Source organism: Curvibacter sp. EU05-FHT14A10 (assembly GCF_058791075.1).
Map to the genome: position 1 here is coordinate 1 of NZ_JBYTDE010000001.1, position 57,671 is coordinate 57,671.

44 protein-coding genes and 3 tRNA genes (1 of these 47 running past the window's edge) are annotated in these 57,671 nt (G+C 63.4%); 32 read left to right on the forward strand and 15 right to left on the reverse strand.

The window, feature by feature from the left end:
* A partial coding sequence (locus AC3WUT_RS00005) for a virulence RhuM family protein (protein WP_492345024.1) occupies positions 1 to 576 on the forward strand: 576 nt, incomplete at its 5' end.
* Positions 577 to 775: 199 nt separating this feature from the next.
* Here AC3WUT_RS00005 and herA read toward each other — a convergent pair.
* The 3 genes from herA to AC3WUT_RS00020 all read right to left on the reverse strand — a co-directional run bounded on the left by herA (position 776) and on the right by AC3WUT_RS00020 (position 8,271).
* The gene (gene herA, locus AC3WUT_RS00010; protein WP_492345025.1) at positions 776 to 2,515 is read right to left on the reverse strand and encodes an anti-phage-associated helicase HerA; all 1,740 of its coding nucleotides are present in this window, start codon (positions 2,513 to 2,515) and stop codon (positions 776 to 778) included.
* A gap of 9 nt (positions 2,516 to 2,524) precedes the next feature.
* Positions 2,525 to 3,775, reverse strand: a complete 1,251-nt coding sequence (locus tag AC3WUT_RS00015; protein ID WP_492345026.1) for a DUF4297 family anti-phage-associated protein — start codon at positions 3,773 to 3,775, stop codon at positions 2,525 to 2,527.
* Positions 3,776 to 4,380: 605 nt separating this feature from the next.
* A complete protein-coding gene (locus AC3WUT_RS00020; protein WP_492345027.1) occupies positions 4,381 to 8,271 on the reverse strand; it encodes an nSTAND3 domain-containing NTPase in 3,891 nt (1,296 codons plus the stop codon).
* Between the two features lie 1,007 nt (positions 8,272 to 9,278).
* Here AC3WUT_RS00020 and AC3WUT_RS00025 point away from each other — a divergent pair.
* Both AC3WUT_RS00025 and AC3WUT_RS00030 read left to right on the forward strand, forming a co-directional pair.
* The gene (locus tag AC3WUT_RS00025; RefSeq protein WP_492345028.1) at positions 9,279 to 10,166 is read left to right on the forward strand and encodes a hypothetical protein; all 888 of its coding nucleotides are present in this window, start codon (positions 9,279 to 9,281) and stop codon (positions 10,164 to 10,166) included.
* Between the two features lie 740 nt (positions 10,167 to 10,906).
* Positions 10,907 to 11,131, forward strand: a complete 225-nt coding sequence (locus AC3WUT_RS00030) for a hypothetical protein (RefSeq protein ID WP_492345029.1) — start codon at positions 10,907 to 10,909, stop codon at positions 11,129 to 11,131.
* A gap of 26 nt (positions 11,132 to 11,157) precedes the next feature.
* Here the strand turns inward: AC3WUT_RS00030 and argC are convergent, their stop codons facing one another.
* Positions 11,158 to 12,096: an N-acetyl-gamma-glutamyl-phosphate reductase gene (gene argC, locus AC3WUT_RS00035; RefSeq protein WP_492345030.1), complete on the reverse strand. Its 939-nt coding sequence runs from the start codon at positions 12,094 to 12,096 to the stop codon at positions 11,158 to 11,160.
* 97 nt (positions 12,097 to 12,193) lie between these two features.
* On the opposite strand from argC, the gene AC3WUT_RS00040 reads away from it, so the two are divergent.
* A complete protein-coding gene (locus tag AC3WUT_RS00040) occupies positions 12,194 to 13,081 on the forward strand; it encodes a LysR family transcriptional regulator (RefSeq protein ID WP_492345031.1) in 888 nt (295 codons plus the stop codon).
* A 16-nt stretch (positions 13,082 to 13,097) separates the two neighbouring features.
* Here AC3WUT_RS00040 and AC3WUT_RS00045 read toward each other — a convergent pair whose 3' ends face one another.
* Positions 13,098 to 14,606 (reverse strand): sensor domain-containing diguanylate cyclase, encoded by a 1,509-nt coding sequence (locus AC3WUT_RS00045; protein WP_492345032.1) that lies wholly within the window; start codon positions 14,604 to 14,606, stop codon positions 13,098 to 13,100.
* Positions 14,607 to 15,042: 436 nt separating this feature from the next.
* Here AC3WUT_RS00045 and AC3WUT_RS00050 point away from each other — a divergent pair, with 436 nt between their 5' ends.
* From AC3WUT_RS00050 to AC3WUT_RS00080, 7 genes are all read left to right on the forward strand, one after another.
* Positions 15,043 to 16,242, forward strand: a complete 1,200-nt coding sequence (locus AC3WUT_RS00050) for a substrate-binding domain-containing protein (RefSeq protein ID WP_492345033.1) — start codon at positions 15,043 to 15,045, stop codon at positions 16,240 to 16,242.
* Between the two features lie 92 nt (positions 16,243 to 16,334).
* Positions 16,335 to 17,099 (forward strand): ABC transporter ATP-binding protein, encoded by a 765-nt coding sequence (locus AC3WUT_RS00055; RefSeq protein WP_492345034.1) that lies wholly within the window; start codon positions 16,335 to 16,337, stop codon positions 17,097 to 17,099.
* Positions 17,096 to 17,827, forward strand: a complete 732-nt coding sequence (locus AC3WUT_RS00060; RefSeq protein WP_492345035.1) for an ABC transporter ATP-binding protein — start codon at positions 17,096 to 17,098, stop codon at positions 17,825 to 17,827. Before AC3WUT_RS00055 ends, AC3WUT_RS00060 begins: the two co-directional genes overlap by 4 nt.
* On the forward strand, positions 17,824 to 18,819 hold the full coding sequence (locus tag AC3WUT_RS00065; RefSeq protein ID WP_492345036.1) for a branched-chain amino acid ABC transporter permease: 996 nt from the start codon (positions 17,824 to 17,826) through the stop codon (positions 18,817 to 18,819). Before AC3WUT_RS00060 ends, AC3WUT_RS00065 begins: the two co-directional genes overlap by 4 nt.
* Before the next feature lie 16 nt (positions 18,820 to 18,835).
* Positions 18,836 to 19,915, forward strand: a complete 1,080-nt coding sequence (locus AC3WUT_RS00070) for a branched-chain amino acid ABC transporter permease (protein ID WP_492345582.1) — start codon at positions 18,836 to 18,838, stop codon at positions 19,913 to 19,915.
* A gap of 114 nt (positions 19,916 to 20,029) precedes the next feature.
* On the forward strand, positions 20,030 to 22,147 hold the full coding sequence (locus tag AC3WUT_RS00075) for a D-(-)-3-hydroxybutyrate oligomer hydrolase (protein ID WP_492345037.1): 2,118 nt from the start codon (positions 20,030 to 20,032) through the stop codon (positions 22,145 to 22,147).
* A gap of 73 nt (positions 22,148 to 22,220) precedes the next feature.
* Entirely contained in the window at positions 22,221 to 23,093 is an 873-nt protein-coding gene (locus AC3WUT_RS00080; RefSeq protein WP_492345038.1) for an alpha/beta fold hydrolase, read from the forward strand.
* A gap of 39 nt (positions 23,094 to 23,132) precedes the next feature.
* Here the strand turns inward: AC3WUT_RS00080 and AC3WUT_RS00085 are convergent, their stop codons facing one another.
* From AC3WUT_RS00085 to hemH, 3 genes are all read right to left on the reverse strand, one after another.
* Positions 23,133 to 24,098: an alpha/beta hydrolase gene (locus AC3WUT_RS00085; RefSeq protein ID WP_492345039.1), complete on the reverse strand. Its 966-nt coding sequence runs from the start codon at positions 24,096 to 24,098 to the stop codon at positions 23,133 to 23,135.
* A gap of 173 nt (positions 24,099 to 24,271) precedes the next feature.
* The gene (locus tag AC3WUT_RS00090; protein WP_492345040.1) at positions 24,272 to 26,713 is read right to left on the reverse strand and encodes a Lon protease family protein; all 2,442 of its coding nucleotides are present in this window, start codon (positions 26,711 to 26,713) and stop codon (positions 24,272 to 24,274) included.
* Between the two features lie 56 nt (positions 26,714 to 26,769).
* Positions 26,770 to 27,864, reverse strand: a complete 1,095-nt coding sequence (hemH, locus tag AC3WUT_RS00095; protein ID WP_492345041.1) for a ferrochelatase — start codon at positions 27,862 to 27,864, stop codon at positions 26,770 to 26,772.
* A gap of 61 nt (positions 27,865 to 27,925) precedes the next feature.
* Here hemH and AC3WUT_RS00100 point away from each other — a divergent pair, with 61 nt between their 5' ends.
* Complete coding sequence (locus AC3WUT_RS00100) at positions 27,926 to 28,621, forward strand: HAD family hydrolase (RefSeq protein ID WP_492345042.1); 696 nt, start codon at positions 27,926 to 27,928, stop codon at positions 28,619 to 28,621.
* A gap of 6 nt (positions 28,622 to 28,627) precedes the next feature.
* Here the strand turns inward: AC3WUT_RS00100 and hpnE are convergent, their stop codons facing one another.
* The 3 genes from hpnE to hpnC all read right to left on the reverse strand — a co-directional run bounded on the left by hpnE (position 28,628) and on the right by hpnC (position 31,787).
* Positions 28,628 to 29,977 carry a hydroxysqualene dehydroxylase HpnE gene (gene hpnE / locus AC3WUT_RS00105; RefSeq protein ID WP_492345043.1) on the reverse strand — a complete coding sequence of 450 codons (1,350 nt, stop codon included), beginning with the start codon at positions 29,975 to 29,977 and terminating at the stop codon, positions 28,628 to 28,630.
* A complete protein-coding gene (hpnD, locus tag AC3WUT_RS00110; protein ID WP_492345044.1) occupies positions 29,970 to 30,809 on the reverse strand; it encodes a presqualene diphosphate synthase HpnD in 840 nt (279 codons plus the stop codon). The genes hpnE and hpnD overlap by 8 nt, the downstream gene beginning before the upstream one ends.
* 75 nt (positions 30,810 to 30,884) lie before the next feature.
* The gene (gene hpnC / locus AC3WUT_RS00115) at positions 30,885 to 31,787 is read right to left on the reverse strand and encodes a squalene synthase HpnC (protein ID WP_492345045.1); all 903 of its coding nucleotides are present in this window, start codon (positions 31,785 to 31,787) and stop codon (positions 30,885 to 30,887) included.
* Positions 31,788 to 31,923: 136 nt separating this feature from the next.
* Between hpnC and AC3WUT_RS00120 the strand changes: the two genes are divergently transcribed.
* The 9 genes from AC3WUT_RS00120 to AC3WUT_RS00160 all read left to right on the forward strand — a co-directional run bounded on the left by AC3WUT_RS00120 (position 31,924) and on the right by AC3WUT_RS00160 (position 42,901).
* Positions 31,924 to 33,120 carry an efflux RND transporter periplasmic adaptor subunit gene (locus AC3WUT_RS00120; RefSeq protein ID WP_492345046.1) on the forward strand — a complete coding sequence of 399 codons (1,197 nt, stop codon included), beginning with the start codon at positions 31,924 to 31,926 and terminating at the stop codon, positions 33,118 to 33,120.
* An 8-nt stretch (positions 33,121 to 33,128) separates the two neighbouring features.
* A complete protein-coding gene (locus AC3WUT_RS00125) occupies positions 33,129 to 36,296 on the forward strand; it encodes an efflux RND transporter permease subunit (RefSeq protein WP_492345047.1) in 3,168 nt (1,055 codons plus the stop codon).
* Between the two features lie 177 nt (positions 36,297 to 36,473).
* A tRNA-Leu gene (locus AC3WUT_RS00130) sits at positions 36,474 to 36,560 on the forward strand.
* Positions 36,561 to 36,633: 73 nt separating this feature from the next.
* The gene (tig, locus tag AC3WUT_RS00135) at positions 36,634 to 37,944 is read left to right on the forward strand and encodes a trigger factor (RefSeq protein ID WP_492345048.1); all 1,311 of its coding nucleotides are present in this window, start codon (positions 36,634 to 36,636) and stop codon (positions 37,942 to 37,944) included.
* Positions 37,945 to 38,048: 104 nt separating this feature from the next.
* Positions 38,049 to 38,657 carry an ATP-dependent Clp endopeptidase proteolytic subunit ClpP gene (clpP, locus tag AC3WUT_RS00140; protein WP_492345049.1) on the forward strand — a complete coding sequence of 203 codons (609 nt, stop codon included), beginning with the start codon at positions 38,049 to 38,051 and terminating at the stop codon, positions 38,655 to 38,657.
* A gap of 99 nt (positions 38,658 to 38,756) precedes the next feature.
* The gene (gene clpX / locus AC3WUT_RS00145) at positions 38,757 to 40,022 is read left to right on the forward strand and encodes an ATP-dependent Clp protease ATP-binding subunit ClpX (protein ID WP_492345050.1); all 1,266 of its coding nucleotides are present in this window, start codon (positions 38,757 to 38,759) and stop codon (positions 40,020 to 40,022) included.
* A 126-nt stretch (positions 40,023 to 40,148) separates the two neighbouring features.
* Positions 40,149 to 42,584 (forward strand): endopeptidase La, encoded by a 2,436-nt coding sequence (gene lon / locus AC3WUT_RS00150; RefSeq protein ID WP_492345051.1) that lies wholly within the window; start codon positions 40,149 to 40,151, stop codon positions 42,582 to 42,584.
* Positions 42,585 to 42,698: 114 nt separating this feature from the next.
* Positions 42,699 to 42,774 (forward strand) — tRNA-Gly (locus tag AC3WUT_RS00155).
* A gap of 53 nt (positions 42,775 to 42,827) precedes the next feature.
* Positions 42,828 to 42,901: transfer RNA gene (locus AC3WUT_RS00160), tRNA-Cys, on the forward strand.
* A 62-nt stretch (positions 42,902 to 42,963) separates the two neighbouring features.
* Here AC3WUT_RS00160 and AC3WUT_RS00165 read toward each other — a convergent pair.
* Complete coding sequence (locus tag AC3WUT_RS00165) at positions 42,964 to 43,371, reverse strand: hypothetical protein (RefSeq protein WP_492345052.1); 408 nt, start codon at positions 43,369 to 43,371, stop codon at positions 42,964 to 42,966.
* 80 nt (positions 43,372 to 43,451) lie between these two features.
* Between AC3WUT_RS00165 and AC3WUT_RS00170 the strand changes: the two genes are divergently transcribed.
* The 3 genes from AC3WUT_RS00170 to AC3WUT_RS00180 are packed head-to-tail and all read left to right on the forward strand — an operon-like array spanning position 43,452 to position 46,408.
* Positions 43,452 to 44,507, forward strand: a complete 1,056-nt coding sequence (locus AC3WUT_RS00170; RefSeq protein ID WP_492345053.1) for a tetratricopeptide repeat protein — start codon at positions 43,452 to 43,454, stop codon at positions 44,505 to 44,507.
* An 18-nt stretch (positions 44,508 to 44,525) separates the two neighbouring features.
* The gene (locus AC3WUT_RS00175; protein WP_492345054.1) at positions 44,526 to 45,302 is read left to right on the forward strand and encodes a WecB/TagA/CpsF family glycosyltransferase; all 777 of its coding nucleotides are present in this window, start codon (positions 44,526 to 44,528) and stop codon (positions 45,300 to 45,302) included.
* A 29-nt stretch (positions 45,303 to 45,331) separates the two neighbouring features.
* Complete coding sequence (locus AC3WUT_RS00180) at positions 45,332 to 46,408, forward strand: GNAT family N-acetyltransferase (protein ID WP_492345055.1); 1,077 nt, start codon at positions 45,332 to 45,334, stop codon at positions 46,406 to 46,408.
* A 51-nt stretch (positions 46,409 to 46,459) separates the two neighbouring features.
* Here the strand turns inward: AC3WUT_RS00180 and AC3WUT_RS00185 are convergent, their stop codons facing one another.
* Complete coding sequence (locus AC3WUT_RS00185; RefSeq protein WP_492345056.1) at positions 46,460 to 46,870, reverse strand: hypothetical protein; 411 nt, start codon at positions 46,868 to 46,870, stop codon at positions 46,460 to 46,462.
* Between AC3WUT_RS00185 and AC3WUT_RS00190 the strand changes: the two genes are divergently transcribed.
* The 5 genes from AC3WUT_RS00190 to AC3WUT_RS00210 are packed head-to-tail and all read left to right on the forward strand — an operon-like array spanning position 46,854 to position 52,117.
* Positions 46,854 to 47,588, forward strand: coding sequence for an SLBB domain-containing protein (locus tag AC3WUT_RS00190; RefSeq protein ID WP_492345057.1), 735 nt, complete (start codon positions 46,854 to 46,856; stop codon positions 47,586 to 47,588). The two genes, AC3WUT_RS00185 and AC3WUT_RS00190, sit on opposite strands and share 17 nt — an antisense overlap.
* Positions 47,585 to 48,940, forward strand: coding sequence for a Wzz/FepE/Etk N-terminal domain-containing protein (locus tag AC3WUT_RS00195; RefSeq protein ID WP_492345058.1), 1,356 nt, complete (start codon positions 47,585 to 47,587; stop codon positions 48,938 to 48,940). Before AC3WUT_RS00190 ends, AC3WUT_RS00195 begins: the two co-directional genes overlap by 4 nt.
* Positions 48,941 to 48,952: 12 nt before the next feature.
* A complete protein-coding gene (locus AC3WUT_RS00200) occupies positions 48,953 to 49,933 on the forward strand; it encodes a polysaccharide biosynthesis tyrosine autokinase (RefSeq protein WP_492345059.1) in 981 nt (326 codons plus the stop codon).
* Positions 49,934 to 49,977: 44 nt separating this feature from the next.
* Positions 49,978 to 51,219 (forward strand): MATE family efflux transporter, encoded by a 1,242-nt coding sequence (locus AC3WUT_RS00205; protein WP_492345060.1) that lies wholly within the window; start codon positions 49,978 to 49,980, stop codon positions 51,217 to 51,219.
* Positions 51,212 to 52,117 carry a glycosyltransferase family 2 protein gene (locus AC3WUT_RS00210; RefSeq protein WP_492345061.1) on the forward strand — a complete coding sequence of 302 codons (906 nt, stop codon included), beginning with the start codon at positions 51,212 to 51,214 and terminating at the stop codon, positions 52,115 to 52,117. Before AC3WUT_RS00205 ends, AC3WUT_RS00210 begins: the two co-directional genes overlap by 8 nt.
* On the opposite strand, the gene AC3WUT_RS00215 is transcribed toward AC3WUT_RS00210, so the two are convergent.
* Entirely contained in the window at positions 52,096 to 53,541 is a 1,446-nt protein-coding gene (locus AC3WUT_RS00215; RefSeq protein ID WP_492345062.1) for an O-antigen ligase family protein, read from the reverse strand. The genes AC3WUT_RS00210 and AC3WUT_RS00215 overlap by 22 nt on opposite strands.
* A gap of 13 nt (positions 53,542 to 53,554) precedes the next feature.
* Positions 53,555 to 54,796: a hypothetical protein gene (locus tag AC3WUT_RS00220; protein WP_492345063.1), complete on the reverse strand. Its 1,242-nt coding sequence runs from the start codon at positions 54,794 to 54,796 to the stop codon at positions 53,555 to 53,557.
* Between the two features lie 258 nt (positions 54,797 to 55,054).
* On the opposite strand from AC3WUT_RS00220, the gene AC3WUT_RS00225 reads away from it, so the two are divergent.
* From AC3WUT_RS00225 to AC3WUT_RS00235, 3 genes are all read left to right on the forward strand, one after another.
* Positions 55,055 to 56,092: an acyltransferase family protein gene (locus AC3WUT_RS00225; protein ID WP_492345064.1), complete on the forward strand. Its 1,038-nt coding sequence runs from the start codon at positions 55,055 to 55,057 to the stop codon at positions 56,090 to 56,092.
* Positions 56,093 to 56,201: 109 nt separating this feature from the next.
* A complete protein-coding gene (locus AC3WUT_RS00230) occupies positions 56,202 to 57,200 on the forward strand; it encodes a glycosyltransferase (protein ID WP_492345065.1) in 999 nt (332 codons plus the stop codon).
* Between the two features lie 100 nt (positions 57,201 to 57,300).
* Positions 57,301 to 57,671 carry the 5' portion of a hypothetical protein gene (locus tag AC3WUT_RS00235; protein ID WP_492345066.1) on the forward strand. Its footprint extends 928 nt past the window's final position, so the window shows 371 of its 1,299 coding nt (coding positions 1–371); its start codon is at positions 57,301 to 57,303; its stop codon lies off the right edge, out of view.

The window sequence follows — 57,671 nt, forward strand, 5'->3', positions numbered from 1 at the left end:
TGCCCCTGTTGTAGTGGAAATATTCAAGCGGTTTCTAATGAAATCAAGCACTTGCCGCACTTCGTGTCGAACTCGGGAGGCCTCAGCATTCTTGACACGACAGAAGATGGCTGCAGCCGGATCAAGCTGCGGGCTCATGATCAGACCGCCTGGCTCACGAAGTTGGAGATGGCAGAGCTGTTTGATGCCAGCAAGCAGAACGTCTCGCTGCACCTGAAGAACATCTTCGAAGATGGAGAACTGGACGCGGATTCAGTGGTCAAGGAATCCTTGACAACTGCTGCCGACGGCAAGCGCTACCCGACACTGCTCTACAAGCTCGACGCCATCCTGGCCGTCGGCTACCGCGTGCGATTGCCGCGTGGGGTGCAGTTTCGCCGGTGGGCTTCAACCGTTCTGAACGAGTACCTGATCAAGGGCTTTGTGATGGACGATGACCGGCAGAAGAACCCGGATGAGCTTTACCTTCGGTTCGACCAAGATCGTAAAAGGCAGGAGGCCATCGCCGCAGATCAGCAGGACAAGGTGGGTCTGAAGGCCTTGGAGAGCACCCTGAAAAGGCGGGGGAGGCCATGATTCGGTTTAAGTCTGGTGGCGAGCATTGGCTGCTTGAGGTTGGGTGCTGCTGTTCACCTCAACAAGGCCAATGACTGCTGCCACCCAAAGCAGTCATTGCATTGAACCTTCTTTGCAAGTTCGTTTTGCTCCGTGGTATGGCCGCAATTAGGGTTTTGGTTAGCTCGCCTCAACCCTAATTTGTGTAACGACGCCTTAATCAGCCTCGCCAGTTGTCCGCACGCTTTTTAAAGTCGATTTCTTTCCACTCCGATTTCCAGAGCGTGAGATATTTCACATCACTGGACGAGGGTTCGGGATCACATTTTTCTACATAAACGACGCATGGCATGATGACTGCGTCCCCGATCAGAAGCGCTTCCCCTTGCTCCAACGCAGGCATGCCTTCAGTCAAATTACCAAGCGTATCCGGCAGTAGTCGGCGGACATAGCTTTGATCATCAGGATTTGTAAGACGCATTGCCAGGAAATTGGAGCATTGGGAAAAAATTGTTTCTGAAATTTCAGACGGTCGCTGGCTCGAAATTAGTAGGCTGATGCCGTATTTTCGCCCTTCTTTAGCTATGCGTTCGATAGCAGCCAGTGATGCCTTGTAGCGGGCAAGACCGCTCTTCGGCGCATATTTGTGCGCTTCCTCATAGACCATCAGGAACGGCTGTTCGGTTTTGCTTTCAACGCGCCGGGCATAGTAGCAAAAATCGAACATTAGACGGGAGATGAGTGAGACCGTGATGCTGAGTAGTTCAAAAGGGATGCCGCTGAGGTCGATGATGGTGACATTCGATTTACTTTCCACATTGTAGCCAGTGAACTGTCTAAGCACATCCTCCAAAGAGGCCTTCTTAGCCTTTTCACCGAAAATAAATCCAAGCCGAGTGTTCGCGATTTTCGATCTGACCCGTCGTTCGAACTTGTCGATGGTGCCGTCAGCATACGGCCCTTTATTGATCTCACTACGTTTTGTCGGAGCGAATTCGCGCAATTCCTTGCAGTAGTGTTCGATCTGGGCATCGACATCAGGAAAAGTGATTTCCGTGTTGTCTTTGAATTTGATCAGCAAAGAGTTATCGGCGTTCTTTGTCTCTCTGGTGAGATTTCTGAACGCATTCGCAACATGATTTATCTCGTAGGGAAAGGGGCTGTCAAAATTGACTTTCTCTGCATCGGGATTACTAATCTTTTTTGCGATAGTGACAACCTGCCGCAGTAGTGCCTCCTGATTGTAATTATTATTGTCCCCGGACTCCAGAAACATGTCCTCCATCTCGTCTTCGTTTAGTAGCCAGTATGGTAGGATGAGATCATCGACGGTAATGACATTTGCATCCGGAAACGCTGCGGCATATTCGGAATGAAGATCGAATATCAAGATGTGGGAATTGTTGAGGCCCTGGTATTCGCCGGTTTTGGCTGATATGGCCTTTTGTAGAACCGATGACACACTCGACGATTTTCCAGATCCCGAAGCACCGACAACGGCAATATGTTTGTTGAAGAACCTGTCGCCATGAACGGGCACGACGATATCACGTTGCCGAGTCAGTGAAGAAAAGCAAAAGCGGTCTTCAGTCGCATAGCAGTCTGCATAAATGGCTGCGATTTCGGCTTTCGTGGCCGGGACCACCTTCTTGGGTGGAATGGCTAATTCGTCGCCGCCCCGATTGAAATTTCCGTCTTTAAGGGTTCCGAGAGGATAGGCATCTATCATATAGACGCGCTTGTAGTCGGCGCTTCCGTTGCCTTTAACCTCTTTCATCTCGATTGAAAAACTTTCGATGATGCAGATGAGGGAGACGTTCTCATTGTCGGAAACTTTGAGAAAGGACCCAACGCGAAGAGATTCACCAGCCGTCTGGAAGTTCAACAGATCATCAACGGCCACTCGAACCTTGTTGGGGTAAACGGCGACAACTTCCGCATTGGCGATTTCCTTAGTCATTGTAAGTCCTTAGATAATATTCTTGATTATGGAGATGTTGCTGACAGGGATCGAATACATCCGACTCTTTGGGTGCGATATGGCCATGGTCGCAGGACGTTCAAAGAAGAAGTCGTAGATATGACACAACTTACGTCCCATCTCATCGAGGACCTCCCGCAACTGGATTTCGTCGTCTATAAAACGAATTTCGATCTGGTGCTCTTGGGTTTGTGGGCTATGGACGTGATTGATGCGGAATGGCGAGCCGCGATATGGGAAGCCGTCTACGAAAACTGTTCCAGTATCGAAAAGCTCGTTCTTCACTTGTGTGGTAAGTTTTTCATCCGCACCTCGTAGCAGGATGAATGGTGCATAGCGGTCGGAGTTCGGGATGCGGCGTGTCTTAGCCGAACTCCAGTTGTTGCTGATTGCTCTGAGTTGGTCACAGATAACCGAATGGTCTGTAGCTGCATCGCATTCAATGATGAATGCGCGGACGATTCCTGCGCCATTCGTGGGCGAGAAATACAGGCGTTTCATATGCTTGGCATAATCCGTTTCTTCCTTTTCTCGGAGAAGCCATCGATTATGGACAACTTGAGTGCCCTTGAGCACTTCCTGCAGATTGCCACGGGTGGTTTTGCGATCGTTGTGATCTTTTTTTGTGGCTAGTGTTGCAATATAATCGAGGGCTATTGGATAGTGGAGGCCTTCGGCCTCAAGCTCCGTGACTTTTTGGTTTCGCCTTATTGCCTCGATGACGATTTTGCGATGCGCAGAAAATTCCTCAGAAATTTTTATGCTGAAATTTTTGCAAAACGCCTCAATCAATTTATCAGGCGCTTTCATTCCGTCGAGTAAGGACTTTGTTTCGTATATTTTCTTACCGTCAGCAGCCTGCCCTTGCTTGCGGTATTTCATCAGCGATTTAAAGCGTTCGACGGAGAGTTCGCCAATATCGATATTAACTTCTGAAAAGTGCCCGTATAGCCGGTATTTTCGATTTGCCCGTTGTACCTTGTCGAGCCCATGGAAATGAGCAAAGAGCTTGTACAGGGGCTCACGCAGCACGGAGTCTGTCAGGCTCTGCTCTGCGTAATATTTTACCTGGCCATAAATGACGCCTTCATCGGTGTAGCGATCGAAGTCTTCAATTCCCTCAATGACGACTTCATCCTTCAGTTTCGAATTTAGGATTTCGAGCAAGGTGGCGTCGAGTTGATAAAAATACCCTCTAATCGAGGCTGTTGCTTCGCGTTTCTTGTCTACCTCCAGCATCCTCGCCTCCTAATTAATTTCTTTTGGCATTGTAGGGAAAAAATGAGAAAACTGCGAGTGTGAATCAACCAGCTTTTCCTAGGTAGTGCCATACCTCAGGTAATTCTCCTTATTTGCCGCAAGTGACTGATCATCGCTAAAGAGCAGTCTTCATGTTGTGGAGCTGATCGTCGTCCCCCTCTGCAGAGCTGAATTTCGCTGCTGCTGGCCGCTTCAGGCTGATTGCGACTGGTCATTCGTTTAGGAGTCAACGACTGCTTTGATCGAAGCCGGACTCTGCGTGGATTCGAGACCTAAAGCCGACGTCTCTGCCACCGATATGCAGCGACTAGGTGTGTCACTCGAGCTGATTGGGCGATGCCAGAACTTCGTGATGGTCGGCATTCGCTTCCACCGGGATTACCGCTATCACGACTACGCGGCAGAAAAGCGTGAGGACTGGGCTAGGCTGGGCGAACGAATCGAGTGCCTGCTTGACGACAGCGCTTGCAGCGGTGCTGTCGCTGGCTGGAGTAGTTCAGTACCCGTTCCATACAGCGAGCTTGCGAAGGCCCGCCACACACAGGGCCGGTATTGATGCCAGTGGCGGGAGCTTCAGGGTCGACTCAGGAGCGCCCCTCCCAGTTCCTCGGAGTTTGCCTTCGCCTTGCTGGACGATCCAGCGACAGCTCGATAGCTCGCGAGCGAAGCTTCTGCACCTTTTTCTTGAAGCCGTCATCGGAGAACTTGCCCAATTCCATGAACCAGAGGACGACGTCATACGTCTGCCAGTGCTTCGGAGGATGTTTGTCGACCACGGTTTCAATTAGTTTCAGCGCTTGGGATTTCACCTGCAAGCCTGCGGTGGCCAGCTCTTCGTCTTCGGCCTCATTCTCCTCTCCGGCATCATCTCCGTCCTGAACGACGTTCAGCGCCCGCAGAAGGGTCACAGCCAACTTCCGCAATGCATCGTCGCTTTCGAAATGCGACAGGAACTCCTCGCGATGCGACTCAGGTATCCAACTCTTGTGCTCGTCCAAGGAGTCCAGGGCGTTGGGTGCGAGAGCCGCCATCCGGGCAAGCCAGTCTGACTTCAGGTCTTGGCTCACGGGGAGTCCGAAGAGCACGGTCCAGATGTCCGCCATGAACTCGCCGGACGTGTGTTGTTTGCGCTCGAGCAACAGGCCGGCTAGGCGCTCTGCATGGGCGACGCCCAGAGCACGTGCCACTTCCGCCAGTTCCTCTTCCTCGCCACTCGATGACAGCCATTCCCATGCAACCTCAAACATGCTGTGACCTGGCATGCGTACGATTTTGCGAAGCACCGAGTTCCAAGCTATGTTTCTAGACCCATGGGCGCCAACGGAATAGATGACGGGATGGTCGCCAGTGAAGACATGCACACACGCTTCGAGAAGCGTGACCGGCAGTCCAGAGATGATCTCCTCGGGTGCTGAGGCCAATGTGAGTCCAACTGGCAGAAGCGCCGTCTGGATTTCCGATGGAACGTCATGACGTGTCAACGCTGCTGCTTGCAGCCACATGACATCAAGGTCCGCTGTTTTCAGATGCTGGAGCAGACGCGCGCGTTCGATATCCGTCAGGTCGTCCCAAGCATCAACTAGGTCAGCCACGACCCGCAGCCGACCTGCTGTGCCTGGCACTGCAAGCAGGCGTTCGATCCGTGCTCCTCTTTCGCCGGCCTCGCTCCTTACACCTGAGATGAGGATGTCCGTGACGCCGAGCATGTAGTCGCTCGGGATGCCAGACAAAGCGCACTGATGGACCAATCCTATCCAGTGGTCAATGATTTCCAAAAGGCTCTGACTGGAGATGTTCCCGATGGCGTCATTCATCACGTCGTATAGCCGCACGTCACTGAATGAGGCACCCGGTGGCAATTGGCGGAGAACCCTTGGCATCAAAGCATCAAACAACAGCCAAGGGGTCTCGGGGCCTCCGTACTCTTTGCGAGCAATGACCACCAGGCTGCCGATGAGGACCGCGGCCGAGACCGGCGAGTCAGCCATCACCTGCAGACCACTGACGAGTGTGGCGCGGCGCGCCTCACCGCAGTCTGGCCACGCTTCCAGCACGCCTTGGTATGCAGCTTCGGTGACAGAAGGATGCTGCTCGTTGAAGATGCGCTTCAACAGCAGTTGGTCGCCATCTCGAGGGGAACCTATCCAGAGGCGAGCAACAGGTGCGCGGACCATGGAGATGTCAAAACTAAGAAGTCGAGACGCCATCTGGGGCGTCAGCCGCTCGGGTGACTCCTGAAGGAACATCACGGCTCTTGCCGCATCATGTGCGGAGAGGGCATCGGGCCGCTCGCTGTCCAGGAGGGCCAATGCACATTCGACCTCTGCCAGAGGAACCGATGCTGGGAACGGGTCGACTTCCAGGGTGTCCCCGAAAGTGGCCGACGGGATGCGTGGCTGCCCATCCTCTGTCCACTCGACGTATGAGAGCTTCATGGCGGTCACCCTACGTACCCAGTCAGAAACGTTCGCCTGATCTTTCACTGGCAGCGATTCCAGCCTGCGCGCGAGAAACTCGAAACACAGATCACGTACCGCAGGGAAGATCGAACGCAACCCGCGAACCGCCAGGCCAACGACGCCTTGCCGACCTTCATCTGTGTTCAGATTTCGGTACATCCAGCCGAGATTTGTGGCCGCCGCACGTGATGCGTCAGCATCGAGCGTGAACAGTGCCCGCTCCAAAATTGACATCGCCGACTCCATTGACCGGGTCGTGGCTGCATCCACAAGCGACTCGGCACTGGCCCGATAGAACGGGTGGCTGAAGGTGTAGCGCTTGGATGACTGGCTCACCATCCTTCGAAGCTCAAGGCGATCCAAGTCATCGATCTGTTGAGACGACAAAGTCGGAAGCGGCACGTAACTTGGCGGCGGCGCCGACGGCGTAGTCGAAACCGGGCTAGGCCAAGAGGACATGGTGAACTTGACGCTGGACTCACCGGGGCGGTCTCCCCGCTTGTTGTCTAGCACAAATGCAAGCTCCAACTCGGCGCTTCGCAGGGAAGGTGTCGATGCGATCGCGAGCGCGCTCATCAGAGGTGCGAGTTGCTCCTTGCGTAGTGCGTCGCCCAGAGATCTTGAGTCCTGACGCGCGTGACTAATAACGTCGGCAAGCTGAGCGCCCGCGTCAACACGGTCGTGGTTGGCCGCAAGGTAGACGAGGCAGCCGGGTTCCAAGGCAAGTTGCCCGGCCTTGATGGCCTCTGCAACCAACGTTCCCAGAGCCGGCGGGACGGAATAGTCGGCGGTCAGCGCACTCCAGAGGCCGCCCAGGAAACCGTTGGTTCCAATACCCATCTCCACCCAGGGCAAGTTGCCCGTTCGGATGGCGGAGACTGACTGACATCGTGAGATTTCCAGGAGGCGGTCTTGCGCTTGAGAGACGATGAGCCGCCTGCCGTTGGCAAGTTTGGGGATCAGGGCGCCCAGTAGCATCAGCTCGCGTGCCGCGTTGTCCGCAGCGTGCGCACCTCCAAGTGGGTCGTCGACGAGAGCGGCCCGGTTGCCAGTGACAGGCTCGGTCAGATAGCGTTCTGCTTCTGAAATGTCGTTACAGATTCGAACTCTGTAGCCCTGGCTTTGTAGCGAGTACGCCAGGTTGCGAGCGCAGAAAGTCTTTCCCACGCGAGGGGCGCCAGTGAGGAGGAGCGCAGAGTCGAGCGACAGGCGGTCCAACAAGGCCTGCTCCTCCCCTCTGGAAACGTAGGACGCCGCCACCAGTGGGTCTACCGCCGAGCCCCAGGAGATGACCTTGTCCACCTGTTGCAGTACGTTCACGCCGGTCTTTTTCTCATTCACGACGATGTCTGTAATGCGTCTTGTCGCCTCCTCAACCCGATCTGGAACCACGCGGTGAACAGTTTCAAGGGTGTCTCGAATGCGCCTTAGGACCGTGGGCTCGTCAACCAGTTCAGCGATGAGGACCCTCTGAAGTGCTGCCTTCAGTGAAGCAGCAGGTGTGACCGCAAGCCATGCCCCGATGTTCGCTCGACGTCGTTTGACCAAGTGTGAGTCAGTTGATGACGTGCCGGTCTCGTAGTTGTGCAGGCCCTCACGCATCCCGTCCTCCACGGCGTTTGTCATCCCCCCCTTTGGAACTTGCGTTGTGTGGACCGACAGGGGCACCGCATGGGGGGCGACGGCATCGTTGCAACGGCCGCTGGCAACAAACAACACGGATCTGCTGGAATCGCTCGAAATCCGCTCTAGCAGCGATCCGCTGTCACCGTAGGCCGGATAATGTGCAAGCCAGGCTGCCAATACATCATGCGTGATGGGGGCGGTTGCGCCCTTCACCTGAACTTCCACCGTTTTTGCAACGCCGCTTTCTGTGGTTTGCAGGAGTGCATCTTCGCCGTCCTTGGGCTCGATCTGCAGCGAGGCCCCCGGATTTCCGGACGCAAGCACAGCTAGAAGTACGCATACGTGGTCCTGAAAGCGGTACTTTTGTTGGCCAATAATCTCAATTGACATACCTCTTCGTCGAAACGAAGCCTCCCTCTTTGTTATCTGGTTAGACAGTTCGAGTATCCATCGGAATGCGCTGCCATGGCCATCGGCTCGCCCGATGAAGTCGCGGGTCTAGAAGGCGAAAATTCGGCGGCAGCGCTGCTGGGCCAGGTAATAGACATCGTGATCGCGCTGGCGTCACCGCCTCGGGCTAGTTTGCGCCAGCGATGAATGACTTAGGCATTAATACCATTTGCCTTGGCGATCGACGCACCGAACTCGGCGCGCTGCGCCACTGCCTTAACCGTCGTCATCGTGCTTTATCGTCGAGTATCCGCCCTCTCACTTATCATCGTGGCAACCGGAAACTAGATGCACATGATCCTTACCGCCGCGCTGCCCGCAATATTGATGACTTGGCTGGACGCATACGGAGAACGACCTCACTCTCAGATTCGACGCGTAGGGGTTCGAGGCCCGATGACTATCGTGGCTTAAACCGAGGCAAAGACAAAACAACTGGCGATCCGGCTCGATGGTGGTTAGCCAATGGCAGTGAACTGTGGCGGTGCGGCCGTTAATCCAGTCGGGCCGAACGGCTGGAGACGCTGCAGAGCCGTCTGCCACCGCGCCATGGCGGTTTCAGGCCCACCTGCGCCCTCCGACGTAGGGCGGAATCCGGCCAGGAGCAGTCGGTGGTCCCTGCAAGTTGCATGGCCGCTTGAGGTTGGCCCGAGACATTCGCAGCTGACAGCCACAACGACCGCTGCTTTCAGCATCGGTAATTCGGCACAGTTGCCGACGTGCTAAGGCGGCCGGGCCCGCCGCCGTACTATGCGCTTCGATGGCATCGATGAATCGCGTTGAGTGCTCATTTCCTCAGCGGAAATCTCTCATGACATGCTGTGCATGAACAATTCTGCCGAGCGACAGGGCTTACGCGGAGCGTGCAAACGGGCATAGACTCTTTGATCACCCGAGTTGCATCGCGCAGAACGCACAATAATACTACTCGCTACAGGGAGTCGAACATGCCAGATATACGTGCACACATCGCCAATTGCTTGATCGGCGGGGAGATGATTACCGACTTGGGGAAGGGATCATCTATTCGAGATACGGTGACGTTCACTTGCGAGGGCCGAAAGTTCATTGTGACCCAGCAGAAGGAAGTTATCGAAAAGCCGGTGTCGCATTTCACTGGGCGCTTCTCCATGACAACCCAGATATTGGTGCCGAACGTGGCGAAGTCAGCGGTGCCCAAGGTTCTAGTGGCCATCGACCGCATCTGCTGGTTGCTCTCGTTCGCCTGCCAATCTAAGGTGGTGTGCTATGGGCATGACTACCCGGCTGAAGCGCTTGGCGCGCGGAAATCGGTGGTTGGCACTACGCGATTCTTTCGTCCGGTTTTTGAGATTCGAGACGGGGCGGTCATCCGAGACTTCATTGATCAGACATATCCGGCTTACACCCAACTTGAGAGGTCGCGCTTGCTGAACGTGGCCATCGACTACTTGCTTCAGGCCGAACGGGATGCATTGCCCACCGAATGCCGACTGATCTTCGCCTTCGTACTACTGGAGAACCTAAAGCACACGTACGCAGTGAGCGAGGGCATTCCGTTCGTCAAAGGTTTCTTCAGAATGGGGCCGAGCCAAAAAGACGCAACGATATCATTCAAGGTCATGCTTACTCGGATGTTCAAAGCTGTTGGGATGACACCAGCACTCGATGACATCGTATCCGTGCGGAACTCCATCGTGCACTCCGGCGTGTCTGACTTGACCCATCACGCCAACTGGAAGGCGTATGAGCAAATCCAGGACTTGGTCCGGGAGTACCTGCTCCGGCTTCTAGGCTTCAAGGGTTCGTACGCCCGGTACTCGGAGGTGAACGGCGCACCTGCCGTCATCGCGTGATACCGAGGTTTCAGCCGGTGAATCGGACCTGCGGGGCCGATAAGGACGCATGCCACCGCAGTTTGGGTTTGAAGTCTCCCGGAACCCTGTTCCCAGCCTTTCAAACGCTCCTGGTGCACCAACGAGGTGGTCAGGACCACCAGACGGTCGCCAGGCCCCCCTTTATAAACGAGCGTGGCGTAGTCCTTGTGCGAGGTCCTTTCTACCGCGGTGAGTGTCGGCTTGCTGGTCTGCACCGGTCTCCGGCATGCGAGCGGCGGACGGCAGCACCCGCTGCATCGCAGTTCATCGGCGACTTGAAACTGCGCAACACCGGCATCTTCGATACCGGTACCTCCCGCGCCCACTCGACGCTCCCCTCCCACCCCCTTCCCTGGCTATACTGCCCTCGTCACGCCCGTAACGCGCGACGAGGTTTGACAGCCTCTTGAACCACTGCGACGAAAGCCGCAGTCGACACCGCACAGTGCTTGCGGCTTTTTCGTTCGTGCCTCCTTTTTTGGCGGCTCGGATGGGAGGGCTCGCGCCCTGCCGGTTCGCGCAAGTGGTTCCCGGTCTGTCAACCTGTTCGAGCCGCCGCCCCCTCTGTATGGATTGCCGGGCGTGCTGCTTTTGTGGTTCTGCGAACACAAGGGAGGCAGACGATGAACAAGCCCAAGGCACATTCGAAACCCAAGACCAAGCCTATGTCCGGGCATGCGAGCCAGGGTGTGCCGGCTCGGGTAGAGGAGGGGCGTGCCATGCCCCACATCCTCGCCATTGCCGACGCCCTCTACCCCGTGCGCGAAGCCGTGCAGGCCTATGCCGCGTTGGCGCATTTGTTGATGAACCAGCCCCATGACCACAACGACACGCCCGAGGCGGCTGAGCTGGGGCGTTTGCTGGGCTTGATGAATGAGGGCCTGGCGCAGCGGGTATCGCTGGCCTGTACGCAGGCCGAGGCGGCTCAGGGGGCCTTGGGCTGACTCAGTGCCCCCCTTGGGCGGGGGCCTCAGGCCGCGTCTGGTCGGCCCAGCATCAGGTCCAGGTTCTGCACGGCGGCACCGGATGCGCCTTTGCCCAGGTTGTCGAACACGGCGGCCAGCAGCACCTGGTCGGGGGCACCTTGGCCCAGCACGGCCAGGCGCAGTTGGTTGCTGCCGTTGAGGGCTTCGGGGTCCAGGGTCTGCAGGGCCTGGGCTTGGTCCGGGCTCAGCAGCTCGATGTGGCGGTGGTCGGCGTAGTGGCGGGCCAGGGCCTGGTGCAGGCTGGCGGCGTTGGTGCCGGGGGCCAGTTGGCGCAGGTGCAGGGCGACGGTCAGCACGATGCCTTGTCTGAAGGCGCCGTAGGCCGGCACAAAGGCGGGGCGGGTGCTCAGGCCGGCGTGCTGCTGGATCTCGGGGGTGTGCTTGTGCTGCAGGCCCAGGCCATACACCTGCAGGGCAGGGGGGCGCTGGCCTTCGGTGGCGGCTTCAAAGGCCTGCACCTGGGCGCGCCCGCCGCCCGAGTAGCCCGAGATGGCGTGGATGTTCAATGGGGTGTCGGCCGGCAGCACGCCGGCTTGCACCAGGGGGCGCAGCAGGCCGATGGCGCCGGTGGGGTAGCAGCCCGGATTGCTCACGCGCCGGGCCTGGGCGATGCGCTGGGCCTGGCCCGGGGCCATCTCGGCAAAGCCGTAGACCCATTGCGGGTCGGTGCGGTGGGCCGAGCTGGCGTCGATCACGCGCACGGCGGGGTTGCGGATGGTGGCGGCGGCTTCGCGGGCCGCGGCGTCGGGCAGGCAAAGGATGGCGATGTCGCAGGCGTTGATGGCCGCTGCGCGGCGTGCCGGGTCTTTGCGCTCGGCCTCGGGCAGGGTCAGCAGGCGCAGGTCGGTGCGGCCGCGCAGCCGCTCATGGATCTGCAGGCCGGTGGTGCCTTGGTCGCCGTCGATGAAAACAAAGGGGTGCATGACGTTTCTCCTGGGGGGGTGGCCCGCATCTTCCAGCCCTGACTAAAATAAGAAAAGTTGAATTTCATGAAGAGTTTGTTTGTGATTTCTGAATGTCATGCGTGAACTGAGCCTGGACCGCCTGCGCACCCTGGTCGCCATCGTCGACCTGGGCTCGTTCGCCGCTGCGGCCCGTTCGCTGAACCTGGCGCCGCCCACGGTCAGCTTGCATGTGGCCGAGCTCGAAGAGCGCATTGGTTCGCCACTGCTGCTGCGTCAGCGTGGCCAGGTGCAGCCCTCGGGCATTGGCGACACCTTGGTGGCGCGGGCCCGCCGCTTGTTGCCTGATGTCGATCAAACCCTGGACGAGCTGCGCGGGCAGGTTGAGGGGCGCACCGGGCGCGTGCGCCTGGGGGCCTCCACCGGGGCGATTGCCCACTTGCTGCCACAGGCCCTGGAGCAACTGGGCCGCGAGCACCCGGGCATCGATGTGCAGGTGGCGGTGCTGACCTCGCAAGAGACCCTGTCCAGCCTGGCCGCCGGCCGGCTGGACATCGGCCTGGTGGCCCTGCCGCAGCCCGTGACGGAAGGTCTGCAGGTGCAGCCCTGGCGGCGCGATCCGGTGATGGCCTTTGTGCCGGCGGCCTGGGGCAAGACCCCGGCCCGCATCACGCCGGCCTGGCTGGCCGAACGCCCTTTGATCCTCAACGACGCCAGCACCCGCCTGTCACGCCTCACCTCGGAGTGGTTTGCCAGTGCCGGGCTGCGCCCCACGGCCCGCATTGAGCTGAATTACAACGACGCCATCAAAAGCCTGGTGGCGGCCGGCTATGGCGCCACGCTGTTGCCGCATGAATCGACGGCCCCGCCGCCCGACCCTCGCATCCGCATGCTGCCGGTGCGCCCGGCCTTGTGGCGCCCGCTGGGGCTGGCCTATCGCAGCGCGGCGCTGGAGCCGGCCACCGAGGTGGTGCTGACGGTGTTGCGCGGGTTCAGGCAGGGCTGAGAGCGCTGGCATCGGATCACGATGTGCCCCCGGCCGCCAGCACCGATCGGTTCCGCCCGCCTTGCTTGGCCTGGTACAGCTCTTTGTCGGCGCGTTGCAGCAAGGCATCGAACGAGCTGTCTTCGGGGCTCAGCGAGGCGATGCCGATGCTCACGGTGAAGCGCACCGCGCTGCCATCATCGGCGCGGACGGTGCCCGAGGCCTCGGCCCTGGCGCGCAGGCGCTCGGCGATGAGTTGGGCGCCCGAGGCGTCGGTTTCAGGCAGCATGAGTGCAAACTCGTCACCGCCCAGGCGCCCGCACAGGTCATGGCCCCGGATCACCGCGCTTGTCAGGTGGGCCAGCTCCTGGATGACGCGGTCGCCGGTGGGGTGCCCCCAGCGGTCGTTGATGGTCTTGAATCGGTCGATGTCCAGCATCAACACCGACAGCGGATGGTGGTAACGCCGGGCCCGGTTGAATTCGCGATCGGCAATCGCCACAAAGTGGCGGCGGTTGGCGATGTCGGTCAGGGTGTCGGTGTTGGCGAGCTTGCGCATCTCTTCGCGCTGGCGCCGGGTAGCACGTTGAACGCGCAGCGCCAACAGGGCCATGCCCGACAGCAGGAGGTAGCCCCCGGCAAACTGCAAGGCGCGGTGCAGCCAGCCCGACAGCACACGCGATCGGTCAAACCCGACGATGACAATGAATGGAAACTGTTCCAGCCGGCTCATGCCGAAGATCCGCTCCCGCCCATCGATGGGCGACTGGGCCGTGAAGGTGGCACTGCCATGGACCTCGGAAAACGGCGGCTCGCTCGGTGGGGGCGCGGTGTGTTGGCCGATCGCTTCGGGCAGGGGCGGGTTGCGCGCCAGCAGCGTGCCATCAGAGTCGACCAGGGCCAGCACATCGCCTGGCTCGACTTCGATGGCGGCAATCCACTGTTGAGCGTGCTCCAGGTCCACCACCACCATGGCTCCACCCAGCAAAACGCCGTCTGGCGAGCCCAGTGTGCGTGACATGAGAACCACCGAACGGGCCGAGACCGAGCGGTCAGGCGGCATGTACTGGATGTGCAGGCTTTGGCCGGGCTCGACGTGGGCATCGGAGCAGAAGCGCTGGCGGCTTTTGGTGCCGCGCGTCGGAGAACGGGCGCTGGCGGCGAAGATGCAGTTGCCATTGAACAGCACCAGGTCGGTCAGGCCGGCCACGGTGTCCACCTTTTCTTTGAGCAGGGCCTCCAGGCGTGCAGAGACCTGGCCGTCGGGCTGCGGGTAGGCCAGGTCCTGGCCCACATCGACCCTGCCCAGGACATCCCTCAGCACGTAATCGGCGGCCAGAAAGGTGTCGCCGAACGATCGGTTCATCAACTGACTTTTGTTGATGGCCAGCCACGATCGCTCGGCGGTGATGCGATCGCGCTCCTGCATGAAGTCGATCACGAGCCAGCCGCCAATGACCAGCAACAGCAGCAACAGCACGCCGTAGCTGTCACTGCGGGCGAGGGACAGGCGTGCCCGGAGGGCCGACACGACATCAGCCCTCATGGTCATCGATGAAAAGGTGCACGCAGAAAGTCAGCACAAGGGCCTCGGGTGCGCCCGAATCCAGGTTGCAGTAGGACGCCGCGGCCCGCCAGCGCGGCAGGCGGCAGGCGGCAGGCGAGGTTTTGTCACGTTTAATTACAAATCCAGATCCTACCCGAAGGGCGGGGCGCAGCATTGCGGCGCCCGGTGCCGTCCGGCGGGTGCCACGAGGGTCAGATGCTTGACCGCGGAGAGGTGCCCTGACTTTGGGGCCTGGCGCAGGCTGGATTGGAGTGTTCTTAATTCAGACATGTGTCTGAAATTAAGACAATTGAGATGTCTAAAATTCAGTCATTTATTTGAAATTTGGAAGAAAATCGATAAAAATCAATTACTTACAAACAGGCACGGCTTGTGCAATGATGGTGCTCGACAGCCAACACAACAGGAGACATCCATGCACCGTCGTGCTCTCATCGGCCTGCCCGCGCTCGCCGCACTGGTTTGCAGCGCCTTCAGCGCCGCCCCGGCGTTCAGCCAATCGGGCGATATCCGCATCGCCCACGTCTACAGCAAGACCGGCCCCCTGGAGGCCTACGGCAAGCAGACCCAGACCGGCTTCATGATGGGCCTGGAGTACGCCACCGGTGGCACCATGGCGGTCAATGGCCGCAAGCTGGTGGTGCTCGAAAAAGACGATCAGGGCAAGCCTGATCTGGGCAAATCGCTGCTGGCGTCGGCGTATTCCGACGACAAGGCCGACCTGGCCGTGGGCCCTACCTCGTCGGGTGTGGCGCTGGCCTTGCTGCCGGTGGCCGAAGAGTACAAGAAGGTGCTGATCGTCGAGCCCGCCGTGGCCGACAGCATCACCGGCGACAAGTGGAACAAATACATCTTCCGCACCGGCCGCAACAGCTCGCAGGATGCGATCTCGAATGCGGTCGCGCTCGACAAGCCCGGCGTCACCATCGCCACCCTGGCCCAGGATTACGCCTTCGGCCGTGACGGCGTGAAAGCCTTCAAGGACGCCCTCAAGACCGCCAAGCTGGTGCACGAGGAGTACCTGCCCACCAGCACCACCGACTTCACCGCCGGGGCCCAGCGCCTGATCGACAAGCTCAAGGACCAGCCGGGCCGCAAGGTGATCTTCATCATCTGGGCCGGGGCCGGCAACCCGTTCAAGATCGCCGATCTCGACCTGAAGCGCTACAACATCGAGATCGCCACCGGCGGCAACATCCTGCCCGCCATGGCCTCGTACAAGAACTTCCCCGGCATGGAAGGCGCCACGTACTACTACTTCGGCATCCCGAAGAACCCGGTCAACGAAGCCCTGGTGTCGCAGCACTACAAGCAGTTCAAGGCCCCGCCGGACTTCTTCACGGCTGGTGGTTTCAGCGCGGCCATGGCCGTGGTGACGGCGCTCAAGAGCACGAACGGCGAGACGGCCACCAACAAGCTGATCAAGGCCATGGAAGGCATGAGCTTTGACACCCCCAAGGGCAAGATGACCTTCCGCAAGGAAGACCACCAGGCCCTGCAGAGCATGTACCACTTCAAGATCAAGGTGGACCCGGCCTTTGCCTGGGGCGTGCCCGAGCTGGTGCGCGAGATCAAGCCCGAAGAGATGAACGTCCCGATCCGCAACAAGCGCTGATCGTCCACGGTGCCGCCGCTGCGCGGCACCTGCCTTTCCATCACGCTCCCGCAACGCTGCCTCGGCCCCCGGGGCGGGTTCAGGAACCCACCATGCTGCAAACCCAAGATCTCACGGTCCGCTTTGGCGGGCACGTGGCGGTGAATGCTGTCTCGTGCAGTTTTGCACCCGGCACGCTGACCGCCATCGTTGGCCCCAATGGCGCCGGCAAGACCACTTTCTTCAACCTCGTGTCGGGGCAGATCGCCGCCAGCAGTGGCTCGGTGCACCTCAACGGGGTGGACCTGAGCCACGCGCCGGTGTCGGTGCGCACCCGGGCCGGCCTGGGGCGGGCCTTTCAGTTGACCAATCTGTTCCCCAACCTCACGGTGCTGGAGAACGTACGGCTGGCGGTGCAGGCCACGCGCAGCGGGGCCCACCGGCATGGCCTGAACCTGTGGAGCATCTGGAGCGATCACCGCGCCCTGACCGAACGTGCCCACCAGATCCTGCAGGACGTGGCCATGGTGCACCAGCAGGAGGTGCTGGTGTCCAGCCTGCCGCACGGCGATCAGCGCAAGCTCGAAGTGGCCCTGCTGATGGCGCTGGAGCCGCAGGTGTTCATGTTTGACGAGCCCACCGCCGGCATGAGCCATGACGAGGCCCCGGTGATCCTGAACCTGATCCGGGCCCTCAAAAAAGACAAGAGCAAGACCATTTTGCTGGTCGAGCACAAGATGGATGTGGTGCGCGAGCTGGCCGACCGCATCATCGTGCTGCACAACGGCACCCTGGTGGCCGACGGCGACCCGGCCACGGTGATCGCCCTGCCGGTGGTGCAAGAGGCCTACCTGGGCGTGGCGAAGGAGGCAGCATGAGTCAGAACACCCATCTGCTCGAACTCAAAGGCGTGCACACCCACATCGGGGCCTATCACATCCTGCACGGGGTGGACCTGGCCGTGCCCCGCGGGCAACTGACCATGTTGCTGGGGCGCAATGGCGCGGGCAAGACCACCACGCTGCGCACCATCATGGGCCTGTGGCAGGCCTCGCAAGGCAGCCTGCACTTTGATGGGCGCGACATCAGCAAGATGCACACGCCGCACATTGCCGGCCTGGACATCGCCTACGTGCCTGAGAACATGGGCATCTTCTCCGACCTCAGCGTGAAAGAGAACATGCTGCTGGCCGCCCGCAAGGCCAGCCGCGTGGCCCAGATCGACGAGCAGCGCCTGCAGTGGATCTTCGGCCTGTTTCCGGCGGTGCAGAAGTTCTGGAACCACCCGGCCGGCAAGCTGTCGGGCGGGCAAAAACAGATGCTGGCGGTGTCGCGTGCCATCGTCGAGCCGCGCAAGCTGCTGATCATCGACGAGCCCAGCAAGGGCCTGGCGCCCGTGATGATCAACAACATGATCGACGCCTTTGCCCAGCTCAAGGCCAGCGGCGTCACGATCTTGCTGGTCGAACAGAACATCAACTTCGCCAAACGCCTGGGTGACACCGTGGCCGTGATGGACGACGGCCGCGTGGTGCACGCCGGCAGCATGGCCGAGTTGGCCGAAGACGAAGCATTGCAGCGCTCGCTGCTGGGGTTGGCGCTATGAACTTCGATTTCAACTTCAAAGACCTGGACTGGAAGCCGCTGGCCCTGGTGCCGCTGCTGGCCTTGCTGGCCCTGCCCCTGGTGGGCTCAGGCTCGACCTGGCTGACGCTGACCGTGGCCGGCCTGGCCATGGGCATGATCGTGTTCATCATTGCCTCGGGCCTGACCCTGGTGTTCGGCTTGATGGATGTGCTGAACTTCGGCCACGGTGTGTTCATTGCCCTGGGGGCCTTTGTGGCCACCAGTGTGCTGGGCAGCATGACCGACTGGACCCAGTCAGCCGAGTTGTGGCGCAACCTGGTGGCGGTGTTCCCGGCCATGCTGGTGGCCATGGCGGTGGCGGGCGCCCTGGGCCTGGCGTTTGAGCGCTTCATCGTGCGCCCGGTGTACGGCCAGCACCTGAAGCAGATCCTGATCACCATGGGCGGCATGATCATCGGCGAAGAGATCATCAAGGTGATCTGGGGCCCGCAGCAGATCCCGCTGCCCCTGCCTGAGGGCATGCGCGGCGCCTGGCTGTGGGGCGATGCCGCCATCGAGCGCTACCGCGTGGTGGCGGTGGGGGTGGGCCTGCTGGTGTTCGGTGTGCTGGCCTACACCTTGAACCGCACCAAGATCGGCCTGCTGATCCGCGCAGGCGTGCAAGACCGCGAGATGGTCGAGTCGCTGGGCTATCGCATCCGGCGCCTGTTTGTGGGCGTGTTCGTGGTGGGCAGTGCCCTGGCTGGCCTGGGCGGCGTGATGTGGGGCCTGTACCAGCAAAACGTGGTGCCCCAGATGGGCGCCCAGGTGAATGTGCTGATTTTCATCGTGATCATCATCGGCGGCCTGGGCTCGACCGGGGGCGCGTTGATCGGGGCCCTGCTGGTGGGGCTGATGGCCAACTACACCGGCTTTTTGCTGCCCAAGCTGGCCCTGTTCTCCAACATCGCCCTGATGGTGGCGGTGCTGCTGTGGCGCCCGCAGGGCGTGTACCCAGTGACCAACCGCTGACGAGGCCCCCATGCACATGCTGAAACGATTGATTTCCAACGACCTGCCGCGCAGCCGCGTGCTGGCCGTGCTGCTGATCGGGCTGCTGTTGGCCCTGGCTTTCACGCCTTTTCTGTTCCCCGGCGTCAAGGCGCTCAACGTGGCCGCCAAGGTGCTGGTGTTCGTGGTGCTGGTGGCCAGCTTTGATTTGCTGCTGGGCTACACCGGCATCGTGAGCTTTGCCCACACCATGTTCTTTGGCATCGGGGCCTACGGCATCGCCGTCGCCACCACCCGCCTGGGCCCCACCTGGGAGGCCCTGGCCGTGGGGCTGGGGGCCTCGCTGCTGCTGTCTCTGCTGCTGGCGCTGGCGGTGGGCCTGTTCTCGCTGCGCGTGCGGGCGATCTTCTTTGCCATGATCACCCTGGCCGTGGCCTCGGCCTTCCAGACCCTGGCTTCGCAACTGTCCGAGCTGACCGGGGGCGAGGACGGCCTGACCTTCAAGGTGCCCGAGATGCTGTCGCCCAGCTTCGAGTGGGCCGACGAGCCCTTCATGGGCGTGTCGCTCGACGGGCGCCTGATCTGCTACTACCTGCTGTTCGTGCTGGCCGTGGTGCTGCTGCTGGCCCTGCTGCGCATCGTCAATTCACCCTTCGGCCGGGTGTTGCAGGCCATCCGCGAGAACGAGTTCCGGGCCGAGTCCATCGGCTACCGGGTGGTGGTGTACCGCACCGTGTCGAGCATCCTGTCGGCCTTGTTCGCCTGTGTGGCCGGGGCCATGCTGGCGCTCTGGCTGCGCTACAACGGGCCCGACACCTCGCTGTCGTTCGAGCTGATGCTCGATGTGCTGCTGATCGTGGTGATCGGTGGCATGGGCACGGTCTATGGCGCGGCCATCGGCTCGGCCCTGTTCCTGGTGGCGCAAAGCTACCTGCAGGATCTGCTGCGCCTGGGCAGCGAGGCCACGGCCAGCCTGCCCTGGCTGTCTTCGCTGTTGTCGCCCGACCGCTGGCTGCTGTGGCTCGGGGTGTTGTTCGTGCTGTCGGTTTATTACTTCCCGACCGGGGTGGTGGGGCGGCTGCGCGCGCCCGCCCGAGGCCAGAAGGCGCCGCACTGAGCTTGCACTGAGGCCGCGCTTTGGGAGGTCGATGTGAGTTCGGGGTGCTGCCAGATCTGGGCAGGCCCGGGGCAAGTGTGTTCGTCAACCATTGAAAACAAGAGGAGACAAGGCATGCGATTCATCTGGACACCCGTGGGTGCGGCCGTGGCCGCCAGCATCGGGCTTGGCGGCTGCATGGGCGATGGCAGCGAGTTCAACATCCGACCCAGCTATGTGGGCACCGTCAGCAGCGCCGAGTACGACGGCGTCAGCAATGACCTGCTGACCGCCGGTCTGGGCAAGAGCGGCTTGCAAAGTGCCGTGGCCCCGGCCTATGCCAACCCCTTGCAGCCCACAGCCACCGAGCTGCGCCGGGCGGCCATCTACAACAGCTACCGGGCCCTGCTCGATACCACCACCGCTGGCGGCTACGGCACTCTGTATGGCCCCAACGTGGATGCCAATGGCAAAGTCACCACCAGCGAAGGCCTGATTGCCGGTGGCGAATACACCACCTTCAGCGATGACGGCACGGGCCAGCAGAACGTGACCCTCGTGGTGCAGGTGCCCAACAGTTTTGACCGCAGCAAGCCCTGCATCATCACCGCCACTTCGTCGGGGTCGCGTGGCGTGTTCGGGGCCATCAGCACGGGGGAGTGGGGGTTGAAAAAAGGCTGTGCGGTGGCCTACACCGACAAGGGCACAGGGGGCGCAGCCCATGACCTGGCCACCGACACCGTGCCCCTGATCGACGGCACGCGCAGCAGCTCGACGGCGGCCGGGCTGGGCGCGCAGTTCCGTGCCCCCTTGTCGGCCACCGAACTGGCCGCCTTCAACACGGCCACCCCCAATCGCCTGGCTTTCAAGCACGCCCATTCGGGGCGCAACGTCGAAAAAGACTGGGGCAAATTCACGCTGCAGGCGGTCGAATTCGCCTTCTACGTGCTCAATGAGCGCCTGGGGGATGACGCCGGCAACGGACACAAGGCCCGTACCTTCCGGGCCAACAACACGCTGGTGATCGCCTCCAGTGCCTCCAATGGCGGCGGCTCGGCGATTGCCGCGGCCGAGCAGGACACGCAGGGTCTGATCGACGGCGTGGCCGTCAGCGAGCCGGCCATCGAGATGCCCAAGAGTGCCAACGTGGTGGTCACCCGTGGCGGACGGGTGCAGGCGACCACGGCCCGCACCCTGATGGACTTCACCAGCTACGCCCACCTGTACTCGGCCTGTGCCGCCCTTGCCCCCGAGCTGGCCGGCACGCCGTTCCAGAGCACCTATGCGCTGCCGGTGGTGTACGGCACCCTGGCGGCCAACCGCTGCAGCGCGCTGAAGACCAAGGGCCTGCTCACGGCCAGCACCACGGCCACCCAGGCCAGCGAGGCCTTGGCCAAGCTGCAGGCCTATGGCTGGGAGCCCGAGGCCGGTAGCCAGATTGCCACCCTGGCAGGCTTCGAAGTGGCCCCGGCCGTGGCCGTCACCTTTGCCAATGCGCTGGCCCGCGCCAGCGTGAAGGACAACCTGTGTGGGTACAGCTTCGCCGCCACCACCGCGGCGGGTGCCGTCACCACCGTGGACGCCACGGCCCTGGCCCAGATGTACGCCACGGGCAACGGTGTGCCGCCGTCGTCGGGGGTGCAACTGCTCAACAACAACGCCCAGGGCGGCCCGGTGCGTGATCTGCTGTCGGTGTCGCCCAGCACCGGCCTGGCCGACATGGGGCTGGACGGCGCCCTGTGCCTGCGCAACCTGGTCACCGGCACGGCTGGCGTGGCGGCGCAATTGAACACCGGCATCGACGAGACACGCCGCAATGGCAACCTGCGCGGCCGCCCCACGGTGATCGTGCATGGTCGCTCCGACCCCTTGCTGCCCGTCAACCACACCTCGCGGCCCTACCTGGCGCTGAACAACACGGTCGAGGGTGCCAACAGCCAGCTGAGCTACCTCGAAGTCACCAATGCACAGCACTTTGACTCGTTCATCGGGCTGCCCACGGTGCTGCCCGGTTACGACACGCGTTTTGTGCCTTTGTCGCTGTACTTGAACCGAGCCCTTGATGCGGTCTACGCCCGCCTGAAGGACGGCACGGCCCTGCCGCCGTCGCAGGTGGTGCGAACCGTGCCGCGTGGCGGTACGCCGGGCGCGGCGCCGGCCCTGACGGCCAACAATGTGCCGGCCCCGGTGACAACGCCTGCCGCGGCCGACCGCATCGTGCTCAGCGGCAACACGGTGAGCATCCCGGACTGAGGCTGCCCACTGATCGATGAAACCTGGCGGGGCCGCGCAGTGGCCCCGCCTGCAACCGGAACGGATATTTTTCATGGCCATGTCCTCCCACTACCTGCGCTGCGCAGGCCGCGAACTTCATTACACCGAGTGGGGCAACCCGCAGGCCCCGGCCGTGATTGCCTGGCACGGCCTGGCGCGCACCGGCCGTGACATGGACGAACTGGCCGAGCACCTCAGCGGGCGCTATCGCGTGATCTGCCCCGACACCCTGGGCCGCGGCCTGAGCCAATGGAGCCCTGACCCGGGCCGTGAGTACACCCTGGCTTTCTATGCCCAACTGGCCCAGGGCCTGCTCGACGGCCTGGGCCTGGATCGTGTGCATTGGGTGGGCACGTCCATGGGCGGCGCCATCGGTACGGTGTGTGCGGGTGGCCAGGTGGTGCCCGCGCTCCGGGGGCGCCTCAAGAGCCTGGTGCTGAACGACAACGCGCCGCAACTGGCGGACGCCGCCATCGCGCGCATCCGGGCCTATGCCGGTGAACCGCCGGCCTTTGATTCGGTGGTGGCCCTGGAGGCCTTTTTCCGCCAGGTCTACAAGCCCTATGGCTGGCTCAGCGACGCGCAATGGCGGCGCCTGACCGAAACCTCGACCCGGCGGCTGCCCGATGGCCGGGTCACGCCGCATTACGACCCGGCCATGGTGCAGCAGTTCACCCTGCACCCCAACGATTACCTGATCTGGGACGACTACGATGCCATCGACATCCCGGTGCTGTGTCTGCGGGGAGCCGAATCAGACCTGGTGCTGCCCGAGACCACCGCCGAGATGCTGCGCCGTGGCCCGGGCCTGCGCGGCCTGACCACGGTGGTCGAGGTGCCGGGCTGTGGCCATGCCCCCGCGCTCAATGTGCCCGATCAGCTGAACCTGGTGAGTGACTTCATCGATCGTGCCGAGGCCGGTTGATGTGGCCTGATGGCCGTTGATGCCGGCTGAGCGGCGCGCTCAAAGCGATTTGGCAAAGAACTGGGCGATGCCTTGCCGCAGGGCATCCCCGCCGTACTCCCGGTAGTCCAGGTGGTCGGCACCGGGGATGCGCCACAGGGCCTTGGGTTGGCCCGCGCGCTCGAACAAGGCCTGCTCCACGGCGATGGGGGTGTCGTGGTCACCTTCGGCCGCCACCAGGCGCAGTGGCCTCGGGGCGATCTGGTGGATCACCCGGGCGGGCTGAACCCGGTCGGGGTCGATGCCGGCCCACCAGAAATCCAGCCACAACAACCAGGTGCTCAGCGCCGAGCCGCTCTTGTAACTCAATTCGTCGTCCAGCGAGGACCACATGTTGTGCAGCACCACGGCCTTGATGCGCGGATCACTGGCCGCCACCATGCACACCGTGCTGGCACCGATGGAAAAGCCCTCGGCCCCCAGGCGCCGGGGATCGGCATCGGGGCGGGCGCTGACCCAGTTCAGTGCGGCGGTCAGGTCTTCCTGTTCCAGATCGCCCCAGGTCTGGGTGTCGCCTTCGCTGTTGCCGCTGGCGCGCGAGTCGTACAGCAGCACGCCGATGCCACGCTCGGCCAAGGCCTGCGCCTGGGCCAGAAACCACAGGCGGTTGCCCTGGCCGCCATGCACAAAGATCACCACCGCCCCGGTGCGCGAGGGCTTGTACCAGCCCTGCAGCAGCAGGCCGTCGGCGGTGGCAAAGGTGACAGGCTGCACCCCACCGTGCAGGGCCTGCTGGGCCAGGGCCAGGTCGGCCGCCAGAACCGGTGTGCGGGGTGGGTGGAGCAGGGCTCGGGCCACCTGGGCGTGGTGGATCAACTTGGCACCCAGGGCCAACGCCAGCAGCAGGGCCAGCAGCCAGGGCGCGAGGGCCCGTGCACGCCTGCGCCAACCGCCCGCCACCGGGGCGTCGGGTGAGGGCTGGGTGTGGGGCGGAGGGGCCGCTTGGGGCCCGCGGGACTTGGACATGCGCGTTCTGGGTCAGGCAGGCCGGACGCGGCACCTGGGCGAGTGGGCCCTTGTCGCCGTGGCTCAGCCTGTGGTCTGAGCCTTGCGTCCTTCCTTCTGCGCCTGATTGTGGGCGGCCTGTGTAACGCGTCTGTGTGCAGCAGGTGTCTGCTGTGTGGGGGCGCCCCCCCGGATCAGCGCCCGGCGCGCCCCGGTCGCAAGGCCCGTCGGCAGGCCCGGCGGTAGGCCGCCAGGGTTTCGGCCGCCAGCGTGTGCAGGGCGCTGGCCGGTTGGCCGGCCAACAGGCTCAGGCCTTCGCTGGCCTGGCGCATGGTGTACACATGGAACTGCCCGGCCGCCACGGCGGCCACCAGCTCGGGTGACAGCATCAGCTGGCGCTGGTTCAGTGCGGGCAGCAGCACACCTTGCTGGCCGGTCAGCCCGGCGCGCCGGCAAACTTGGAACCAGCCTTCGATCTTCTCGTTCAGGCCGCCCACGGGCAGCACTTCGCCGTGCTGGTTGAGAGCGCCGGTGACCGCGATGTCCTGGCGCAGGCCCACGCCTGACAGCGAGGACAGCAGGGCGAACAGCTCGGCGCACGAGGCCGAGTCGCCCTCCACGCCGTCGTACTCCTGTTCGAAGCCCAGCGAGGCCTGCAGGGCCAGCGGCGCCTGTTCGCTGAACAGCGCGTGCAGGTAGCCTTGCAGAATCAGCACGCCCTTGTCGTGGATGGGGCCGGACAGGCGCACCTCGCGCTCGATGTTGAGCACGCCCTGGTGGCCAGCCTGGGTGCGGGCGCTGATGCGCATGGGCACGCCAAAGCGGTGGTCGCCGGTGTCGATCTGGCTCATGGCATTGAGCTGGCCCACGGCCAGGCCGGTGGTGGAGATCAGCCGCTCGCCTTCGCTGATGCTGTCGAGCACGCACTGCTCCAGGTAGTCGTGGCGCTGGCGCCGTGCCTGCAGGGCGGCCGCCACGTCGGCGGCGCTCACCCCTTCGCCCTGCCGGTCGCGGCACTGCTGGGCGCTCTCGATCAGCACCATTTCGATCTGACCCAGTTGCGCGCTGAGGTAGTGCTGGTCGTCGGCCTCGCGGTGGCTTTGCTCCAGCAGGGCTGCCACGCCTGCGGCCTCGAAGTGGGGCAGGCCGAGTTGCCGGCAACGGCAGGCCACCCAGGCCGCCATGGCGCGGCGGTTGTCGTCGCTGGCGGCAAAGCGGTCCGCAAAGTCGACCTTGACGCGGAAACGGCGCGCCATCTCGGGGTCGGCGTCTTGCAGTTTGTAGTATTCGTCGGGCGAGCCGACCAGCACCAGGCGCACGTCCACCGGCACGGCGTCGGGCTGCAGGCTGGCGCCAGCCGGGGTGCCCGTGCCACCGGGCTCTTCGATCTGCAACTGGCGCGAGCGCAGAAAGCGGCGCAGCCGCTCCCACAGGGGCTCGTCGTCGATCAGGTCGGCCAGGTGCAGCATCAGGTACCCGCCGTGGGCTTGCAGCAGGCCGCCCGCATGGATGGCGGTGTGGTCCGCGGGGCCGGCGTCGTCGCCGCCCGGGTGCTCGATGCTGCCGAACAGGCTGCGCATCTGGGGGTTGTTGTCCAGCACCACCGGCGCACCTTGCTGGCCAGCGTGGTCCACCACCAGGTTGAAGGCCAGGCAGGCCTGCCAATGGGCCAGGTCGGCCTTGCGGTCGGCTTCGTCTTCGTCTTCGGCTCGGGGCAGGAACAGGTCGATCTGGTTCAGCACCTCGCCGATGGCCGCCTGCACCCAGCTCTGCAGCCCGTGGCGCTCGGCTTCGGGCAGGCCGGCCAAGGCGGTGTCAAAGGCCTTCTGCAACTGCGGCGTGAGGGTGCGGCGCTTCAGGGCCTCCAGGGTCTCGTCACGGGCAATCTCGCGCAGGCGCAACTGGGCCAGCACGCGGGCCATTTCAGCGCGCACCTCGTTTTCGGTGGCCGTGGCCAGGGCTTCGGCGGCCGATTTGTCAGCCTCGCTTTGAGGGCTCTTGTCCTTGCCGTGTGGTTTCTCAGGCAGCACCAGCTTGAGCCGGTCGGACTCGCGCTGCAGCTGGTAGCCGTGGCGGGCGGCCAGGGCTTCCAGGTCTTTCAATGCCAGGTGCTCCTCGCGCTCAAAGGCTTTCTCGATGCCGTCGGCCTCCAGCGTGACCTCGGCGGCCTCCAATTGGGCCGGGATGTCGGTGGCCAGTTGGCGGGTGAGCTGCTGCAGGCCCTGGCGCAACACGCGGCCGCTGCCGGCCGGCAGGCGCAAGGCCAAGGGGCGCTGCGGGGCCTCGAAGCGGTGCAGATAGCCCAGGTCGGGCGGTACCGGGCGGGCTCGGGCTGCCTGGTGCAGAGCCTGGCGCAGCAGTGAACTGCGGCCACTGCCGACTTCGCCCAGCACGAACAGGTTGTAATCGGGCGCTTCGATGTGCAGGCCGAACTCGGTGGCTTGTCGGGCGCGTTGCTGCCCGATCCAGCCCGGGGCCTCGTCGGCCAGTTCGGCGGTGCTGGCAAAGCCCAGGCTGGCAGGGTCGATGTGGCGGCGCAGTTGCTGGGCCGTCAGGGCAGGCTGGGTGGGCAGGTCGGTGGAGGGGGCGGGCATTGACGAAAGAGGGATGTCGGGGGCCAGGAGGTCGGAAAGCATAACGCTAGCCGGGCTTGGCCCGGTTGCGTGGCTGAATTCGAAAGGCAATGGGCGGATCAGTTACGGGCGCCTGCTGCCAGGGCGCGCTGGCGATTGTCTTCCAGCGACTGCGGCGTTGGTCCCCGGGTGGGCCAGCCTTGCAGGTGTTGCTGGGCCAGCGCGCTGAGGGCGGTGATCCAGGCCGGGCTGTCATTCAGGCAGGGGATGTAGTGGAAGGCTTTGCCCCCAGCGTGCAAAAAGGCCTCACGGGCTTCCTGGTTGATTTCTTCCAGGGTCTCCAGGCAGTCGCTGGTGAAGCCGGGGCAGATCACGTCCACCCGGGCCGTGCCGGCCTGGGCCAGGGCCACCAGGGTGGGTTCGGTGTAGGGCTCCAGCCACTTGGCCTTGCCGAAGCGCGACTGGAAGGTGATCTTGTAGCGATCCGCGCGCAGCCCCAGGCGTTCGGCCAGCAGGCGGCCCGTCTTCAGGCATTCGCAGTGGTAGGGGTCGCCCAGCTGCAGGGTGCGCTCGGGCACGCCGTGGAAGCTCATCACCAACTGGTCGGGCTGACCGTGTTCGCGCCAATGGGCTTCGACCCGTTGTGCCAGGGCATCGATGTAGCCCGGGTCGTCGTGGTAGCGGTTGATGAAGCGCAGCTCGGGCAGGTGGCGCTGGCGCAGGCCCCAGTGCGCCACATCGTCGAACACGCTGGCGGTGGTGGTGCCGGAGTACTGCGGGTAGGCCGGCAGGATCAGCACGCGGGTCACGCCATCGGCCTTCAGGGCATCCAGCTGGTGGGCGATCGAGGGTTGGCCGTAGCGCATGGCGTAGCGCACCTGCACCTGATGGCCGGCTTCGCCCAGCCAGCCCTGCAGCAGCTTGGCCTGCTTCTCGGTCCAGGCCTTGAGGGGTGAGCCCTCGGGCGTCCAGACGCTGGCGTATTTGGCGGCCGACTTGGCCGGGCGCACGCGCAGGATGATGCCGTGAAGGATCGGCTTCCAGATCAGGGCCGGGATCTCGACCACCCGGTGGTCGCTGAGGAACTGGGCCAGGTAGCGTCGCAGGGCCGGGGCGGTCGGGGCCTCGGGGGTGCCCAGGTTGCACAGCAGGATGGCGGTGCGGGCGGCTTGGCCGTGGCGGTAGGCGGGCTCGGGGGCGAACTTGGACGGCATGGGCAGGGTGAGGCTGAGGCTGAGGCTGAGGTTTTGAGGGATGCAGTATTCTCAGCCACCTATGCTCGATCACGCCCGAATCAAGGCCATTACCCTGGACCTGGACGACACTTTGTGGCCCATCTGGCCGACCATTGCCCGCGCGGAGACGGTGCTGGCCGATTGGCTGCAGCGCCACGCACCTGCCACGGCCACCCTGTTCTCGCGCCCCGGGGCCTTGCGCGAGATCCGCAACCAGATGACCACGCTGCGGCCCGACCTGGTCACCGACCTGAGCGCGCTGCGCCGCGAGTCGATCCGCCTGGCCCTGGGCCAGGCCGGCGACGATCCGGCCCTGGCCGAGCCGGCCTTCGAGGTGTTCTTTGCCGAGCGCCAGCGGGTGGACCTGTTTGACGATGTGCACGAATGCCTGGGCCGCCTGGCCGAGCGCTACCCTTTGGTGGCCTTGTCCAATGGCAATGCCGATGTGCAGCGGGTGGGGCTGGGGGCGTATTTCAGCGCCAGCCTGAGTGCGCAGCAGTTCGGCGTGGCCAAGCCCGACCCGCGAATCTTCGAGGCCGCCGCCGCCGCGGCCGCCGTGGCCCCGGCCGAGGTGTTGCACGTGGGCGACGACGTGGACACCGACGTCATGGGGGCCTTGAACTCGGGCCTGCAGGCGGTGTGGGTGAACCGCGACGCCAAGGCCTGGCCCCATGCCAGCCCCGCGCCCTGGACCATCAGCAGCCTGCACGAGCTGTGCCGGCATTTGGTGGGGTGAATCCGCTCAGGTCAGTGCCGCCACCACCGACTGCGCGCTCAGCACCGCCCCTTCGAGCGTGGCCGGGTAGGGGCCTTCCACATAGTCGCCGCAGGCCCACAGGCCCGGGATCAGTCGCTGGGCGGGCCGAGTCAGGCCTGGGGTGCAGGCGAAAGTGGCGCGCTTTTCGGTCACCGTGCCCAAGGCCTGTAGTTCGCTCACCCCGATCGGGGCCAGGGCCTGGCGGCCTTGGGTCAGCACTTGTTGGCTGAGGGCCTCGCGGCTCAGGTCGGGGCTGGCGCTGAGCACAAAGGCCAGTTGGCCTTGGGGGGCGCCGAGTTGACCGCGGTCGAACACGAACTGGGCCGGCGCCCCGGGCCCGCAGCGCAGGGCCAGCATGGGCTGGGGCAGCCGGAGGGCGCCGGCCGGGGTGCCGGCCTGTGCGTACACCGTGGTGATGGCTTCGAAGCGAAGGGCCTGGGCCTGGGCGGCCCAGGTGGCCAGGGCGGCGTGTTGATCACCGCTCAGGCCCGAAGCCTGGGTCAGCAGGCGGGCCGCCTCGCCAGGAGGGCAGGCCAGGATGACCTGGTCGAAGGCGGGGGCCTCCAGCCCCGTCGCCACTTGAAGCTGCCATCGTCCCTTGGCGTCGCGCAGCAGGCCTTGCACCCTTTGGCCGGTTTGCACGCTGTGGCCCTGGGCACGCATCCAGCGTGCCGCCGGCTCGGGCCACAAGGCCCCCAGGTCGGTGCGGGGCAGCAGCAGGTGCGAGGCGCCCGGGCCGCCGGCCAGGGAGTCGCGCAGCACACGCAGAAACACTTCGCCGCTGGCCTGGTCCACCGGGGTGTTGAGGGCTGACACGCACAGGGGCTCGATCAGCTCGGCCATGACCCGCGGCCGTATGCCTTGGCACAGGGCCAGCACGCTGGCATCTGGGGCGCAGCGAAAGCCGCCGATCTGCCAGCGCAGGGTGGTGGCCAGCAGTGAGATCCGGTCGCGCCAGGACCAGCCCCGCGCGCCGAGGATGCCGGCGGCGGCATCGAAGGGAGCAGGCCAGCGCGGCAATTGCAGGCCGCCCCCATCGGGGAAGCGCAGCGTCAGTGGCAGGCGCAGCAAGGCTTGTTCGGGGTCCACCCCCACCCGGCGCATCAGGCGCAGGCTCTGGGTGTAGGCGCCGATCAGAATGTGCTGGCCGTTGTCCAGCCCGGTCAGGGCCGCTGGGCCGGGCAGGGTGCGGGCCCGGCCGCCGAGTTGGGGCGAGGCCTCGAACAGGTGCACGGCCCAGCCCTGGTCGTGGGCGGCCATGGCGGCAGCCAGGCCGGCCCAGCCGCCACCGATCACGGCGAGGTGGCGTGAGTGGGGCTTTGGGGCCTCAGACACGGCCCAGGGCCTGCACCTTCCAGGCCAGCCACAGCTTGCGCAAGGGGGTCAGGCTGATGCGCTGGTGCAGCACCTGGAAGTTTTCGTCTTCGATCTCGCGCAGCAGGGTGCGGTAGATGCTGGCCATCATCAGGCCGGGCTTCTGGGCCCGCAGATCGGCGCCGGGCAGCAGGGCCAGGGCCTGGTCATACAGCTGGTGGGCGCGCTCGGCCTGGAACTTCATCAGCGCGGTGAAGCGATCCGAGTACACGCGTTGCAGCACCTCATGGGCCTTGACGTCAAAGCGCTGCAGCTCGTTCACCGGCAGGTAGATGCGGCCCCGCATGGCGTCTTCACCCACGTCGCGGATGATGTTGGTCAGCTGGAAGGCCAGGCCCAGGGTGTGGGCGTACTCGGTGGTGCGGTCGTCGGTCTGGCCGAAGATGCGCGCCGAGACTTCGCCCACCACGCCGGCCACCAGGTGGCAATAGCGTTGCAGGCCGGGGTAATCCAGGTAGCGGGTTTGCTCCAGGTCCATCTGGCAGCCCTGGATGACGGCTTGCAACTGCTCCTGGCGCAGGCCATACACCGGCACGTGGGGCATCAGAGCCTGCATCACGGGGTGGCTGGCCTGCCCGGCGAAGGCCTGGCGCACTTCGTTCTGCCACCAGGCCAGCTTGGTCATGGCCACGCCGGGGTCGCTGACTTCGTCGACCACGTCGTCCACTTCGCGGCAAAAGGCATAGAAGGCTGTGATCGCGGCGCGGCGCGGCTTGGGCAGAAACAGGAAGGCGTAATAAAAGCTGCTGCCCGAGGCGGCGGCTTTTTGCTGGACGTAGTCTTCTGGGGTCATGGATTGGGCTGAGCGTACGCGCAGCATTGTCCCATCTTGTGAAGGGGGGGGCAGGCCGCAGCTTCTCAAGGCCATTCACATCCAGAGGGTGCGCCAGAGCAGGGGCAGGGCGTCGGCCCGGCCCAGCTTGATGCGGCGGGCCAGCGGGTTGCCGCCAGTGGCGCGGATGCGTTGCAACACGCGCAGGCCGCCTTGCACCACCAGGCGCAGCTCCCAGCCGGCGCGACCGGGCAGGCGGTGCACCAGCGGGGCGCCGCGGTGCATCAATTGTTCGGCCCAGGCCAGGTTGTCGGCGATCAGGGCCAGGGCCGCGGGACTGGCGGACCCGCTTTGAAGCTCGCTGCGGGGCACGCCATGGCGCAGGCAGTCGGCCACGGTGAGGTAGTGGCGCCCCCGCGGAATGTCCTGGCTCAGGTCTTGCCAGAAATTGATCAGTTGCAGGGCGCTGCAGATGTCGTCGCTTTGCGCCAGGGCCCCGGGCTCGGCCACGCCGTGCAGGTGCAGCAGCAGGCGTCCGATGGGGTTGGCCGAGCGGCGGCAGTAGTCAAGCAGGCTGTCGCGGTCCGGGTACAGGTGCTGATCGCGGGTGTAAGCGATGTCTTGCATGAAGGCGCTGATCAGGTCGTCCAGCAGTGCCACCGGCAGGCCCCAGGCCGCCTGCTGTCGGGCCAGTGGCGCCAGTACCGGCTGCCATCGCGCATTGGGCGCCGTGCCGGCCAATGTGGCGTGCAACTCGGCCTGGTAGGCCGCCAGGGTCGCCAGGCGTTGCGCCGGGCTGTCGTCGCCCTCGTCGGCGATGTCATCGGCGGTGCGGGCAAAGTGGTACAGCGCGGCGATCGGGGGGCGCAACCGGGGCGGACACAGCCAGGAAGCCACCGGGAAATTCTCGTAGTGGGTCAGCGGCAACACTTCAGTTTGCACAGTATCGCGATGAGGGGGCACCTTGGGGGTTGCGGCGGCGCTTGGCTTGACATGCATCAGAACAATCCCTTAGGCTACTAACCAATCAGTCATTAATGTTGAACCCCAGGCTTGGCCTTGGTGACTTGACACTTTTCTGGTGCCAAGGGCTCCCTTGGTGCCGCTTACCCGCACTTCGTTCAGCAGGTTGCCCATGCCCGTCACTGTGAATGTCCACCGTGCCCGTCCCCTTTTTGGTGGGATCGTTGGCGTTTCTCTCATTTTGTCCCTGGTCACCCTGTTGGCCGCTTGCTCACGCCCCGAACCGGCGGCCGAACCGGTTCGGTCGGTCAAGGTGCTGACGGTGGCAGAAAGCCGCATGGGGACAAAAAACGAGTACTCGGGCGAGGTCCGGGCCCGCATCGAGTCGCGTCTGGGCTTTCGGGTGGGCGGCAAGATTATCCGCCGCCAGGCCGAGCTGGGGCAGCGGGTGCAGGTGGGGCAGGTGCTGGCGCAGCTGGATCCGCAGGACTACAAGCTGGGCGCCGACGCGGCACGGGCCCAGGTGGCCTCGGCCCAGACCAACCGTGATCTGGCGGCAGCCGATTACCGCCGCTACAAGGATCTGTACGACAAGAACTTCATCGGCGGCTCGGAGCTGCAGCGTCGTGAAACCACCCTGAAGGCGGCTCAGGCCACGCTGGAGCAGGCCCAGGCCCAACTGGCCAGCCAGGGCAACCAGATCGCCTACACCTCGCTGGCGGCCGACGTGTCGGGTGTGGTGACGGCCATCGAGGCGGAGCCGGGTCAGGTGGTGCAATCTGGCACGCCGGTGGTTCGCATCGCCCAGGACGGTCAGCGCGACGTGGTGTTTGCCGTGCCCGAAGACAAGGTGGGCTCGGTGCGCGTGGGGGCCAAGGTGGTGGTCAAGGTATGGTCTGAAGGGCGTGAGATTGAAGGCGAGGTGCGCGAAGTGGCCGCCAGCGCCGACGCCGTGACCCGCACCTACACAGTGAAAGTCGCCTTGCCGGTACAAGGCGCACCGGCCCTGGGGTCGACCGTGAACGTGTTGCCTCAAGGCCTGGACAAGGCCACACCGTCGGTCTTGAAGCTGCCCACCAGCGCGCTGCGCCAGGAGGGGAAATCCACCGCCGTCTGGGTGCTGGATCCCAAGGCCATGACCGTGCGCCTGCAGCCCGTGGAGATCGCCACGGCCGATGGCAATGAGGCGGTGGTGGCCGGGGGCATCAAGCCCGGCGACCTGGTGGTGGCCGCCGGTGTGCACGTGCTGTCACCTGGCCAGAAGGTCACGATCTACCAACCCAAGAAGGCGCTGCCCGGCGCGGAGGTTGCCCCCGCGGCATCGGCCGCTGCCCCGGCTGATGCCGCTCCTGCCGCTGCGGCCAAGTGAGGTCCGGCATGAGCAACGCGCAGCCCAAGGAAAGCTTCAACCTGTCGAAATGGGCGCTGGATCACCCGGCGCTGACCCGCTACCTGCTGGTGGTGCTGATGTTGTTGGGCTTTGCGGCCTACTTTCAGCTCGGCCAGGACGAAGACCCGCCGTTCACCTTCCGCGCCATGGTGGTTCGCACCTATTGGCCCGGGGCCACGGCCCAGCAGGTGGCCGAGCAGGTCACCGACAAGCTCGAAAAGACGCTTCAGGAGGTGCCTTATGCGGACCGCATCCGCAGCTACTCCAAGCCGGGCGAATCGCAGATCATCTTCCAGATCAAGGACTCGTCCAAGCCCGGTGATGTGGCCAACGTCTGGTACCAGGTGCGCAAGAAGATCGGCGACATCCGATACACCTTGCCTTCGGGTACCCAAGGGCCGTTCTTCAATGATGAGTTCGGCGATGTGTATGGCGTGATCTATGCGCTGGAGTCGGATGGCTTCAGCTATGCCGAGCTCAAGACCTTTGCCGACGATGTGCGCCAGTCGCTGCTGCGCGTGCCTGACGTGGCCAAGGTCGAGCTGTTCGGTGTGCAGGACGAGAAGATCTTCATCGAGATCTCGCAAAAGCGCCTGGCCCAGCTGGGCCTGGACCTGAATGCCGTGCTGGCCCAGCTCAATGCGCAGAACGCGGTGGAGAGCGCCGGTGCCGTGCAGACGCCGCAGGATGTGGTGCAGGTGCGGGTGCAGGGGCAGTTCGAGGCGGTGGAGCAGTTGCGCGCCATGCCGATCCGCGGCAGCTCGGGCAATCAGTTGCGCCTGGGCGACATCGGCGAGGTGCGCCGTGGCTATGTGGATCCACCGTCGGTGAAGGTGCGCCACAACGGTCGTGAAGTGATCGCCATGGGCGTGTCGATGGCCAAGGGCGGCGACATCATCCAACTGGGCAAGCAACTGCAGTTGGCCACTGAAAAGATCGAGAAAAGCCTGCCGGCCGGCCTGACCCTGGTGCAGGTGCAGGATCAGCCCAAGGCGGTGACCACCTCGGTGGGCGAGTTCGTGCACGTGCTGATCGAGGCCGTGGTGATCGTGCTGGCCGTGAGCTTTGTGAGCCTGGGGCTGCACAAGCGTCCGGGCAGCCAGCCGCTGTGGCGTCGCTATTACATCGACGTGCGCCCTGGCCTGGTGGTGGGCATCACGATTCCGCTGGTGCTGGCCGTGACCTTTCTGGCCATGTGGTACTGGGGCATCGGGCTGCACAAGATCTCGCTGGGCTCGTTGATCATTGCGCTGGGCCTGCTGGTGGACGACGCCATCATTGCGGTCGAAATGATGGTGCGCAAGATGGAGGAGGGCTACGACAAGGTGCGTGCCGCCACCTTTGCCTACGAGATCACCGCCATGCCCATGCTGACGGGCACGTTGATCACCGCGGCCGGCTTTTTGCCGATCGGGCTGGCCAAGTCACAGACGGGTGAGTACACCTTCGCCATCTTTGCCGTGACCGTGATCGCCCTGGTGCTGAGCTGGGTGGTGTCGGTCTATTTCGTGCCTTACCTGGGGGCCTGGTTGCTCAAGCGCCCGCCCCATGTGCAGGAAATGGGTGCCGGGCATGAGGGGGGTGAACCGCACGAGATGTTTGACACCCCGTTCTACAACACCTTCCGTCGCGCCGTGACCTGGTGCGTGGCGCACCGCTGGGCCACCATCGCGGCCACGCTGGCGATCTTTGCGCTGGGCATCGTGGGCATGGGCAAGGTGCAGCAGCAGTTCTTCCCGGACTCCAGCCGGCCTGAGATTCTGGTGGACATCTGGTTCCCCGAAGGCACCTCGTTCGCCGCCAACGATGCGGTGACCCAGCGGGTCGAAGCCCGCCTGCGCGAAGAGGTGGGCGTGAAGAGCGTGAGCACCTGGGTGGGCTCGGGCGTGCCCCGTTTCTACCTGCCGCTGGACCAGGTGTTCCCGCAGACCAACGTCTCGCAATTCATCATCCTGCCGGTGGACTTGAAGGTGCGCGAGAGCCTGCGCATCAAGCTGCCGGCCCTGCTGGCCGAAGAGTTCCCAGAGGTGCGGGGGCGCGTCAAGTTGCTGCCCAATGGACCGCCGGTGCCTTATCCGGTGCAGTTCCGGGTGATGGGTTCGAACCCGGCGGTGCTGCGTGAGCGGGCCGACGAGGTCAAGGAACTGATGCGCAAGAACAGCCACATGCGCGGTGTGAACGACAACTGGAACGAGTCGGTGAAGGTGATCCGCATGGAGGTCGATCAGGCCAAGGCGCGTGCCCTGGGCGTGACCAGCCAGGCGATTGCGCAGGCTTCGGCCGCCATTCTGTCGGGCACGGCGGTGGGGCAGTTCCGCGAGAACGACAAGCTGATCGACATCGTGGTGCGCCAGCCCCTGGAGGAACGCAATGCGATCACTGACCTGGGCAATGCCTACCTGCCCACCGCCAACGGGCGTTCGATCCCGCTGACCCAGATCGCCAAGCCGGTGTTCACCTGGGAGCCTGGCGTGATGTGGCGCGAGAACCGCGATTACGCGGTGACCGTGCAGGGCGACATCGTGGAGGGTCTGCAAGGGGCCACCGTGACGGCTGAGCTGTTGCCTGAGCTGCGGGCGCTGGAAGCGAAGTGGCAGGCCTCCGGCCAGGCCTTCCGCATCGAAGTGGCCGGCGCGGTGGAAGAAAGCAGCAAGGGCTCGGCCTCCATCGCCGCCGGACTGCCGGTGATGTTGTTCCTGACCTTCACGCTGCTGATGCTGCAGTTGCAGAGCTTCAGCCGCTCGGTGCTGGTGTTCCTCACCGGCCCCCTGGGCATTGCCGGTGTGGCGGGCGCCTTGCTGGTGTTGAACCGGCCGTTCGGCTTCGTGGCCTTGCTCGGGGTGATCGCGCTGATGGGCATGATCCAGCGCAACTCGGTGATCCTGATCGACCAGATCGAGCAGGACCGCGCCCGGGGCGTGCCCGCTTGGGATGCGATCGTGGAGTCGGCGGTGCGCCGCTTGCGCCCCATCGTGCTGACGGCGGCCGCGGCGGTGCTGGCGATGATCCCGCTGTCGCGCAGCGTGTTCTGGGGGCCGATGGCGGTGGCCATCATGGGGGGCCTGATCGTGGCCACCTTGCTCACGCTGCTGGCCTTGCCGGCCATGTACGCCGCCTGGTTCCGCGTCAAGCGTCCTCAAATCGAGGTGAATTGAGCGTTGGCGCGGCCTGCAGCGCGAAATTTGCAGGGTTTTGAGGCCTTTGGAGGCTCCAGAACCCTGCATCTGACCCGGATTCGGGCCGGAACCCGGATTTCATCCCGCTAAAATAGAAGGTTGACCGATTTCGTTGGGGTGGTCAGTGTGAACTGATCGCCCGTTTTGTTTTCAGGCGCGCGGGTGGCGAAATTGGTAGACGCACCAGGTTTAGGTCCTGACGCCAGCAATGGTGTGGGGGTTCGAGTCCCCCCCCGCGCACCACTTGTGAGATTTATTTACGCCAGGCCAGGACGTGCACATCACGCGGCCTGACACGCCATATCAGGAGAAAACAATGGCTGTTACCGTTGAGACCCTCGAGAAGCTCGAACGCAAGATCACGCTGACCCTGCCCGTCACGGCAATCCAGGCTGAAGTGGACACGCGCCTGAAGCGCCTGGCCCGCACTGTCAAGATGGACGGCTTCCGTCCGGGCAAGGTGCCGATGGCCGTGGTGGCCCAGCGCTATGGCTACTCCGTTCAGTACGAAGTGATGAACGACAAGGTGGGCGAGGCTTTTGCCGTGGCTGCCAACGAAGCCAAGCTGCGTGTGGCTGGCCAGCCCCGCATCACCGAAAAAGAAGGCGCGCCCGAAGGCGAGCTGACTTTTGACGCTGTGTTCGAAGTGTTCCCCGAAGTCAAGATCGGCGACCTGTCGACAGCTGAAGTCGAAAAGCTGTCGGCCGACGTGGACGACGCCGCCATCGACAAGACTCTGGAAATCCTGCGTAAGCAACGCCGCACCTTCGCTCAGCGCGCTCAGGATCAGGCTGCCCAGGACGGCGACCGCGTGACGGTTGACTTCGAAGGCAAGATCGACGGCGAACCCTTTGCCGGCGGCAAGGCCGAAGACTTCCAGTTCCTGATCGCTGACGGTCAGATGCTGAAGGAATTCGAAGACGCCGTGCGTGGCATGAAGGCCGGCGAAAGCAAGACCTTCCCCCTGGCCTTCCCGGCCGACTACCACGGCAAGGATGTGGCCGGCAAGCAAGCCGACTTCCTGGTCACCGTGAAGAAGATCGAAGCCGCCAACCTGCCCGAAGTGAATGATGCCCTGGCCAAGACCCTGGGTATCGCCGACGGCACCGTGGACGCTCTGCGCGCCGACATCAAGGCCAACCTGGAGCGCGAAGTCAAGTTCCGTCTGCTGGCCCGCAACAAGCAGGCTGTGATGGATGCCCTGGTGGGCAAGGCTGAACTCGACCTGCCCAATGCCAGCATCCAGGCTGAAATCGGCCGTCTGGTCGAAGGCGCCCGTGCTGACCTGAAGCAGCGCGGCATCAAGGACGCCGACAAGGCCCCGATCCCTGACGACGTGTTCCGTCCCCAAGCCGAGCGTCGCGTGCGCCTGGGTCTGGTGGTGGCCGAGCTGGTTCGTGCCAACGAACTGCAAGCCAAGCCCGAGCAACTCAAGGCCCACGTCGAAGAGCTGGCTGCCAGCTACGAGAAGCCGGCTGAAGTGGTGCGCTGGTACTTTGGTGACCAGAACCGCCTGGCCGAAGTCGAAGGTGTTGTGATCGAAAACAACGTCACCGAATTCGTGCTGTCCAAGGCCAAGGTCACTGAAAAGTCGGTTTCGTTCGACGAACTGATGGGCCAGGCCTGAAACCTGATCTGATCTCTCTTTTTTGAGATGCTGAGGGGCTTGTGCTTTGTTGCGCAGGCCCCACTTCATTTTTGGGTACAGTTAGGTTTCCCCTTGGAGAAAACATGAGCGCACTGGACATTCAAGGCCTGGGCATGGTCCCGATGGTCATCGAGCAATCGGGTCGTGGCGAACGGTCCTACGACATTTATTCACGTCTCCTGAAGGAGCGCGTGGTGTTTCTGGTGGGCCCGGTGAACGACCAGACCGCCAACCTGGTGGTGGCGCAGCTGCTGTTCCTGGAGAGCGAAAACCCCGACAAGGACATTTCGTTCTACATCAACTCGCCGGGTGGTTCGGTGAGCGCCGGCATGGCCATCTTCGACACCATGAACTTCATCAAGCCCCAGGTGTCGACCCTGTGCATCGGCATGGCTGCCAGCATGGGCGCCTTCTTGCTGGCCGCCGGCGAAAAGGGCAAGCGTTACTCGCTGCCCAATTCGAAGGTGATGATTCACCAGCCGCTGGGTGGCGCACAAGGCCAGGCCACCGAGATCGAGATCCACGCCCGCGAGATTCTCAAGACCCGCGAGCAGCTCAACAAGATCCTGGCTGAACGCACCGGGCAGCCGCTGGAAAAGATCGAGCGCGATACCGAGCGCGATTACTATCTGTCTGCCGACGAAGCCAAAGATTACGGCTTGGTGGATCAGGTGATTGCCAAGCGGCCTTGACCAGTATCCCGGCTGAATGAGCGGCGTTTCCCGGGAGAGGGAAGCGCCGTTTTTTATTTCGCTATCATCTAGAACAACGCGTTACAAGGCATTTCCGACATGGCCGACAAAAAAGGCTCCACCAGCGAGAAAACACTCTATTGCTCCTTTTGCGGCAAAAGCCAGCACGAGGTGAAGAAGCTGATCGCCGGTCCATCGGTTTTCATCTGCGATGAGTGCATTGATCTTTGCAACGAAATCATCCGCGATGAGCTGCCTTCGACCGAGGCGGGGCGAGAGGCCCGCGGCGATTTGCCGACGCCTTCCGAGATCAAGCTCAATCTCGACAACTATGTGATCGGCCAGGAAGTGGCCAAACGCACGCTGGCCGTGGCGGTGTACAACCACTACAAGCGCCTGCGCCACAAGGACAAGGGTGCCAAGGATGAGGTTGAACTCTCCAAGAGCAACATTCTGCTGATCGGGCCCACCGGCTCGGGCAAGACCCTGTTGGCCCAGACCTTGGCGCGCATGCTCGATGTGCCTTTCGTGATGGCCGATGCCACCACCCTGACCGAAGCCGGCTATGTGGGTGAAGACGTCGAGAACATCGTGCAGAAGCTGCTGCAAAGCTGCAACTACGATGTCGAGCGGGCCCAGCGCGGCATCGTCTACATCGACGAGATCGACAAGATTTCGCGCAAATCGGACAACCCTTCGATCACCCGCGACGTGTCGGGCGAAGGGGTGCAGCAGGCCTTGCTGAAGTTGATCGAAGGCACCATGGCGAGCGTGCCTCCCCAGGGCGGGCGCAAGCATCCGAACCAGGACTTCCTGCAGATCGATACCACCAATATCTTGTTCATCTGCGGTGGCGCGTTTGCTGGCATCGAGAAAGTGATCGAGAACCGCACCGAGGCCTCGGGCATTGGTTTTGGCGCTTCGGTCAAGAGCAAGAAGCAGCGTACCTTGACCGAAATGTTCGGCGAGGTGGAGCCTGAGGATTTGATCAAGTTCGGCCTGATTCCCGAGCTGGTCGGGCGCATGCCGGTGGTCACCACGCTGGCCGAGCTCAGTGAAGATGCGCTGGTGCAGATCCTGACCGAGCCCAAGAACGCTCTCGTGAAGCAGTACCACAAGCTGCTGGCCATGGAAGGCGTTGACCTGGAGATCCGCCCGGCGGCGCTGCAGGCCATCGCCAAGAAGGCCTTGGCCCGCAAGACGGGTGCACGTGGCTTGCGTTCCATCCTTGAGCATGCCCTGATCGACACGATGTTCGATCTGCCGAATGCCTCGAATGTCGAGAAAGTCGTGGTGGACGAGTCCACCATCGATGAGAACAAGCCGCCGCTGCTCGTGTATCGCGAGGCGGCCAAGAAGGCTTGAGCCCTTGGGCTGTCAACATGACCCAGCCTGGTGCTGGCACGGCGGCTGCTTGGCTGCCGTGTCGGCCCCGGCGGGTTGAAATCTCCCGTTTGCGGACCATATTCAACAGGTAACCAAAGGATATCCATGTCCGGACAACCCCCTCTGCCTGCCACGTCCATCGACCTGCCGCTGCTTCCGCTGCGCGATGTGGTCGTGTTCCCTCACATGGTGATCCCGCTGTTCGTCGGCCGCCCCAAGAGCATCAAGGCTCTGGAGTTGGCGATGGAAGCCGAGCGCCGCATCATGCTGGTGGCCCAACGTACCGCCGCCAAGGACGAGCCCTCGGTGGCTGATATGTTCTCGGTCGGTTGCGTCTCGACCATTCTGCAGATGCTCAAGCTGCCTGATGGCACCGTCAAGGTGCTGGTCGAAGGGCAGCAACGTGCCACGGTCGAGAAGATCGATGACGCCGAAAGCCACTTCTCGGCCACCGTGCTGCCGTTGCCCGTGCCTGAGGTGGAGCCCGAAGGTGCCAAAGCCAGCGAGATCGAAGCCCTGCGCCGCGCAGTGATGCAGCAGTTTGACCAGTACGTCAAACTCAACAAGAAGATTCCGCCCGAGATCCTGACGTCGATCGCCAGCATCGACGATCCAGGGCGCCTGGCCGACACGATTGCGGCCCACTTGCCGTTGAAGCTGGACAACAAGCAGGCGGTGCTCGATCTGGCGGGCATCAAGGAACGCCTGGAAAATCTGTACGAACAGCTTGAGCGCGAGGTCGACATCCTCAATGTCGACAAGAAGATCCGTGGCCGCGTGAAGCGGCAGATGGAAAAGAACCAGCGCGACTTCTACCTGAACGAGCAGGTCAAGGCCATTCAGAAGGAATTGGGTGAAGGTGAAGAGGGTGCGGACATCGAGGAGATCGAGAAGCGCATCAAGGCCGCCAAGATGCCCCGCGACGCCTTGAAGAAGGCCGAGAGCGAACTCAAGAAGCTCAAGCTGATGTCGCCCATGTCGGCCGAGGCCACCGTGGTGCGCAACTACATTGACGTGCTGGTGGGCTTGCCCTGGGCCAAGAAAACCAAGATCAAGCACGATCTGGGCAATGCTGAAAACGTGCTGAACGAAGACCACCATGGCCTTGAGAAGGTCAAGGACCGCATTCTTGAATATCTTGCGGTGCAACAGCGGGTCGACAAGGTGAAGGCACCCATCCTGTGTCTGGTCGGCCCTCCGGGGGTGGGCAAGACCTCACTGGGGCAGTCGATTGCCAAGGCCACCGGGCGCAAGTACGTGCGCATGGCGCTGGGTGGCATGCGTGACGAGGCCGAGATCCGGGGGCATCGCCGCACCTACATCGGCGCCCTGCCCGGCAAGGTGTTGCAAAGCCTGACCAAGGTCGGCACGCGCAACCCCTTGTTCCTGCTGGACGAGATCGACAAGCTGGGCACGGATTTCCGGGGCGATCCCTCGAGTGCTCTGCTGGAGGTGCTGGACCCGGAGCAGAACCACACTTTTGGCGACCACTACGTGGAGGTCGACTTCGACCTGTCTGACGTGATGTTCGTGGCCACCTCCAACTCCATGAACATCCCGCCCGCGCTCCTGGATCGCATGGAAGTGATTCGCCTCTCGGGCTACACCGAAGACGAAAAGACCAGCATTGCCGAAAAGTACCTGCTGCCCAAGCAGATGAAGAACAACGGCGTGAAGGACACCGAGCTGTTGGTCACCGAAGAGGCCATCCGTGACATGGTGCGCTACTACACCCGTGAGGCGGGTGTGCGCTCCCTTGAGCGTGAACTCTCCAAGATCTGCCGCAAGGTGGTCAAGGGCTTGCTGCTCAAGAAGATGACACCCAAGGTGGTGGTGAACGGCGAAAACCTCGATCAGTTCCTGGGGGTGCGCAAGTACTCCTACGGTCGTGCCGAGCAACAGAACCAGGTCGGTCAGGTGGTCGGACTGGCCTGGACCGAGGTGGGGGGCGATCTGCTGACCATCGAAGCGGCGCTCATGCCTGGCAAGGGCAACATCACCCGCACCGGTTCGCTGGGTGACGTGATGAAAGAGTCCGTCGAGGCGGCGCGCACCGTGGTGCGCAGTCGCTCCAGGGCATTGGGTATCAAGAACGAGGTGTTCGAGAAGAACGACATCCACATCCACGTGCCCGATGGGGCCACGCCCAAGGATGGCCCGAGTGCCGGTGCCGCCATGACCACGGCTTTCGTTTCTGCCCTCACGGGCATTCCGGTGCGCAGCGATGTGGCCATGACGGGTGAGATCACGCTCCGAGGCGAGGTCACGGCCATCGGGGGCTTGAAGGAGAAGCTGTTGGCGGCCTTGCGCGGTGGCATCAAGACCGTGCTGATCCCGGAAGAGAACGTCAAAGACCTGCAGGAGATCCCCGAGAACGTGAAGAACGGTCTCGAGATCGTGCCGGTCAAGTGGATCGACAAGGTGCTGGAGGTGGCTTTGGAGCGCGTGCCTGTGCCGCTGACCGATGAGGAAGTGGCTGCGAGCACGGCTGCTGCGGCCACGCCTGCGCCTGCGGTTGCCCCTGACGGCTTGAAGCATTGATGCGGCTGGGCTCAAATTTCGGTCTGCGAGTTCTGAAGAGAGCGAAATTTGGGCTATAATTTTTGGATCGCAACGAACTTGATCAAAGAGTTTGTTGAGAGGTTTAGTCAAAACGCGGGAATAGCTCAGTTGGTAGAGCGCAACCTTGCCAAGGTTGAGGTCGAGAGTTCGAGACTCTTTTCCCGCTCCAGATTTCCGAAAAGGGAAGCCATTGCTTCCCTTTTTCGTCAGAGCAGTCAGCACGGCGCGATAGCAAAGCGGTTATGCCCCGGATTGCAAATCCGGTTAGTCCAGTTCGACTCTGGATCGCGCCTCCATCTTTTCATCCCTGTCGGATGTCCCAAAAAAAGCCCAGCCATGCTGGGCTTTTTGCATTTCATCATTTCATTTCTTCACACTGGCAGATTCTGCTGCAGGCCTTGGCAGGGGGGTTGAGCGGGGTGATGTCGCCTCTCTCTTTGCGTGTGGCTTGCCAAGGTTTCCGATTGGCGTGTCGGTGTGACAAACGGCCATATTTGGTGATTTCGTTATCGAAAGCTTTATATTTTTCGGGCATCATTCCTTGGGTACATTTGAAAAAATGTGCAAAAATTGTTGCTATGTTGCCTGAGGTGTGATTGCTCAGACCATCCTGATCTGATTTATCAGATTGAGGCTGATTTTGGATGGGGTTTGTAGGCGATTGCACCCAAGGTTCAACACAGCTTCGTTGCCACACCATTCCTATTTTGCCGAGGGCCTGTGTTGATGAGAATGCCAGTGATGCTTGCCGTTGCGACTGCAGCATGTGCCCTTTGCATTCCGGTGACAGGCCTTCCCGACACCTTGGCGTTGGTGAATGCCAACCTCAAGTCCGATCTCGACGCCTTGATTGCCGACGGCAGCTACAACGATGCACTGGCGCTGATTGACAAGGTGGAGCGCCGCGGCAATTTGCCGCCGGAGATGCAGTTGAAGCGGGGCATCGTGCTGATGCAGCTTGGCGACACCGATGAGGCGCGCAAGGTGTTCGAACGACTGCGCGATGCCTACCCGACCCAGGCCGCGCCTTATGTGAACCTCGCGGCCATCGATGCCCGTGCCGATGACCTTGAGCGGGCCAGTCAGAACCTGACCAAGGCACGAGAGTTGGCGCCGAAGCAGGCTTCCACCCACGAGAGCCTGGGCCGCATCCACCTGGGGCTGGCCTGGAAGAGCTTCAAATTGGCCGCGGAACTGGACCCGGGGCGCCAGGCCTTGTTGCGCAAGAATGAAATGATTGAGAGCCTGATCCGCGACAGGGCCGTGCCGGCGGCACCCGCCACGGTCACGGCGCAGGCTGCGGTCCCCGTGCCTCCAGTGCCTCCTGCGTCGGCACCTTCGGCAGCGAGCCCCACCGTGGTGCCGGAAGCGCCGGCGCCATCGCGTCGCTCAGAGGTGACGTTGTTGGGCACGCGCCCGATGGGGGTCGCGACGCCGGTCGCTGTGCCTGCGGTGCTGGACCCACGTCCGCTTGACATCCGACCCGAAGCGCTGCGCCCGGTGTCGGCGGGGCCGATGGAGTCGGGTGCTGCCTTGTGCCCACCGACAGACGACCGTGCCTGTTCTTCGGCATTGCAGGCTTTGGAAGCCTGGCGTCAGGACTGGTCTCAGCGCTCGCTTGAAAAATACCGCGCACATTACATGCCCGGGTATTTCCCGTCTCCTTTCAAATCGGTGAGCCAATGGATCGCTTTCAAGAAGCGGGTTTTTGACAGCGCCGGCAACATTCATGTCTCTTTGAATGTCACCGCTGTGAAGTGGTTGGATGGAAAACGCCTGAGCGTCGCTGCGGTGCAGCGGTATCAATCAGCGACCTACCGCGATCAAACCAGAAAACGGTTTGTCATGATCAGGGATGGGGACCGTTGGCGGCTTGCTTCTGAACAAAAAGACGAAACCTGAGTCACTTCCCCGAATCCCATGCCCTCTGACCACTTGCCTGGCGCCGTGCGCCTGTTTGGCCTCGACATATTGCCTTTGAGCTTCGAGCAGTCCACGGATCTGTTGCTGCATGCTGCCGCCACCCAAGGCCCCAAGGTGGTGGTGACGACCAATGTCGACCATGTCGTGCGGCTGGAGCGTGACCCCGAGTTGAAGGCCTTGTACGCCAGCGCCGACTACACCTTTGCGGATGGCATGCCTGTGGTCTGGGCCAGCCGCATGCTTGGCACACCGCTGCCTGAGCGGGTGACGGGCGCGGACCTGTTTGTGGCTCTGTGCCGCCACAGCATGACCAGTGGCCAACGGGTGTTTGTGTTGGGGGGGCGTCCTGGGCAGGAGCGCCTGCTGCGTGATCGCTATGCCAAGCGCTTTCCGGGCATGGATGTGGTGGTGTGTTGCCCGCCGATGAATTTCGATCCGGAGGGCAGTGAGGCGGATGCCATCGTTCGGACCATCCAGGCCTGCCAGCCGGATTTCATTTTTGTCTGCCTCGGGTTTGAGAAGCAGGAGCGCTGGGCCTTGCGCCATGTGCGCCGACTGGACTCGGGGGTGATCGTGTGCGTGGGTGCAGCCCAGGAATTTGCCCTGGGCCTCAAGCGCCGGGCCCCGCGGTGGATGCAGGACAGCGGTCTTGAGTGGTTGTGGCGTTTGACTTCAGACCCGGTGCATCTGTGGCGGCGGTACCTGTTGCAGGCGCCGGTGTTCCTCTGGCTTCTGCTGCAGGAGTGGCGTGAACACCGACGCTCTTATGCGTGAGTCTCTGTCTATCGGCCGGGTTTGATCATTTGACTGACAAAATTTCCATCATCGACGGCCGTGAACTCGATGACGACCTGGCCCGTGCGTGGCAGGCGCTGGCTCTGACGCGCCCGGACCTGGGCAGCCCTTTCTACCAGCCTGGCTTTGCCCGCATCGTGGCGCGCCAGAACCTGGGCTTGCGCCTGGCCCTGATCGAGCAGCAGGGCCAGTTGTGTGGTGTGTTTCCATTCCACCGCGATCGTTGGGGGCGCCTGCGCTCGGTTGGCTACCAGCTCAATGATTACCATGGCCTGGTGTTGCGCCAGGGCGTGGAGATCGACGCGACGCAACTGCTGCGGGCCTGTGATGCCCGCTACTTCGCGTTTGACCACATGCCCCTGACACAGGCTACCTTTGCACCCCACATCGCCCTGGAGACCCATTCGCCGGTGATGGAGCTGGAGGGCGGGATCGAGGCCTATCGCCAGCGTCTGAGTGCGCGCAGCGCCAAGGGATCGTCCGGCATTTTCCAATCGGTGGGCAACGCGCGCCGGCGGCTGGAGCGTCAGGTCGGCCCGCTGCGCCTGGAGATGGCCAGCAAAGATCCCCGTGCCTATCAGCGCCTGCTGGCGTTGAAATCACGCCAATTCGTCAGCACCACGGGCGGCAATCCCCTGGAGTTGCCCTGGATGCGCGGTGCGCTGGACGGCGTGTTCCACTGTGATGAAGGCGTCTTCGGCGGCATGTTGTCCGTGCTCTACGCGGGCGACCAGATGGTGGCTTTGCATCTGGGGATGCGCCATCGCGATCAGTGCCATGTCTGGTTCATCACCTACGATCCCGAGTTCGCGGCCTATTCACCGGGTTTGGTGTTGCTCATGGGCATGGCAGAGGCAGCGCAGGCACATGGATTTTCTCTGTTGGACCTGGGGCGTGGCTCGCAGCCTTACAAAGCCCGGTTTCAGACGTCGTCGATTGCTTTGGGCGAAGGAGCTGTTTCCAGGCCTCAATGGGTGGCCCATGCCGCATTGGCAAAGGCCGCGCGCAAGCGTTGGTTGAAGACTACAATTTTGGGCCAGGTCTGGCGCACAGGCAAACACTGGCTTCATCGGGCTGGCCCTTGATTTTCGGAGGCCCTGAATGTCGATACTGGAGGATTTGATGCGTTTCGTGCGTCATCCATTGGCCTTGTCCTGCGAGGGTCCAGTCGAGAGTTTCATGGCCATCTTGAATGGATTGATCTGAATGAAGTTTCTGTTTCTTCGCCTGCTGCGGAAAATAGGCGGGCCCTTGTTGCTGACCTGCCTGCTTGGTCCGGCCTGGGTGTTTGCCACGCCTTTGGTTTCCAATCTGCCTTTTGATCTGGGGTGGAATGGGGGTTCCAGTGCACAGGCACCGACGACGCCTGCGGCTGCGGCGGCTGCGACCAGCAACCCCGCCGCCACCTCGACCTCGACCTCGACCTCGACCTCGAAAGTGCCAACCGAGCGGCCTGCGGGTCCCAGCACCGGTGTTGTCAAGCCCGCCACACCTGCACCCGCCGTGACCACCGCTGCGGCGACCTCACAGATGGCGTCGCTCAGCATTGGTGCGGGTGATGTGCTGCAGGTCACGGTCTTCGGCCAGCCAGACATGTCTGCAGAGGTCTCGGTCACCGACGAGGGCGAGGTCACCCTGCCATTGATCGGGCTCCTGCGCATTGCTGGCATGTCGCAGGCCGAGCTTGAAAAACTCATTGCCCTGCGTTTGCGGGAGCGCGAATACCTGCTGCATCCCGAGGTGTCGGTCACGGTGCGGCAAAATCGCAGTCAGGCCGTCTCCGTGCTCGGTGAGGTGGTGCGCCCGGGCCGCTATCCGCTGCAGGGCCGATTCACAGTGCTCGATCTGCTGGCGGTGGCCGGTGGCCTCACCCCCAAGGCCGACACGGTGGCCGTGCTGCTGCGCAAGGAGGGCGGGGCCGCAGGGGCACCGGTGCGCATCCCCATCCGCCTGGACCGGGTGGCCAATCCCGACCGCAGTCCACTGGACCTGGTCCTCAGCCAGGGCGACATGGTCTATGTGGGCCAGCAGAAGTTCTTCTACATCCATGGTGAGGTGCGTCGCCCGGGCAGCTATCCGATGGAGCCGGATCTCGATGTCATGCGTGCCCTGTCGCTTGGAGGGGGCGTGACCGAGCGTGGTTCGATGAGCCGCATCCAGATCCACCGAAAATCCGAGGGCACGGAGGCCCGTGATTTTTCACCGCAGCTGACGGACGCTGTGAAGGACGGTGATGTGATATATGTGAAGGAGAGGATTTTTTGAATCCCTATCCGGTTGGATTGACCCTGAATCAGTTGGGGGCCATGCTCAGGTACCGTGTGTGGACGGTGCTGATCGTGACCTTTGTGACGGTGATCGTCACCGGCGTTGCGGTGATGCTGATTCCCAAGAGTTACACCTCGTCGGCTGAATTGTTCATTGAGTTCCGGGTCAATGACCCGATTTCGGGGCGTCAGTTTCCGGCGATCCTCGATGAAACCTATTTGCAGACCCAGGTCGACATCATTCACAGCAATGAGGTATTGGATCGCGTGATTGATACCCTGCGCCTGATGGAAGCCCCCGGTGCCGAGAAGAATCGTCAATTGCTGCGTGAGCGGGTTTTGAAAAGCCTGGATATTCAATTGCGCCGCACCAGTCGCATCGTCGAGATTCAGTATTCCGATCGATCTGCCGAGGCGGCCCGCGCTTTTCTCGATGCATTGATCAAGGCTTATTCCGACATCAACAGCGAAATCAGCGTGGCACCCGCGCGAGCCCGTACCGAGCAATACAACGCGCAGTTGCAACTGCTGCGCAATGAAATCGACGGTATTCAGCAAAAGCTCACCGAATACCAGCAAAAAGCCCAGATCGTTGACACCGATGAGCGTCTGGACAACCGATCGCGCCAGTTGGGTGAAATCTCGAGCCGGCAGTTGGCCCTGCGGTCCCAGCGCCAGGAGTACGAGGCCCGCATGCGCGCCCTCGACACCATGATCCGTTCGGGCAGCGATGTGCCGGATGTGCCCGAGATTGCCCAGTTGCCGCGCGTGGCCGAACTCAAACTGCGCCTTTCCGATCTGGAGCGCCGCATCAGCGAACTGTCGGCCACCTACGGCAAGATGCACCCCCGTCTGCAAGCCCTGCAGGATGAACGCACCGTGCTGGTGGAGCGCGTCAGGCGTGAAGCGAAGGCCGCCCTGGAAGGCCTGCGCCTCGAGGGCAGCCGTCTGGCCGACCAGGAGCGCGCGTTGGGGCGCAATTTCGACGAGCAGCAGCGCTCGCTGCTGGAGTCCAAACGCCACCGTGACGTCATCAGCTCTTACCAGCGTCAGCTCGAAAGCACCCAGCGCGTCTACAACACGGCGGTCGCCAAATACGACGAAATCCTCATGTCGGGCACCGTCAATGGCACCAACCTGTCGGTTCTGCGCAAGCCCGAAGCCCCGTTGCGGCACTCCAAGCCCCAGATCACCAAGAGCCTGATCATGTCGGTGCTGGTGGGGCTGGCACTGGGGCTGGGTCTGTCCTTTGTGCTGGAGGTCACGGTGCGCCGCCTGCGTTGCCGTGAAGACATGGAACGCGGCCTGGGTCTGCGTATTTTTGGTCAGATTGGTCAGTCCACGGTCTGACGACACCTCCTCATGAAACTAGAACCGATCCTCGATGCCCATGCCGCTCCGGTGCCCCCGGCCTTGAGCAGCGACCGCATGGGTGAGCTGTTCATCCAGGCCGGCAAGCTGTCGCGGGCCCAGGTGGAGCAGATCATCCAGTTGCAGGAGACTTCGCAACTGCGCTTTGGTGAGGCCGCACGCCAACTCAATCTGTTGTCCGAGCAGGACATCAAGGCCGTGCTGGCCCACCAGTTCAACTACGTCACGGCCACCAACCTGCGGGTGGGGCTGGATGCCACCTGTCCCCTGCCGATCGCCAATTCTCCTTACAGTCCCGAGGCAGAGGCCATCCGGCGCATCCGCTCCGAGCTGTTGCTGGAGGCGCGGGGCCTGACCCCCCTGCAACTGGCGGTGGTCAGCCCCAGCGGTGGCGAGGGGCGCACTTACATGGCTGCCAACCTGGCGTTCTCGTTTGCCCAGGTGGGCAAGCGCACCTTGCTGATCGATGCGGATTTCCGCTCCCCCAAGGTGCACGCTTACTTCAGCATGAACAACAAGAAGGGCCTGTCGGGCGTTCTGTCCGGGCGCAGCGATGTCACGCTGGACGTGATGACCATGGTGCTTCCCAACCTGTATGTGCTGCCTGCCGGCCCACTGCCACCCAATCCGCTGGAAATCCTGCAAGACCCCAACCTTTCTGCCCTGATCGACAAGCTGGCCCGTGACCTCGATGTGATCGTGGTCGACACGCCGGCCGCCACGGCGTCCTCTGACAGCAAGGTCATCGCGCGCCAGGTGGGGACCGCCCTGGTCGTGGGTCGTGAGCACCGCACCCGCATTGCCGATCTGCGTGTCACCGTGCAGGCCATGCAGGATGTCGGCGTGCGTGTTTTTGGCACGGTCTACAACCGCTTCGACGGGCGCTCTGGCGCGGGCTCATCGGAGGCCGCAGGCCCCCGTGCCTGGTGGACTGCGCTCTCGCGCCTGTTCCAGCGCGGTCGTGCGCGCTGACAGGGGGCCTGGTGGCGGTCGGTAAGCCTTTCTGGACCCATTCCTTGTTGTCCGTTGTCGATCAGGTGCTGCTCAGCGGCCTGAATTTTGCGGTCGGCATGTGCCTCATCCGCTTCGGCACCAAGAGCGACTACGGTCTCTACTCTCAGTTGTTTGCGGCCAGCCTGTTCGCCGTGGGCTTGCTGGAGGCCCTCATCGGCAGTCCTTTGACGACGCTGGCCCCTCACATGCCGCCCGCTCAGCAGGCCCTGGCCATCCGGCGGCTGCAGCGCTGGCAATGGCTGGCCGGCGCAGGTCTGGGGGTGCTGTTCGGCCTGGTGGCGGCCTGGGTCGTCTGGGATGGTGTGCCCGAGGTGGCGCCAGGGCCGGTCGGCCTGGGATTTGCCGTCTTCGTCGCCATCACCACGGTGCGGGAGTACCGTCGCACGGTCTGGTTTATCCAGGCCGACCTGCGCAGCCTGTTGCTCAGCGATGGCTTGTATGTGGTGCTGGCCCTGATCGGTGGCGCCGCGCTGGCCCTGAGCCAGCAGGTGGGGGCGGCGTCCATCCTGGCGGTGCTCAGTGGGGCCCAGGGCCTGGCCCTGATGGCCGGTCAGCGGCCTGCCCCGGCACCGGTCGACACGCCCCTGCCGGTCTGGCGTGAGACCCTGGCTGCGGTCTGGGACAAAGGCCGCTGGGCCATGCCCGGCATGGTCGTCGGCTGGTTGGGCAACTACAGCTTTCTGTACCTGGCCTCGGCCATGTCGGGGGTGGAGGCCACGGCCGAGGTCAGTGCCTCCCGTCTGCTGCTGGTTCCGGTGGGCCTCATGGTGGTGGCCTGGTCCAGGGTGGCCCGGCCTTTGGCAGGCCGACTGATCCATTCGCGCGACTGGCGTTCGTTGAATCGCCTGTCGCTGTTTTCGCTGGGGGGCATCGAGGCCCTGTCCCTGGTTTACATGCTGATGCTGGTCCTGGCCCTTCCGTGGCTGCAGGCCCACGTGCTCGGGGCCAAGTACCAGGGCATCAACGCCCTGGTGATGGCCTGGGGGGCGTACTTCCTGGTCAGTGTGGCCCGAACCATCGCCACCACCTGGCTGGTCAGCATCGGGGCGTTCCGCCAGTTGTTCATCGAAGGCTGTGTGGTCGTTCTGTTCATGTTGGCGGTGGCCAGCCTGACCATCCCGCACTGGGGTGCCCTGGGCGCGGTGATGGCCCTGATCGCGATGGAGTCCTTTGATTTTCTGCTGCTGCTCGGCCTGATCGCCTACCAGCGGCGCCGCCTGAGCCGGGAGCTTCCACATGCCTGACGTCAGCGTCTGCGTTTGCACTTTCCGGCGGCCCGAGTTGCTGAATGCCTTGCTGGCCCTGCTGGCCCAGCAGCGTCTGCCCGCCTTCGACATCGTGGTGGTCGACAACGACCCCGCCCACAGTGCCTTGCCGGTCTTGCAAGCCTGGGCCGAGCGCCTGCCATTGCGTTTTGCCCACCTGCCGGAGCCCAACATCGCCAAGGCCCGCAACCTGGCCGTGGCCCAGGCACGCGGCGACTGGCTGGCGTTCATCGATGACGACGAGTGCCCGGGCCCGGATTGGCTGTGGCTGCTGGTTCAAGCCCAGGCGGCGACAGGGGCTGACGGTGTGATGGCCCCTGTGCTGCCCACCTACACCGAGGCCACGCCGGCGTGGATGCGCAATGCGGGCCTGTTCGATCGACGTCGTTTCAGCACCGGTACCCGCATCTTCACGGAGGATTCGCGCACCGGCAACGTGCTGCTGAGGACGGCCATGGCGCGCAGCCTGCCGGGCCCTTTTGATCCGGAATTTGGGCGCTCCGGTGGTGAAGACACGCTGTTTTTCTCGCTGCTGCACCGGGCGGGCTTTGTGTTCGTGTGGTGCGATGAGGCGGTGGTCACCGAAGAGGTCCCGGCAGATCGTGCCCGGGTGAGCTGGATCTTGCGGCGGGCTTACCGCGGCGCCCAGACCTTTGTGCGGGTCGAACTGTACCCGCTGTCGGGCCCCCGCCGCGTGCTGCGCGCAGGTGTTCTGGGCCTGCGGGCCTTGCTGCAGCTCGGGGTGGCCTGCCTGCTGGCGCTGGCCCTGAGCCCGGTGGACCGCCTGCGGGCCTTTCGTTGGCTGCGCGTGGCCTGCGCTCAACTGGGCAAGTTGTCGGCGCTGACGGGCGCGCGTTATCTCGAGTACCGGGCCTGAGGCCCTGTCGTGCCAGGACTGGGGTCGACTATTGGAGTCGAGGGGGTCGAGGGGGTCGAAGGTGTTGATGGGGGCGTTGCCGCCGCAGCCAGCAGGCGGTGGCGGCGCAGCGACCAACTCACGGCGATCGAGGAGTAAACCACCAGCATGGCCAGAAAATTCACGCCGCGCAGCAATGAACTCTCGGTCAGGTTGTGCACCAGGATCACCACGATGACGGCGCCATGGAAGGCGGCTTCACTGGCGTCATAGCGTGACAGGCGGTACAGCGTCACCAGGTGGTGGATCAAGAAGGCGGCGAACAGAACCAGGCCGACCAGGCCCAGTTCATTGAAGATGTCCAGGTAGCCGTTGTGGGCCTGGAACGGCACCCAATACATCTTGTCGATGATGGCCTGCGACGCACTGCCCTTGCCCAGCCAGAAGGCGCCATAGCCCACCCCGAGCCACGGGTGGTTCTCGATCTCGTCGAGCACCATGTCCCAGATATCGAAGCGCCCGCTGATGTCCGTTCGCTTGCCCAGCAGGTCGGCCACGGGTTTGAAGAACTCGTCCCAGGTCGGCAGTCGGCCCTGCACCACGTAAAGCACATGCAGGTAGACCAGCAGCAGTGCCACCACCACGATCAGCACCCGGCTGACGACAAACTCGTCGGCCACGTATTTCCAGCGGAACAGGGCGAAGCAGCCCACCCCCAGGCCGGTCACCAGCAGGCTGGTGGTGCTCTTCGACATCACCAGATTGAGCCCGCAAAAAACCAGCAACACCAGCAGCAGCAAGGTCGGCATGCCGCGCTGGGGGCGCGTGGCATACAGGCTGACCAGGGTCATCACGGTGAAGGCCGTCATGATGCCGTAGCTGTTCTTCTGGTCGGTGATGCCGCGCCAGGCCCCGCCGACCCAGGCCTCGTTGCCGGCGGTGGCGTACTCGATGGCCGTATCGGGGATCAAGCCCACCGCCAGCACCGACGCCACCAGCAGGAGCAGCATGGTGCCGCTCATGAGGCGCAGCCATCGCCCATGGTCCAGGCCCTGAAGTTGCAGCGCCACGCCGATCAGCACCATGCCTGCGAGTTGCACCCCCTTCTTCACCGTCACCCCGGGCTGGACTGACCACAAGGCATTCAGCAGGCAGTAAATCAGCAAGGCCAGCAGGAAGGGACTCACCTGGGCCATCACCTCCTGGAAGCGTTCGAATCGGCGCAAGGCCAGTACACCAGCCAGAAGAAACAGGCTGCCCCACTGCAACTGGATGATCGCGTTGCCGCTGCTCAGGTTCTCGGCCTGGTTGGTGAACTCCCAGCTCAGGCCGGCGGGCAGCAGCGACCACGCCAGGCTCAGCACCAGCAACAGGCTGGCCCAGGCCTGGCCTGTTGGGGCCTGGGGCGGCGGGGGCGTTGCGGCGGCTGGAGAAACCGTGTCCATGGTGCGGGCCGGATCAGGGCAGGGCGGCCGGGCGCGCCAGATAGGCCTTGGACAGGGCCTTGAACTGCCCGCCATCGTTGCGCAGCGTGGTCTGGTTGCGTTCGCCCTGGCTGAACACCACGCCCACGCCCCCGGCGGCCACCAGTTGTTCGGGGTGGGTCAGGAAGTAGTGCACCCGGTTGTCGCGCCACGGTGGGCCACTGCTGGGGGCCGGCGCGGGTACGCCCAGCGGGGTTTGCCACCACAGCAGGGGGCGTTGCAGGCCCTCGAAATAGCGCCGGGCCTGGGCCAGGTGCTGGGCAAAGTTGGGGCTGCTGGTGTTGCTTTCGTCCCAGTACCAGGGCCCGCCGTTGCGCACGCAGGCGGCTGTCCGCGATTGGGCCTCCATGCAGCCGGCGTCGCGGTCCTGGGTTTGCATGACCACGAAGTCGGCCTTGTCCGCGCCCAGCTTGAGCATGTAGGCCAAGTCACCGGCCTGCAGGTCGTGGAACATGGATGGCGGAAAACCCACATAGGTGCGTGGTGCACGCAGCCGCGCGCTGCGCAGCAGGCAGGCGGCCAGTCCGGCCACGGTGTCCGGCAGTTCGGTGCAGTCGGGGTTCAGCCGCACCAGTGCAGGGTGGCGTTGGGGGTCGGGCTGGGCGCGCTGGGTGTAGCCCCAGAAGTCGGGCTCCAGATTCACCAGCGCTGGTTTGCCATAGCGGCCCAGCCGGTCGAACAGCAGTTGCACCTGCTGCCAGTAGGGGCCCATGAAAGCGGGGTCGGTCAGGCCGCTGATGTTGCCGTCGCCGCGGGCGGCCATCTGGTAAAGCGTGAACATCGGAACGGCGCCCACCAGTTCGGCGTGTTCGGCCACCAGATCAGCGTAGGCCCCAGCAGGGCTGTTCCAACTGAGCCAGGAGTCCTTGCCTACGCCATTGAGGTAATGCTGGTAGATGTCGGGCATCAGGCCCTGGCCCAGCACGGTGCCTGTGTCGGTCGAACCCACACCGATCAGCAGACGGCGGGGACGGCCCAGGGCCTGGGCCAGGGCGCCGGGCCGCTGGGCCAGTGGCAAGGTGGCGAGTTCGACATGGGCTGGCGCGCCCGATGCGGGCGCAGGCCCGGCCTTGCCCTTGGGGCCCGCGGCGCCGCTCAGGCCCGTCAGCAGGCTCAGGCCCAGACCCAATGCCCAGACCCAGACCCAGGCCGGGCGGCAGCGTGGCGGAACCGGGCGTCGGCGCGGGGCTGGGGTCGCTGGGGCGGTGCGGTCCATGTGCGCCTCCTGGGCGGTCCTGGGGTGGGTGGAAGGTCGCTGCGGTGTGGTGTGGCCCCGTCACGCCGGGCACAGCAAGACATTGGCCGCAGATCGGCTGAAATTATGCCAGTCGCTTGTCGTGCATCAGGGCTGCTCTGTCGCTCTATCACTCAACTTGACGGGTGCCAGCCTGACATACGCCAAAATGGAATGCTGGCGCCAACCTTCTGGGTGTCGATATATTCCTTTTGCCACTTGCCTGCGGCGTCAATGTCCATGAGCGATTCGTTTTCCCGGTTCCAGGCCCAGCAACGCTTTGCCTCCCTGGATGGCCTGAGGGCCTTCAGCATCCTGGGTGTGATCTGGCACCACACTGCGGCCTCGGTTCACGGGCCTTTTCTGGGCCATGTGGGGGCGGAGGGGGTGTCGTTGTTCTTTGCCATCAGCGGGTTCCTGATCACCACGCTGCTGCTGCGCGAGCAGCGCCGTCAGGGGCGTGTGGATCTCAAGGCCTTTTACGTGCGCCGCAGCTTGCGCATCTTTCCGCTGTATTACGCCACTCTGGCGCTTTATGTTTTGACGGTCTGGGTGCTGGAGCGTCATTCGCCTGTCGGGCGGGCCTTTTTTGAGAATCTGCCGTACTTTGCCACCTACACCAGCAACCTGTTTGTCGAGATCCAGGGGCGGGTCATCTTCTACTTTGCCTGGTCCCTGGCTGCCGAGGAGCAGTTCTACCTGATCTGGCCCGGCCTCATGCTGCTGCTGGGCAGCCGGGGGCGCAGCGCCTGGGCCCTGGTGCTGCTGCTGAGTCTGAGCCAATGGGCTTGGGCCAGTGGTCGCGGCAACTGGGCCTTCTTGCCCAGTCCCTTGCTGGCCGGCGCCTTGCTGGCCTTGTTGCTTGACCAGCCGCGCAGCCACGGCGTGCTGAAACGGGCCTTGGCTTGGCGCGGCGCTCCCTTGGCCTGGGCGTTGGCCCTGGGTGGGGCGCTGGCCTGGGGCGAGGCCCCGGTCCTGCTGCTGGGGGGGCTGTTTGCAATGCTGGTCGGGGCCTGTGTGGTCCGTGAGGACCACGTGCTCCAGCCCTTGCTGAGCTGGCGCCCCCTGGCCTACCTCGGCACCATCAGCTATGGGCTGTACATGTTGCACATGCTGTGCAAGAACGCGGTGCTCAAGGGGCTGGGCCTGTGGGGGCCGGCCGGGGATGGGGGGCTGGTGTTTGTCCTCACCCTGGTGACGGCCGTGCTGGCGGCCAGCTTCAGTTTCCGCTATTTCGAGTCCTGGTTTCTGCGCCGCAAGACGGCCTTTGAACGATGAGGCTGAGCCGTCCAGTCGGTGCTGGCCAGGGCGCCGCTATCATGGCGGCGCCGTGCAGTGCGCGCACTGCTCCCGATGGTTCTTTTTCTGAAATGGGCGACCCGGTTTTATGAAATGGCATCTGCTGACGCCCTACCTCCAGACTCGCCAGCAGCCCTGGATCACCGATGGCCTGACGGGCCATCAGTTCAACATCATTCCAGCCACCTACCGCCATGACGCCTTGCGTGCCCATGCCTCGGGCAGGGACTGGCTGGATTTTCTGGGTCAGACCGCCCAGGCTTGGCGCGAGGCGCGGCCTGGCGATGGTTTCCTGACGGCCTTTCCGCCCCTGGCCACCACCACCGGCGCGCTGCGCCGGCTCGGGGGGGCTCCCGGCCCTTTGGTGGCCTGGACCTTCAACCTGGGGGCACTGCAGGGCGGGCTCAAGCACTGGCTGGCCAGCCAGGCCTTGCGGGCGGTTGATGTGTTCGTGGTGCATTCGCGCCAGGAGATCGAGGCCTACAGCCAGTGGTTGCGTCTGCCTTCGAGCCGTTTCGAGTACGTGCCCCTGGGCCGGGAACTGCGGCAGCCCTGGCTGGCCGAGGACGAAGACCAACCTTTCGTGCTGGCCATGGGCTCGGCCAACCGCGACTGGCCCACCTTGGTCGCGGCGGTGGGGGCACTGGGTTACCGCACGATCATCGTGGCGCCACCGCGCAGCCTGGCCGGGCTGGACCTGCCACCAGGCGTCGAGCTGCGCAGCGGCCTGAGCCGTGAGCAATGCCAGGCCCTGTGTCAGCAAGCCCGGGTGAATGTGGTGCCGATCGAGAACCAGACCACGGCGTCGGGCCAGGTCACGCTGATCGAGGCCATGATGTTTGGCCGCGCCGCGGTGGCCACGCGTTGCCCTGGCACCTTGGATCTGGCAGAAGACGGTCAGCATGCCCTGCTGGTGCCTCCAGGCGATGCGTCGGCCCTGGCGGACCGCATCGAAGCATTGTGGCTGGACAGTGCCTGGCGCGCACGCCTGGGCCGTGCGGCCGCGGCCCATGTGCAGGCTGAATTCTCGGAGCAGGCCGAAGCTCGCCATCTACAACGCCTGCTGGATCGTTTCGGCTCGCCGTGAAGCCAGGTCGGGCTCAGCTGATAATCAGAGCCCCGGGTCCGTGGATTCTTGTGGTCCGCCCCTCTCATTTTTTCTGTCTTTCGAGTTGCGCCGTCTGACCATGTCTTCGTGTCCTTTTCCTGAGCAGAGCCCACGTCGTCAGGCCTGGGGCCCGCGCCTGCGTGGCCTGCTCCTGGCCACGCTGGGCGTTGGCGGGGCGGGCTCGGCCAGTGCCGTGGTCGAACTGTCCGTGCAACTGGACAGCAGTTGGGCCAGCGACAGCAACCCCTTGCGTCTGCCGGCGGGTGCCGACACCCAGGCTTTGTTGGGGCGTTCGGGTCCAGGTGACAGTGTGATGTCGGTCGATCTGCGCGCAGCCATGATCGTCCCGCTCGGATCGGACGACACCCGGCTGGAACTCAAGGCTGCCGAGGGCAAGCGCCAGTATCAGAAGCAAACGCAGCTGGACCATGAGATCCACCAGTTCGATGC

Bases quoted from the DNA above. Each gene is read 5' to 3' on its own strand.
- herA (WP_492345025.1), bottom strand. From the start codon at position 2,515: ATGACTAAGGAAATCGCCAATGCGGAAGTTGTCGCCGTTTACCCCAAC.
- AC3WUT_RS00015 (WP_492345026.1), bottom strand. From the start codon at position 3,775: ATGCTGGAGGTAGACAAGAAACGCGAAGCAACAGCCTCGATTAGAGGG.
- AC3WUT_RS00020 (WP_492345027.1), bottom strand. From the start codon at position 8,271: ATGTCAATTGAGATTATTGGCCAACAAAAGTACCGCTTTCAGGACCAC.
- AC3WUT_RS00025 (WP_492345028.1), top strand. From the start codon at position 9,279: ATGCCAGATATACGTGCACACATCGCCAATTGCTTGATCGGCGGGGAG.
- AC3WUT_RS00030 (WP_492345029.1), top strand. From the start codon at position 10,907: ATGCCCCACATCCTCGCCATTGCCGACGCCCTCTACCCCGTGCGCGAA.
- argC (WP_492345030.1), bottom strand. From the start codon at position 12,096: ATGCACCCCTTTGTTTTCATCGACGGCGACCAAGGCACCACCGGCCTG.
- AC3WUT_RS00040 (WP_492345031.1), top strand. From the start codon at position 12,194: ATGCGTGAACTGAGCCTGGACCGCCTGCGCACCCTGGTCGCCATCGTC.
- AC3WUT_RS00045 (WP_492345032.1), bottom strand. From the start codon at position 14,606: ATGAGGGCTGATGTCGTGTCGGCCCTCCGGGCACGCCTGTCCCTCGCC.
- AC3WUT_RS00050 (WP_492345033.1), top strand. From the start codon at position 15,043: ATGCACCGTCGTGCTCTCATCGGCCTGCCCGCGCTCGCCGCACTGGTT.
- AC3WUT_RS00055 (WP_492345034.1), top strand. From the start codon at position 16,335: ATGCTGCAAACCCAAGATCTCACGGTCCGCTTTGGCGGGCACGTGGCG.
- AC3WUT_RS00060 (WP_492345035.1), top strand. From the start codon at position 17,096: ATGAGTCAGAACACCCATCTGCTCGAACTCAAAGGCGTGCACACCCAC.
- AC3WUT_RS00065 (WP_492345036.1), top strand. From the start codon at position 17,824: ATGAACTTCGATTTCAACTTCAAAGACCTGGACTGGAAGCCGCTGGCC.
- AC3WUT_RS00070 (WP_492345582.1), top strand. From the start codon at position 18,836: ATGCTGAAACGATTGATTTCCAACGACCTGCCGCGCAGCCGCGTGCTG.
- AC3WUT_RS00075 (WP_492345037.1), top strand. From the start codon at position 20,030: ATGCGATTCATCTGGACACCCGTGGGTGCGGCCGTGGCCGCCAGCATC.
- AC3WUT_RS00080 (WP_492345038.1), top strand. From the start codon at position 22,221: ATGGCCATGTCCTCCCACTACCTGCGCTGCGCAGGCCGCGAACTTCAT.
- AC3WUT_RS00085 (WP_492345039.1), bottom strand. From the start codon at position 24,098: ATGTCCAAGTCCCGCGGGCCCCAAGCGGCCCCTCCGCCCCACACCCAG.
- AC3WUT_RS00090 (WP_492345040.1), bottom strand. From the start codon at position 26,713: ATGCTTTCCGACCTCCTGGCCCCCGACATCCCTCTTTCGTCAATGCCC.
- hemH (WP_492345041.1), bottom strand. From the start codon at position 27,864: ATGCCGTCCAAGTTCGCCCCCGAGCCCGCCTACCGCCACGGCCAAGCC.
- AC3WUT_RS00100 (WP_492345042.1), top strand. From the start codon at position 27,926: ATGCTCGATCACGCCCGAATCAAGGCCATTACCCTGGACCTGGACGAC.
- hpnD (WP_492345044.1), bottom strand. From the start codon at position 30,809: ATGACCCCAGAAGACTACGTCCAGCAAAAAGCCGCCGCCTCGGGCAGC.
- hpnC (WP_492345045.1), bottom strand. From the start codon at position 31,787: ATGCATGTCAAGCCAAGCGCCGCCGCAACCCCCAAGGTGCCCCCTCAT.
- AC3WUT_RS00120 (WP_492345046.1), top strand. From the start codon at position 31,924: ATGCCCGTCACTGTGAATGTCCACCGTGCCCGTCCCCTTTTTGGTGGG.
- AC3WUT_RS00125 (WP_492345047.1), top strand. From the start codon at position 33,129: ATGAGCAACGCGCAGCCCAAGGAAAGCTTCAACCTGTCGAAATGGGCG.
- tig (WP_492345048.1), top strand. From the start codon at position 36,634: ATGGCTGTTACCGTTGAGACCCTCGAGAAGCTCGAACGCAAGATCACG.
- clpP (WP_492345049.1), top strand. From the start codon at position 38,049: ATGAGCGCACTGGACATTCAAGGCCTGGGCATGGTCCCGATGGTCATC.
- clpX (WP_492345050.1), top strand. From the start codon at position 38,757: ATGGCCGACAAAAAAGGCTCCACCAGCGAGAAAACACTCTATTGCTCC.
- lon (WP_492345051.1), top strand. From the start codon at position 40,149: ATGTCCGGACAACCCCCTCTGCCTGCCACGTCCATCGACCTGCCGCTG.
- AC3WUT_RS00165 (WP_492345052.1), bottom strand. From the start codon at position 43,371: ATGCTGCAGTCGCAACGGCAAGCATCACTGGCATTCTCATCAACACAG.
- AC3WUT_RS00175 (WP_492345054.1), top strand. From the start codon at position 44,526: ATGCCCTCTGACCACTTGCCTGGCGCCGTGCGCCTGTTTGGCCTCGAC.
- AC3WUT_RS00190 (WP_492345057.1), top strand. From the start codon at position 46,854: ATGGCGTCGCTCAGCATTGGTGCGGGTGATGTGCTGCAGGTCACGGTC.
- AC3WUT_RS00185 (WP_492345056.1), bottom strand. From the start codon at position 46,870: ATGCTGAGCGACGCCATCTGTGAGGTCGCCGCAGCGGTGGTCACGGCG.
- AC3WUT_RS00200 (WP_492345059.1), top strand. From the start codon at position 48,953: ATGAAACTAGAACCGATCCTCGATGCCCATGCCGCTCCGGTGCCCCCG.
- AC3WUT_RS00210 (WP_492345061.1), top strand. From the start codon at position 51,212: ATGCCTGACGTCAGCGTCTGCGTTTGCACTTTCCGGCGGCCCGAGTTG.
- AC3WUT_RS00215 (WP_492345062.1), bottom strand. From the start codon at position 53,541: ATGGACACGGTTTCTCCAGCCGCCGCAACGCCCCCGCCGCCCCAGGCC.
- AC3WUT_RS00220 (WP_492345063.1), bottom strand. From the start codon at position 54,796: ATGGACCGCACCGCCCCAGCGACCCCAGCCCCGCGCCGACGCCCGGTT.
- AC3WUT_RS00225 (WP_492345064.1), top strand. From the start codon at position 55,055: ATGAGCGATTCGTTTTCCCGGTTCCAGGCCCAGCAACGCTTTGCCTCC.
- AC3WUT_RS00230 (WP_492345065.1), top strand. From the start codon at position 56,202: ATGAAATGGCATCTGCTGACGCCCTACCTCCAGACTCGCCAGCAGCCC.